The following is a 57,671-nucleotide window of genomic DNA, read 5'->3' as shown; positions in this document are numbered from 1 at the left end:
GCGGTTAATTTGACCGATGGTCTGGATGGCTTGGCAATTATGCCTACGGTACTGGTGGCCATGGGCTTGTCAGTGTTTGCTTATGCCAGCGGTAATACCGTGTTTGCCGAGTATTTACATATTCCGTTTATTGCCGGTACCGGTGAGCTGGCGGTTTTTTGTGCCACCATTGCCGGTGCCGGGCTTGGCTTTTTATGGTTCAACACTTACCCCGCCCAGGTCTTTATGGGCGACGTAGGTGCCTTGGCGTTAGGGGCTGCGTTGGGCGTGGTGGCAGTGATCGTGCGTCAGGAGATCGTGCTGTTTATTATGGGCGGTATTTTTGTCATGGAGACGGTGTCGGTCATTCTTCAGGTGGGATCCTATAAGCTTACCGGGCGGCGCATCTTTCGCATGGCGCCATTGCATCACCACTATGAATTGAAAGGTTGGCCTGAGCCGCGGGTAATCGTGCGTTTTTGGATCATTACCGTGGTGCTGGTGCTGCTCGGCCTCGCAACGCTCAAGGTTCGTTAATGAAAGTTCGTTGATGCAAATGGCCAAAAGTGAATCGACGGGTCGAGAGCATGAGGCGAGAGGAAACCGGTGATGGTTCGAGTTGCTAAAGGATTAACGCTAGTGGTGGGGCTGGGGCTGTCGGGTCGAGCGATATGCCGCCATTTAAGCCGCTTAAAAGTGCCCTACATGGTAGCGGATACACGTGCCGAACCTCCGGGGTTGGATGACTTTAAAGCCGCTCATCCGGGTGTTGAAGTTCACTGTGGCCCGTTAACGTTGCTGGATCTGCGTGATGTTGATGAGGTGGTGGTTAGCCCTGGTCTTGATCCGAGAATGCCGGGCTTGATAGAGCTGGCGGATCAACTAAACCCGCGCACAGGTGAGCCGATGGTGGTGGGCGAGATAGCCCTCTTTGTTCGCGCCGCTAACGCCCCCATCGCCGCTATTACCGGATCCAATGCCAAGTCAACAGTCACTTCGCTGCTGGGAGAAATGGCCGCTGCTGCCGGTGTTAATGCGGCGGTAGGGGGAAATCTTGGTACCCCCGCGCTGGATCTGTTGGCCAGCCATCCCGATGCCGCGCTCTATGTCTTAGAACTTTCAAGCTTTCAGCTTGAAATGACGCCCCACCTGAATGCCAGTTGTGCTGCCTTTCTGAACTTATCCGAAGACCACCTGGATCGCCATGGGGATATGCACGGCTATCGTACCGCCAAACAGCGTATTTTTATTGGTGCCAAGCACGCCGTGGTGAATGCCGATGATCCTAACACGTGGCCTGAATATCCCGTTGACCAAGTGACTTACTTTACGCAAGCAGCCTCAAAGGGGAGCGAGTGGGGGCTGGCGCTTCACCACGAGAAGCTGACGTTAATGCAGGGCTTCACCCCTTGGTTGGCTATTGATGAGTTAAAAATGGCCGGCCAGCACAACTATCTCAATGCTTTGGCGGCACTGGCCATGGGGCAGGTGCTGGGCTTTGCGGCTGAGCCCATGTGCAGCGCGCTGCGGGAATTTAAAGGCTTGGTACACCGCAGCGAAGTGATTGCAGAAATTAACGGCGTCACCTGGGTTAACGACACCAAAGGCACCAATGTTGGGGCCACGCTGGCGGCGATTAACGGCATTGGCGCAACGCTGGAAGGCCGTTTGATTTTACTCGCGGGCGGGATTGGCAAAGGCGCAGATTTTACCCCGTTGGCCAAACCCTTAACAGCCTGCGCGCGTCACGTGCTGTTGTTTGGCAGAGACGCTCCGCTACTGGCCGAGGCGCTGCATGGGCACGTAACGACCCAGCAAGTTGACGATTTAACCCAGGCCATGCAGGCAGCCTTTGAACTCGCCCAGCCGGGTGACTGTGTGCTGCTCTCACCCGCCTGTGCAAGCCTGGATCAATTTGCCAATTACCCAGCGCGCGGCGAGGCGTTTCGTCGCTGGGTGCTGGATAAAGCATCGACTACAGCCGAGGAAGCGCCATGAGTCGAATTCAGCGTCTGCGCACGGTGCTTACCACTCGGGATCTACCCTGCGACGTGTGGCTCATTGTAGCGGCGGCTGCTTTGGCTGGGTTGGGCTGGGTCATGGTCAGCTCGGCGTCGATTGGCTTGCTGGAAGATACCTATCACTACTCACGCCAGCACGGCGTTTTCCTTGTGCTTGCCATCATCGCCTGCGTATTTATGCTCTGTGTGCCGCTTGAAGTGTGGCGACAAAACGCAGCGCTGATTCTGCTCGCCACTATTTTTCTATTGGTTTTGGTGCTGATTGTTGGTCAGGAGATCAATGGTAGTAAGCGCTGGATAGCGTTGCCGGGACCCTTGCCGAGTTTACAGGTCTCTGAATTTGCCAAAGTCGGGCTAATTTTCTATATGGCGGCGTTTATGTCGCGTTTTACCTACGATTTGCGTCGCCGAGCGTTCAGCATGTGGCGCCCTCTGGCCGTGCTGGCCGTACCGGTTGGGCTGCTATTTTTAGCACCTGATTTCGGCGGGATGGTGGTCTTTACCGTCTGTGTGATTGGCATGCTGATGATGTGCGGTGCTTCGCTGGTGCTGCTGGTTGGCAGCGGGCTGCTGCTCGGCTCCGGGGCGGTGGTAATGGTGTTGATAGAACCCTACCGGCTGGCCCGGTGGACCAGTTTTTTAGACCCCTGGGCCGATCAGTTTGCAACCGGCTACCAGTTAACCCAAGCGTTAATCGCCTTCGGACGGGGGCACGTCACCGGTACTGGCTTGGGTAACAGTGTGCAAAAACTGCATTACCTGCCCGAAGCGCATACCGACTTTATCTTTGCCGTAATCGCTGAAGAGTTGGGCATGATCGGCGCGATTATCGTCGTGCTGTTGTTCACGCTGTTTATTGCCCGCGCTATGTGGATAGGGCGCAAAGCTGAACTGGCAGGGCATCTATTTGGCGCTTATGTAAGCTACGGCATCGGCTTTGTCGTAGCCGCCCAGGCGTTTATTAACATGGCGGTAAGTTCCGGGCTGTTGCCGACTAAAGGGCTAACGCTGCCGCTGATGAGCTATGGCGGCTCTAGCCTGCTAGTGACAGGCGTAATGGTTGGGCTACTGCTGCGCACGGATGCTGAAACACGTCATCGCCCCCGACGCGCGTCCACCCCCTATAAATCGCGCCATGAACCGCGTTTATCGTAACGCTATGCCGCTTGGTGCTACCAGGAGTTTGATGTGACGACTAACGTTAGCCGACGAGTACTGATTATGGCGGGGGGCACCGGCGGCCACGTGTTCCCAGCCTTGTCACTCGCCAACGCTTTGCAGGCGCAGCAGGTCGACGTTGAGTGGTTGGGCAGTCCTAGAGGAATTGAAAACCGCCTGGTGCCCGAAGCGGGCATTAAATTACATACCATTGCGGTTAGTGGGCTGCGCGGCAATGGCTTGACGGGCTGGCTAAAAGCACCGCTAAACCTGAGTCGTGCGGTACTGCAGGCGCGTGCGGTTATTCGCGAATTCAAGCCTCATGTGGTGGTCGGCTTGGGTGGCTTTGCCAGTGGTCCTGGCGGGTTAGCCGCTTGGCTGACGCGCGTTCCTTTAGTGATTCATGAGCAGAATGCCGTGGCAGGCCTGACCAATCGCGTGCTGTCACGACTCGCCAAGCGTACCTATGCCGCTTTCCCCGAGGCCTTTGGGGCGCGTGCCGACGTCATTGGCAATCCAGTGCGTGACGATATCGCCGCCTTAGGGAATACCCCAAAAGATGCGGAGAGCCTCTCTGCAAGGCCTCTGCGGTTGCTGGTGGTGGGAGGCTCGCTCGGTGCCGTCGCCCTTAACGAGCGCCTGGCCCCCGCGCTGGCAGCTCTGCCCATTGAGCGTCGCCCCCAGGTGCGCCATCAGGCGGGTAAAAACCGTGAAAAGACCACTGCTGAAAATTATCAGCAGCACGGCGTGAGCGCCGAGGTTAGCCCCTTTATTGACGATATGGCCGCTGCCTATGAGTGGGCCGACTTAGTGGTGTGTCGCTCAGGCGCCTTGACTGTCGCGGAGTTGGCTGCCGCGGCCAAGCCAGCGCTGCTAGTGCCGTTTCCTTTTGCCGTTGATGACCATCAGCGGATCAACGCCCAGGTACTCGTCAAGGCGGGGGCGGCAAAGTGCGTGGTTCAGTCTGAGCTCACCGTTGAGCGGTTAAGTGAATTTTTAAATCAATTGCTCGTCCCAAATACCCTGGCTGCGATGGCGGCGAATGCACGTCAGGCCGCCCATTTAGACGCCACAAAGCGCTTGGCTGAAGGGTGTTTGGCGATGGTGCCGTTAGGAGACTCTGCGTGATCGATTCAGACAAAACCATGACACCCTCACGTTCTGCCGCTGGCCCCGGCATGCGCCGAATTCGGCGACTCCATTTTGTCGGCATTGGTGGCGCAGGGATGTGCGGTATTGCCGAGGTGTTAGCGAATCAAGGTTACACCGTGAGCGGTAGTGATGCGAAAACCTCTTCGGTCGTGGAGCGGCTGCGGCAATGCGGTGTTGGTGTGGCGATCGGGCATGCCGAGGCCAATGTCGAGGGCGCTGATGTGGTGGTGGTGTCGAGCGCCATTGATGAAACCAATCCGGAAATACGCTGGGCCCATGAGCACCGCGTGCCGGTGGTGCGCCGGGCTGAAATGCTCGCTGAACTAATGCGTTTTCGTCACGGTATTGCCGTGGCGGGTACCCATGGTAAAACCACCACGACCAGCTTGACGGCAACATTGCTGGCTGAAGGGGGGCTCGATCCCACCTTTGTGATTGGTGGCAAGCTGACCAGTGCCGGTGCCAATGCCCGCTTAGGTGAGGGCGACTATTTAGTTGCCGAAGCCGATGAGTCCGACGCCTCCTTTTTGCATCTACAGCCGATGGTGTCGGTTGTCACCAATATCGATGCTGACCATATGGCGACCTATGGCGGCGACTTTGAACGGCTCAAAAGTACCTTTATCGAATTCCTACACAACTTGCCGTTTTATGGCTTGGCTGTGCTGTGTATCGATGACCCCCATGTGCGCGTGCTGTGTGAACAGGTGAAGCGGCAGTTCGTGACCTATGGGTTTGATAGCGATGCCGATTACCGGATTGTTGATTTTGCCCAGCGTGGCGGTGAAGTGACGTTCACGGCGCTACGCCCTGGTGGCGCTGCGCAGTTAAATGTCCGTTTGGCTATGCCGGGGCGCCACAATGCTCTAAACGCCATGGCGGCAATTGTGGTAGCCACCGATGCTGGTGTGAGCGATAGCGCTATTTTGAGTGGTTTGGCAGGTTTTGCCGGTGTTGGTCGCCGTTTTCAGGTGCATGGTCATTTCCCTGCACCTCAAGGGGGCGGCGATATCATGCTGGTGGATGACTATGGCCACCATCCTCGTGAAGTTGATATGGTCATTCAGGCGATTCGTGCAGGCTGGCCAGATCGTCGCCTAGTCATGCTTTATCAGCCCCATCGCTATAGCCGTACCCGCGATTTATACGAAGATTTTGTCAGGGTGCTTTCTCAAGTCGATACGCTTGTGCTGCTTGATGTTTACAGTGCCGGTGAAGCGGTTATTCCTGGTGCCGAAGGAAAAACCTTGGCGGGCTCCATTCGTCAGCGTGGTGACGTCGACCCGCTATTTGTCGAGCATAAACACGAACTGCCTGCGCTGTTAACCAACGTATTGCGCCCAGGCGATATTTTAATAACCCAGGGTGCCGGTGATGTGGGTGGGATCTCCCTGCGCCTGGCCCAGGCACAGCTAGCGATGAACGAGGTGGATCTGTGAGTGTTGACGTAGCAACTCCCCAGTCTCTTGAAAAAGTCGTTGTCGTTTACGGTGGCACCTCTGCTGAACGCGAGGTGTCGCTGAAAAGCGGGTCGGCGGTGCTTGCGGCGCTGCAGCGTAAAGGTGTCAACGCCTGCGGCTATGATCCCCGCGACAACGGCCTAGTGGGCTTGGAACGACTGGCTCCTTCGCTTGTCTTTGTGGCTCTGCATGGCCGCGGCGGGGAAGACGGCACCCTACAGGGCGCGCTAGAACTGCTCGACATTCCTTATACCGGCAGCGGGGTGCTTGCTTCGGCCCTGGGGATGGATAAGCAGCGCACCAAGCAGGTATGGAGCGCAGTTGGGCTACCCACTCCGGAAAGTATTATGTTGGAGGCAACGGCGGAGTGGTCCGCCGTGGTCGAGCAACTTGGCTTGCCGTTGATTGTGAAGCCTGTGCATGAGGGGTCGACGCTGGGTATTAGCATTGTAAAAAGCCAGGCAGCGCTTGAAGCGGCTTATCACGAGGCGGCCCAGTTCGACGCCCGCGTGATGGCGGAGCGTTTTGTGGTGGGTGAAGAGTATACCGTTGCGCTGCTAGGTGATCAGGTGCTGCCGGCGATTCGTGTTGAAGTACCGGGTGGTTTCTACGACTACGAGGCCAAATATATCGCTAATACCACCCAGTATCACTTGCCCTGCGGTTTGTCGGCGCAACATGAGGCTGAGCTTGCATTGCTTTGCCAGCAGGCGTTTGCCGCTATCGGTGGAGTCGGCTGGGGCCGGGTTGATGTCATGCGTGATAGTGAAGGGCGTTTTTGGCTGTTGGAAGTCAATACGGTGCCAGGTATGACCGATCATAGTTTGGTACCTCAAGCGGCGGCTCATGCGGGCATTAGCTTTGATGATCTAGTGTTACGAATACTCAATACCGCAGGCGAGCAGTTCACAGCATGAGTAATGACCTGTTTAAAAGCGCCTTTTTAAAAAGTGCCTTATGAAAAAGCGTAACGCTTGGTTGGGAATTCTCCTGCTGGCGCTACTTATGGGAGCTGGCGGGCGGGCGCTTTGGCTGTGGCTGGATCGTCCGATTGAACGTGTGTCTATTCGCGGTGAATGGGAGTACGTCAGCGCTGACTACCTGCGTACTCAGTTGGCGCCCCTGGTGGTTGATGCCACCTGGTTATCAGCTGATTTGGGTGAATTACGCGACCGTGCACTGCAAGTGGGTTGGTTAAACGAAGTGCGCATTTCCCGTGAGTGGCCGAATGCACTGGTGTTTGAGCTGGTTGAACAGCAGCCTGTCGCACGCTGGAATGATGACTTCTTGCTTAACCCTGAAGGTGAGCCTTTCGCTTTTGCGCCATTATCACCACCTGCAGGTTTACCCGATCTCGCTGGCCCTGCTGGAAGCAGTGAAGAAGTGCTGGATTATTACCACCGGTTAAAACTTCACTTTGAACAGTTATCGTTGAATCTTACTCAACTTCGTTTAGAGCCGCGCGGTGCCTGGCGGCTACAATTAAACGATGGCGCTTGGGTGATGTTAGGTCGGCGTCAGCATGAAGTGCGCTTAGCACGATTGTCGGCTTCATGGCAGCGTGAGTTGTCGTCTCTTGGCGATCAGATTCGTTATATTGACCTGCGCTACCCTAACGGTGTTGCTGTTGCTTGGCATGGAGAAAGTGAATTTACGGTGCAAGATGAGTAGCTCTTCTATTACTTGATGCAAATAAGGTGTAAAAGTGAGTGGTTGCCATCGTTGAAAAAGCCAGTAATCGGCTTTAAATTGCTACCCAAGCCTATTATTGTGGATTTGTACTAGTCGTATTGCGACTATTGTTTCTATACTATGGGCCAGAAGCGGATTAAATAGTTTTTAATTTCGACTATTGGTACTTAGCGATTGTCTGAAAAGCAGCACTGATTATTTTGGGTAGCACGCTTTCAATGTTAAGCGTTAGATTAAGCGCCACCCTATTTATATTTATTTTTAACAATGACGCAAGGAGATTTCCCGACTCATGGCAGGCTCACCCAACGCATCCAATATGGTGGTCGGGCTGGACATTGGAACGTCCAAGGTCGTCGCGATAGTCGGTCAACCTACCGACGACGGCGGAATTGAAATTGCAGGTATTGGTTCGCATCCTTCGCGTGGCATGAAGCGTGGCGTAGTGATCAATATTGAATCGACTGTGCAGTCTATCCAGCGCGCCGTTGAAGAAGCGGAATTAATGGCCGGTTGTGATATTCACTCGGTATACGTTGGCGTGGCAGGCAGCCATATCAGTTCAATGAACTCGGATGGCGTTGTCGCTATTAAAGAGCGTGAGGTAACGCCCTCCGATATTGAACGTGTGATTGACTCCGCGCGGGCGCGTGCCATCTCTGAAGGCCAGCGAGTGCTGCATGTGCTGCCCCAAGAGTTCTCGATTGATGCCCAGGGGGGCATTCGTGAACCGCTTGGCATGTCCGGTGTGCGCTTGGAAGCACAGGTGCACTTAGTGACAGCCGCATTAAACGCGGTGCAGAATATTGAGAAGTGTGTGCGCCGTTGCGGTCTTGAAGTTGATGCTATTATCTTAGAGCAGCTCGCCTCTAGTATGGCCGTGCTGACTGAAGATGAGCGTGAACTGGGCGTCTGTATGGTCGACATTGGTGGTGGAACCACCGATATGGCTATTTTCAGCGAAGGCGCCATACGCCATACGGCGGTGATTCCTATCGCCGGGGATCAAGTCACTAACGATATCGCCATGGCGTTGCGAACACCCACGCAGCACGCTGAAGAGATCAAAGTTAAATACGCTTGCGCGCTAACCCATTTAGCCGCCAGCGATGAAATGATTAAAGTACCTAGCGTAGGTGATCGTCCAGCGCGTGATCTATCGCGCCAAGCGCTTGCTGAAGTGGTAGAACCACGCTACGAAGAGCTATTTACGCTAGTGAGAGACGAATTGCGCCGTAGTGGCTATGAAGACATGGTGGCTGCTGGGATAGTGCTTACCGGCGGTACCTCGCGCATGGAAGGGGTTAGCGAATTGGCAGAAGAGATTTTCCATATGCCCGTTCGTATCGCATGTCCGCAGAATGTAAGAGGTTTGGCGGACGTCGTTTGTAATCCCATTTATGCGACGGGCGTTGGTCTGCTGCATTATGCCTTGCAGGAAACGCGTCATGGGCAAGGTCTAAGAAGCCACGGGGGAGTGGTTGCAGCCCATAAGGGCCGTAACGAGCTTGCCCGGCGTGATATCAAGGAAGACCATTCGGCGCTGGCAAGAATTAAAGGCTGGTTCAAAGGAAATTTCTGACAGGGCCGCAAGCGCGGTTCAGGAGACGGGGCTTATGTTCGAATTGGTAGATAACGCACCCTCGAGCAGTGCGGTCATCAAAGTGGTTGGCGTTGGCGGCGGTGGCGGCAATGCTGTTAACCACATGGTCGAAAGCAATATTGAAGGCGTTGAGTTTATCTGCGCCAACACGGACGCCCAGGCGCTGAAACGCTGTGCAGCGAAGACGGTGTTGCAATTGGGTAGCGAAATCACTAAAGGATTAGGCGCAGGTGCCAATCCCGACGTGGGCCGCCAAGCCGCAATGGAAGACCGCGAACGCATTGCGGAATTGCTGGTCGGTGCCGATATGGTCTTCATCACTGCCGGTATGGGCGGTGGTACGGGCACAGGGGGTGCGCCGGTGGTTGCCCAGGTCGCCAAGGAACTGGGGATTCTCACCGTTGCGGTAGTGACGCGCCCCTTCCCCTTTGAAGGGCCAAAGCGTATGCGCGCTGCTGAAGAGGGCATGAAAGAGCTCTCTGAGCATGTGGATTCGCTGATCACTATTCCTAACGAAAAATTGCTTTCTGTGCTGGGCAAGAGTGCCACGCTACTGACGGCCTTTAGTGCGGCGAACGATGTGCTGCTGGGGGCTGTTCAAGGTATCGCAGAACTGATCACTAGCCCGGGCATCATCAACGTCGATTTTGCTGATGTGCGCACCGTTATGTCTGAAATGGGCATGGCGATGATGGGTACCGGTGGTGCCACGGGTGAAAATCGTGCTCGCGAAGCCGCCGAGAAAGCGATCCGCAGCCCGCTGCTGGAAGATATCGACCTTCACGGCGCACGCGGTATCTTGGTCAACATTACTGCAGGCCCCGATTTGTCGATCGGCGAGTTCAACGATGTAGGCGCTACCGTCCAGGAGTTTGCGTCTCCAGATGCCACCATTGTCGTCGGCACCTCCATTGATATGGAAATGTCCGACGAGCTGCGTGTCACTGTTGTTGCCGCCGGCTTGGACGGGCAAAAGCCTAAGGCGGCCGCGCGCGAGCCTGCCCGTCGGTCAGCTGCAGAGTCCTCGGATTACCGCAAGTTGCAACAGCCAACGGTAATGCGTCAGCAGGCAACAGCACGCGCTGAAGCACCCGAAGCGGCCGCAAAACCGCGTCCTGAAAAGCGTCGCGCTTCCGAAGCCGATGACTATCTGGACATCCCCGCGTTTCTACGCCGCCAGGCGGATTGATTCTCGCTATCAGGCTCATTGCAACAGCGAGCGAGCGTTTTATTGGCTAAAACGCTCGTTTGCTGTTAAAGTGAACGCTGTTTGATAACTTTTCCCCTGCGGTTATTACCGTCATTAGAGCTCGGCTACTATCCATGATCAGACAACGCACCCTACAAAACGTCATTCGCGCCACCGGAGTGGGCCTGCATTCTGGCAAAAAAGTCCACTTAGCTCTGCGTCCGGCGCCGGCCAATACTGGGATTGTGTTTGTTAGAACCGATCTGGATCCCGTTGCGCACGTTCCCGCACGGGCAGAATTGGTTGAAGATACCAAGCTATGTACTGCTCTTGTGTTTAACGGGGTCAAGGTAGCTACCGTTGAGCACCTGATGTCGGCCTTTGCTGGGTTGGGTATCGATAACGCCTATGTGGATGTTAGTGAACCTGAAGTGCCTATTATGGACGGCAGTGCGAGTCCATTTGTGTTTTTAATCCAATCAGCGGGAATTTTAGAGCAGGATGCTGCGAAGAAATTCATTCGCATCAAGCACCGTGTAGCGGTGACCGATGGCGATAAAGAAGCGGTGTTCTTACCCCATCAAGGGTTCAAAGTCTCCTTTGCAATCGACTTTGATCATCCTGTTTTTGAGCAGCAGAAACAGACCGCGTTGATCGATTTCTCGACCACGTCCTTCGTTAAAGAAGTTTCCCGTGCACGTACTTTTGGATTTATGCGTGACTTAGAGTTCTTACGCTCTAACAATCTGGCGCTAGGCGGAAGTCTAGACAACGCCATTGTGGTGGATGATTACCGCATCGTTAATGAAGGCGGCCTGCGCTACGAAGATGAGTTTGTTAAGCACAAAGTATTGGATGCTATCGGTGACTTGTACCAGCTGGGTTATAGCCTGATCGGCGAGTTCCGTGGGGTGAAATCTGGCCACGCACTCAATAATCAGCTCTGCCGCGAATTGATGGCGCAGCCCGATGCCTATGAAATTGTCACCTTTGAAGAGGAAAAGGCGGTTGCGCCGATCTCTTATGCCGCACCTGCAATGGCGTGATGTAGCTAGGCTTCGCTTTTTATATTAGCGCTTTTTTACTTTTTGATTCATAAAGCATCGCTTAGGCGGTGCTTTATGCTTTTAAGAGTGTGGCGATAAGGCACTAAGCCTGATGGGAAGAGAAAATGGTGTGAGCGTTACTTGGCTGGCCGAGCATGAGATGCAAGCCGTTCCAAGGCACGTTTTAGCGCTGGATTGGTAGTATCTTCAGCGCACTCGGAAAGGGTTTTGCCCGCGTCGGCCGACAGACTACGCGTGTTACGCTTTGGTGCCACAATAGGGCGTACAGGGCGTACCTTAAAGGTAAAGCCGCTGACTCCTTCAAAGCCAGGCAGTTGATGGAGCAGTTCCAATAAGCGCCGCTGTTCGAAGCGTAACCACGTCAGCCAGCTCGCCTGACCGCTAATCAGGGTTAAACGACCTTCGCTAAAGCCACCCACAAAAATATGTTCGCGCATCTCTTCGGGCAAGTGGGCGCGCAAGTGTCGCTGGGCCTGATCGATGAGACGAGATAGGCGCATTAACTGATTAATATCACCCGACTTGGAGAGCAGACGGGCGATGGGCTGTGCGCGAGAACGCTTAACCTTTATACTCATACGCTTAATTCCTAGGGTGCTGCTGTTTAGGCACCGCTACTAATGACGTCGGCCACCTTCGCCGATGGCTGATTAGTAAACTCTACCACGCTCAGGAGCCGGTCTACAGCATGTCACCTACGCTTGATGTTCAATCAGCTTTGCCGCGGCGCCATCGCCGTTACGGTTTAGCGCGTTGGTGGCTGGCCGGTCTGTTGGTGAGTTGTCTTTTACCCGCCAGTTTAGGCCCTGCAGATGCATTCCGCGGCGGTGAGCGTAGCGTCACGATCTGTTTCTGGGTGCCCGCGATTTTACGCGCCCAGTCCCACTGGGTGGCCAGGCGTCGGCGCGCGCTGCAACGTTTTGCTCAAAGCCCCCAGCGCTTTGCGCCTGTTCGGCGTCTATGTCTTTGGCTAGCCCCGATGGCTATGCTGGTCGCCGCCCGGGATGTCTTGACCCAGCGCGGCCCGCCTTCCCGCTAAGTCTGTCGATAATACATCTACTTTGTGCATGCTCTAGAGATAAACAGCATGCATTGAAAGGGCAATGTCCGCTGGGACGCTCGTGAATACTTGGATATTTCATGCTTAATAATTTATTACGAAAAGTCGTGGGCTCTAAAAACGACCGCGATGTCAAACGCATGCACAAGAAGGTGCCGCAGATTAACGCATTAGAAGCAGAGCTTGAGGCGATTAGCGATGCTGAACTGCAAGGTAAAACCTCCGAGCTGCGCCAGCGCTTAGAAGCCGGTGAGTCGCTTGATTCGCTGTTAGCGCCCGCCTTTGCGATCGTGCGAGAAGCCAGTAAGCGCGTTATGGGCATGCGTCACTTCGATGTGCAGATGGTAGGCGGCATGACCCTGCACCGTGGCCGCATCGCTGAAATGAAAACCGGTGAGGGTAAAACGCTGGTGGCGACGCTGGCGGTGTACCTGAATGCATTGCCGGGTAAAGGGGTGCACGTGGTCACGGTGAACGACTACCTGGCTCGCCGTGATGCTGAGTGGATGCGTCCGCTGTATGAATTTCTGGGCCTTACCATTGGCGTCATTTTCTCCGGCCAGACAGGCGAAGAGAAGCGTCATGCGTACCAGTGCGACATTACCTATGGCACCAACAACGAGTTCGGCTTCGATTATCTACGCGATAACATGGCGTTCTCGTTAGAAGATAAAGTTCAGCGTGGCCTGCACTATGCGATTGTCGATGAGGTTGACTCGATTCTTATCGATGAAGCGCGTACGCCGCTGATTATTTCCGGCGCGGTCGATGAGAATACCGACCTCTATAAAGTCGTTAATCAACTTGCCCAGCAGCTAGAAAAAGGCGAAGAGATTGAAGATGAGGAGGCCACGGTTGTTGGTGACTTCTTGGTCGATGAGAAGCAGAAGCAGGTAGAGTTAACCGAGCAAGGGCATAATAAAGTTGAAGAGCTGATGCGCGCTGAAGGCTTATTGGGCGATGAAGAGTCGCTGTATGCCGCGCAAAACCTTAACTTGCTTCAGCATATGCACTCGGCGCTGCGTGCCCGCCATCTCTATAACCGTGATGTCGACTACATCATCTCTGAAGGCCAGGTGGTGATCGTCGACGAGCACACCGGCCGCTCTATGCCCGGGCGCCGCTGGTCGGAAGGGTTGCACCAAGCCGTCGAGGCCAAAGAGGGCGTCACGGTGCAGCGCGAAAGCCAAACGCTAGCCTCAACGACGTTCCAGAACTACTTCCGTCTGTATGAAAAGCTCGCCGGGATGACCGGTACGGCGGATACTGAAGCCTTTGAGTTTCGGCAAATTTACGGCCTCGACGTGGTGGTGATTCCCACCAATCGGCCACTGGCCCGTAAAGACCTCAACGATCTGGTTTATTTGAGCGCTGAAGAGAAGTACGAAGCGATCATCAAAGATGTCAAAACCGAGACCGAAGCCGGGCGTCCAGTGCTGGTGGGTACGGCTTCTATTGAGACATCCGAGTACCTTGCCAAGTTGATGCGCGAGGCGGGCCTTACGTTCAATGTGCTTAACGCCAAGCAGCACCAGAGTGAAGCGGAGATCATTGCTCAGGCAGGCCGCCCAGGGGCGATTACGATCGCCACCAACATGGCCGGTCGTGGCACCGATATCGTTCTAGGGGGTAACTGGGAGGCCGAAGTCGCCAAGCTGCAAAACCCTAGCCAAGAACAGGTTGAAGCGTTAAAAGTCGAGTGGCAAGCGCGCCATGATGGTGTACTCGCCGCTGGCGGCCTGCATGTGGTGGGCTCTGAACGCCACGAGTCCCGGCGTATCGATAACCAACTGCGTGGCCGTGCCGGACGCCAGGGTGACCCCGGCTCAACGCGCTTCTTCTTGTCGCTTGAAGATAGTCTGATGCGCCTGTTCGGCTCTGACCGCGTCAAACGCTTGATGCAGGCATTGGGGCTTGAGCATGGCGAAGCCATTGAGCATAAGATGGTCTCTAACGCCGTTGAGCGTGCCCAGAAGAAAGTCGAAGGGCGTAACTTCGATATTCGTAAGCAGCTACTTGAGTACGACGACGTTGCCAACGATCAGCGCCGGGTGATCTACGACCAGCGCAATGAGATTCTGGCCGCGGACGATGTGGCTGATGCCGTTATTGGTATCCGCGAAGAGGTGATGGAGACGGCCATCAGCGACTACGTGCCGCCCCAAAGCCTGCCCGAGCAGTGGGATCTGCCCGGCTTGGAAGCGCACTTGAAGACGGAGTTCAACCTTGACGCACCGGTGGTTAAATGGGCCGCCGAAGATGATCGCTTTAGTGAAGAGCAGTTGCGTGAACGGCTGCAGACTATGCACCGCGAGGCCTATGCAGCCAAAATCGAGGCGGCTGGCGAGAAGCTGATTCGTCGCTTTGAGAAGCAGGTCATGCTGCAAGTGCTGGACACGCGTTGGAAAGAACACCTTCAGTCGATGGATCATTTGCGTCGCGGTATCCACCTACGTGGCTATGCTCAGAAAAACCCCAAGCAAGAGTACAAGCGTGAATCCTTTGAACTCTTCCAGCAGCTGTTAGAGCACATTAAAGCCGATGTGACGCGTATTCTGAGCCACGTACAGGTTCGTCAGCCCGAGGAAGTAGACGCCCTTGAGCAACAGCGCCGCGAAGCGCTGGCGCGGGAAACCGCCACGGCGGCAAGCCGTCATGACACCCCGACCCAGGAGCAGCCCGAAACTGAGCAGGAAGCGCCTGGTGTTGATGGTCGCCCTGTGCGTCGCGAAGGCCCGAAAGTGGGCCGCAACGACCCGTGTTTTTGTGGCTCGGGTAAAAAGTACAAGCAGTGCTGTGGAAAACTAAGCTAACGGCGCCCGTTTTGAGACCGTTTTTTGAGACGGTCTGTGAAACGGTCTTTGTCTAAAGGAGAAAATCATGGCGGTTGGAAACACTCCCTTTCCAGAGTTGCCACCCCTAAAAGGGGTGCGCCTGGGGGTTGCAATGGCGGGTATCAAAAAGCCGGATCGTCGTGATGTAGTGGTGATTGAACTGCCCGAGACCGTGACGGTGTCTGGGGTCTTTACCCGTAATGCGTTCTGCGCAGCGCCCGTTTTGGTGGCCAAGCAACACCTTGAGCAGTGCCGGGCAGAACACCGTTCGCCACGCTTTTGGCTGATCAACACTGGCAATGCTAACGCAGGTACGGGTGAAGCAGGTTTGCGGGATGCCAGGGCTAGCTGTGCAGAACTGGCTAAACAAGCCGGTGTGTCGTCGCAGGACGTGCTGCCGTTTTCAACCGGCGTAATTGGCGAGCCGCTGCCGATGGAGCGTCTGCTAGCGGGATTGGCACCGGCGCTTGAAAGCATGGCCAGCGACAGTGTTGCCTGGGAACACGCAGGCCAAGGTATTTTAACCACCGATACTCGTGCCAAAGGCGCCAGTGTCACGGTTGAAATAGGCAATCAGCAGGTAACGATTAACGGCATCACGAAAGGGTCTGGCATGATCAAGCCCAATATGGCGACCATGCTGGGCTTTGTGGTGACCGATGCAACTATCGAAGCACCGCTGCTGGATCGGCTACTGCGTGAAACCGTCGATCGCTCGTTTAACTGCATCACGGTGGATAGCGATACCTCTACCAATGACGCTTGTATGTTGGCAGCGACCGGCACAGGCCCCCGCATTGCCGATGATGAGCAGATTGCCGTTTTCAGCAACGCCTTGCAGCGGGTAATGACCGAGCTGGCGCAGGCGATTATTCGCGACGCCGAGGGCGCAACCAAATTCGTTACCCTTCAGGTCGACGAAGCGAAAAGTCGTCAAGAGGCGCTCGATGTGGCCTTTACTGTTGCGCACTCACCGCTAGTCAAAACAGCGCTTTACGCTTCAGATGCTAATTGGGGACGTATTTTGGCCGCGGTAGGACGAGCGCCTGTAAGCGACTTTGATGTCAACCGTGTGGTGATTGATTTAGGCGATGTACGTCTAGTTGAAAATGGCGGGCGTGCTGCAGGCTATACCGAAGCGGCAGGAAGCGCCGTCATGGCCGAGTCAGAAATTACCATTCGCATTAACTTGGGGCGCGGCGAGGAAAGTGCCACGGTATGGACCTCCGACCTCTCCCATGACTATGTGTCTATTAACGCGGATTACCGCAGCTAATCAGTCTCCCCCTGTGTGGGGCGTTGGTTGGCAGGGGTAGTGGGCACACGCAGCGATATAGCACCGATGCCTTTAGCATTGGTGCACGCAGTGGATAAAGACGTAACGAGTATATGAGTCTATGAGCATAAAGGTAAAACGACGGGTTCACGTCGCGGCGGCAGCGATTATCAGCGCCGATCAACAGCAAGTACTGATCGCTCGTCGGCCATCAAACGTAGATCATGGCGGGCTTTGGGAGTTTCCAGGCGGCAAACTGGCCCCTTATGAAACAGGTCTTGAAGGGTTAAAGCGTGAGCTGCACGAAGAGCTAGGCGTTGAGATTGTTTGTGCCCAGCCGTTGATTCGCGTCCACCATGAGTACCCCGACAAGCATATCTTGCTCGATGTATGGCAAGTGCATGAGTTTGCTGGCGAGCCCTTTGGTCGTGAAGGGCAGGCGGTGCGCTGGGTGCCCATGAGCGAGCTCTCCAACTACCCCTTCCCGGCGGCTAATTTGCCGATTCTGCGAGCGGTAAGGTTGCCTACCGAGTATTTAATTACCGGGGAAGAGTTGGATGAGGCGCGTTTCGATGCGTTTTTGGAACGCGCGCTGCGTGAAGACAAAATTCGCCTGGTACAACTGCGCGCCAAGCAGTTGGATGAAGCGGCTTATCTGGCTCGTGCCCAGCGTGCCTTGAGCCTGTGTCGTAAGCACGGCGCGCGACTGCTGCTCAATGGTGAGCCGACGCTGCTTGATCACATTGACGCCGATGGCATTCATTTGACCAGCGAGCGTTTGATGCAGCTCGAGCGTCGTCCGATTGCCGAAAGCAAGTGGCTGTCCGCATCAACACACAACCAAACCCAGCTTACCCAGGCGGCGGTGTTAGGCTGCGACTTTGTTAGCTTATCGCCGCTGCGCACCACACCGTCACACCCGGAAGTATTCCCGCTCGGCTGGCATGATTTCCAGCAGTTGGTAGAGCGCGCAGGCATGCCGGTATTCGCACTGGGTGGCATGACGCGCTTTGATGCCAATCATGCCCGTGCCGTGGGCGCTCAAGGAATCGCATCGATCCGCGATTTCTGGAAATAACACGCCAAGCCAGAACGCATAAAAAGAGCGTTATATAATGAAAAACGCCTGCCTCGGTATTTAGCCAAGGCAGGCGTTTTTACGTTTTCATCTTTAAGACTAAGGCCAAGCCTACTAGTCGCGGTAGCGGCGAGTCAGATCCCCATAAGCGTCCACACGACGATCGCGCAGATAGGGCCAGATGCGGCGGGTATTTTCACTGCGCGCCATATCCAGCTGAACGACTAACTGTTCAGTCTCTTCCCCCGCATGGGCCAATAGTTCACCTTGTGGTCCGCAGACGAAGCTGCCGCCCCAGAACTGAATGCCGTCTCCCACCCCAGAATGATCCGCCTCAAAGCCAACCCGGTTGGCGACTAGAACCGGCAAGCCGTTGGCGACACCGTGGGCGCGCTGAATCACTGTCCAGGCATCTTTTTGGCGGCTCTTTTCTTCCCCGTCGTCATTGGGATCCCAGCCGATCGCCGTGGGGTAGAGCAGTAAATCGGCACCGGCTAGCGCCATAAGACGGGCGGCTTCGGGGTACCACTGATCCCAGCAGACCAAGACGCCGAGACGGCCCACGGATGTTTCGATCGGAGTAAAGCCTTCTCCGCGGGTGCTGTCATGATCACCCGGCGTGAAGTAAAACTTCTCATAAAACCCGGGATCATCGGGAATGTGCATCTTACGATACTGACCTACCCGGCCCTTGGCGCGGTCATAGACCACCGCAGTATTGTGGTATAGCCCTGGAGCGCGGCGTTCAAATAGCGACCCAACCAGCACAATATTCAACTCTTTAGCGAGCGCCGCCAGGCGCTGGCCGGTAGGGCCATCCAGCGGTTCCGCTAGATCAAACAGGGCAGGGTCTTCAAATTGGCAGAAGTAGTGGGTGGCGTGCAGTTCTTGTAGCAGTACCAACTGCGCGCCTTGTTTAGCGGCGCTACGGATACCTTCTTCGCTTGCTGACAGGCTTTGGGCTTTGTCCGGCCACGCGGGTTGCTGCACAACAGCGACGGTTAGCGTTGTCGACATGGTGACTCCTTTAGCAAATAGCGGTCGTGGCAGGCGTGCCCCGGGCAAGCGTGCCTTGTGGAAGCTGCATGGTTAAACAGTGCAGGCTGCCATGTTGGCGAATAACGCTTACGCACTCAATCGGAATTAGCGTGTGCTCAGGAAAAGCAACCGCTAGCGCGTTCAGTGCAGTGACATCCGCCGGGTCGCCGTAGGTAGGCACCAGTACGGCCTGATTGATGATCAGGAAATTTGCGTAGGTGGCGGGCAGGCGGTGGCCATCTTCCGGGTCAAAGCAGGCTTGGGGCCAGGGCAGTGGAACAAGCCGGTAGGGTTCACCATTGCGTTGCCGGAAAGACTGCAGTTCTTGCTCCATCGTCGCCAAGGCCGCGTAGTGCGGGTCGTGAGGGTCGTCACAACGCACATAGGCGATGGTGGTTGGGTTGCAGAAGCGTGCCAGGGTATCAATATGGCTGTCGGTATCATCGCCCTCTAAATGGCCGTTGGCCAGCCACAGCACACGGTCAACGCCGAAGTCTTCGCCAAGCTGCGCTTCTACCTCTGCTCGGGATAGCGTGGGGTTACGGTTGGGGTTAAGCAGGCATGCTTCGGTGGTGAGCAGGGTGCCTTCGCCGTCAGTTTCTATACCGCCGCCTTCCAGTACCAGATTCCGCGAGGCCACCGGGCAGGCCCAGGCGCCCGCATCGGCAAGCCACTGGGTGAGCAAGTTATCGCGTTCGGCGGGAAATTTTCCACCCCAGCCGGTGAACGTGTAGTCGAGCAAGACACATTGGCCATCTTCATCGACCACGCTGATCGGGCCATGATCCCGCGCCCAGGTATCGTCGGTGGGTGCGACAATAAGCTGCAGGCGTTCAGCGGGCACAGCGTAGGCGTGAAAAGTATCGGCCAGGCGCTGTTTGGTTAGTTCGTCTGGTACGCAAATAAGCACGCGCTGATAGCGTGCGGTGACCATCACGATACGTTCGAGGGTGGCTTCGATGCGCGCAAGCAGAGGCGCCCAATCGCCGTCTGGGCGTGGCCAGGTCAGTTGTATCCCATCTTGGGGATACCATTCGGGTAGCAAACGATACGTCATAAAAGCGCAGCCCACTGTCAGCAGTAAATCGGCGCAATGTAGGGTGTGGCGGGGCAAGTTGCAAGCGTAACGTTTTTATTATGAACGCTCACGGCGAAGGCCGCTCTAATGGCCGTTTGAACATGCAGAGAGACTAAAAAAACCGTACCATGAGCGCTTATTGATAAGGAATGACGCCATGCTTGATCGTTTGCCTTTTCTGGTGGGGCTGCGCTACGTGCGCGCTAAACGCCGGAACCACTTTATTTCGTTTATTTCGCTCACCTCGATGTTGGGGCTAATGCTGGGGGTCGCCGTACTTATTTTGGTGCTGTCGGTGATGAACGGCTTCGACCATGAGCTGCGCACACGTATTTTAGGCATGGTGCCCCACGCTAAAATTGAGTCCCGGGAGGGCATGGTTGAATGGCAGGCTCTGGCTGAAGAGCTTATGCAAAGGGAGCGGGTCATTGGTGCGGCGCCCTACGTTGAGCAACAAGGTATGTTCTCCGTGGGCGGGCGTAATCAGGGAGCCATGGTCAACGGTATCAACCCGGAATGGGAAGACCGAGTGTCGATCATTGGTGAGCATATGCGCCAAGGTGAATTGACCGATCTGGTGCCCGGTGAGTGGCACGTGGTGCTGGGCTCAATGCTGGCACGCAACCTGGGCGTTGGCGTGGGCGATCGAGTAACGCTGCTGGTGCCCGAAGCATCAATCACGCCCGCCGGTGTTTTTCCTCGCTTAAAACGCTTTACCGTTAGCGGTATTTTTAGCGTCGGTGCCGAACTAGACGCTAATTTGGCCTACGCCAATATTGAAGATATGCAGACCCTTGCGCGCCTGGGTGATGCGGTTGGCGGGCTGCGTCTACAGCTGGATGATCTGTTTGCCGCCAGTAGCGAGACCCAAGCGATTCTCAATGAGCTTGGCCCGGAGTATCGGGGCAGCGACTGGACGTTCTCTCAAGGCAATCTTTTCCAGGCGATACAGATGGAAAAGCGCATGATCGCGCTGCTGTTAACCGTGATTATCGCCGTGGCAGCTTTCAACATCGTCTCTACGCTGGTTATGGTGGTGACCGATAAGCGCGCGGATATCGCCATTCTGCGGACGATCGGTGCTAAACCGAGCTCGATTATGGGGATTTTTATTGTTCAGGGCATGGCCATCGGGCTGATTGGTATCGCTGTTGGGGTGGCCGTGGGTGTGCTGCTGGCGCTGACCATTGCGGATCTGATTGGCTGGGTGGAAGGAACGCTGGGGATTCAGTTCCTGGATGCTGGGGTCTATTTCATTAGCGACCTGCCTTCACGCCTGCAGTGGAATGATGTCAGTCGTATCGTATTGGCCGCCTTTGGTCTGACGTTCCTGTCGACACTTTATCCCGCTTGGCGGGCGGCAAAAGTTCAGCCGGCGGATGTGTTGCGCTATGAATAATGGCTTCAGGAATAAGGATGACACGATGTCGATAAATACAGGGCAAGAAGCTGCCGTCATGCTCGATTGCCAGACGCTGACACGAACCTACAGCGAAGGCCCCCAGGATCTGACGGTACTGGATAAGCTCAATTTGCAGGTGCGCGCCGGGGAACGGGTGGCCATCGTCGGCAGCTCGGGGTCAGGTAAGACAACGCTGTTAAACCTGCTGGGCGGTCTTGACCGCCCTAGTGAAGGCAGCGTCGTTATCGCCGGTGAGCCTCTATCAGGGCTGAATGAAGCGGCACTTGGCAGCTTTCGTAACCGCTACATCGGGTTTGTGTATCAATTCCACCATCTATTGGCGGAATTCACTGCACTCGAAAATGCGGCGTTACCGCTGATTATTCGCGGTCAGTCGAAAAAGGCGGCCGAGAAGCGTGCCATGCAGATACTCGAGCGGGTAGGCATGCAGCCGCGGGCGGATCATAAGCCGGGTGAGCTTTCCGGCGGGGAGCGCCAGCGCGTGGCGATTGCCCGTGCGTTGGTCACCGATCCTAGTTTGGTGCTGATGGATGAGCCCACGGGCAATCTGGATCAAACCACGGCGGCGACTATTTTGGCACTAATGGATGAACTGGCCAAAGAGAGCGCCTGTGCATTCGTGATTGTGACCCATGACGTTAGCCTGGCGGCCCATCAAGACCGCGTGCTTAAACTGGATGCGGGTAAGTTGGTCGAGCAGGCGCCGGCGCTTTAACCGTCGGGTTCAATCATTAAACCTTATCGTCAAATTCTGCTTCTATCTGCGCACGCCGCTGCCGACGTATCTGGCGGCGGCGTTTCCAGTTATGGGAGACGTGCCAGCGCCAGATCAAGCGAATGCCAATATTGACCACGATGGCTAATATGACCGCTGTTACCAACGAGCCGACGATCAGTGGCGGCATAATGTCGTGCATCTGTTCGGCGATCCAGTGCGTTGAAATACGCGAAGGGGCCTCCCGCACGGGCGCGCCGAGGATAAAGGTGCCAATCCAGTAGTTGCCGTAAAAAATCAGCGGCATCGTTAATGGATTAGTAATCCATACCAAGCCTACCGAGAGGGCTAAATTGCAGCGTGTTAGGCGCGCGCCTAGCGCGGCAACGACCATCTGAAAGGGGATGGGCAGCATCGCGCAAAACACGCCCACGCTAAACGCATTGGCAACGCTTCGGCGAGTTAGAAGCCACAACCCCGGGTCTGCAATCAGCGGTGCAATAAAGCGTAGCGAGCGCTGTTTCCTGATAGTGTCGGGTTTGGGCATGTAGCGCTGCAGGAATCTGCGCGGCATGGCGGATACTCTTGCCTATCGATGTGGCTCATTATCCATATAGAGCCACTCTTCGGCTATGCTAGGCCATTAATGAACATTCGCTGGAGGGCTCTATGCGGTTAGGTGTTGCCATGCCCGCGGCGCTTGCAGCACTTGCAGGAGGTATTTTTGCCTGGTATTTCCACACCGCAGAGGTGACTCCAAATGCGTTTGGCTGGGTGTTGGTAGCCGCGTTGCTGGTAGTGGGGCGGTGCCCGCGATTTGGTATATGGCTGCTGATCGGCGCCTGGGTCTTCACTGGCGTACAAGAAGAGTGGGGGAGTCGCTTACCGACGGGGCTAAGCGGAGAAGATCTTGCTGTTGAGGCAACCGTGTTGACCGCCCAACCGGTGGGTAATGCCACGCGCCTGCTGTTAAGCGTTGATCAGTGTCAAAGCTCTTCGACTAGCCTGGCACAACGGCCTAGCTGTTCCGCGCTCACCAAGGTGCGCATTACCGCTTATAGCGATGTTCGCTTTAGGCCCGGCGAGCAGTGGCAAATGACGCTTCGTTTGCGTCCCCCAAGTGGCTTTGCCAATCCTGATGCCTTCAATTATGAGCAGTGGCTGTGGCGTGAGGGAATCCACGCCACCGGCTACTTGCGCCAGGAGCCAGCGCCGGTTCGGCTTTCTTCTGCGGGCCCTTCGTTGCGCCAGCTAGCGCTGGATTTTTTAGCCCGTCAGCCGCTCGACGATCGAACCAAACGCTGGCTGGCCGCATTGACGTTAGGCGATAGCGAACAGCTTACCCAAGACGACTGGTCGCTGCTGAATGCCACCGGAACCACGCATCTGGTGGTGATTTCAGGCTTGCATGTCGGGCTGGTGGCCTCATTTGTACTGCTGCTAGCCAAGTCAGTCGCTTGGTTTGCAACGCCCACCAACTGGCGTATGCGCACCTGGCCGTGGTGGTTAGCAGCGCTAGCTTGTGTCAGTTACGCCACCCTTGCCGGGATGGCGCCACCGGCTATGCGGGCGATGGTGATGACATTGATCGGGCTGTGGGTGCTGAGTGGTCGGCATGCGCCGGGGGCTTGGCAGGGCTGGTGGCTGGCTCTCGCGCTGGTACTTATTGTCGATCCGCTAGCGCTATGGCGCCCAGGGATGTGGCTATCGTTTGTGGCAGTGGCGTGGCTGATTATTATTTGGCAGGGGCGGCAGCGTCCTCAAGGGATAAAGGGCTGGTGCTGGGCGCTGGTGAGATCGCAACTGCTGCTAGCCCCGCTAATGGCCGCCGCCGTATTGGTGGCCTTTGGGCGAGTGGCACCCGCTGCCCCATTGATCAATTTAGTCGCCGTACCCTGGGTAAGCTCGGTGATGGTGCCGACCGCACTGCTGGGGTGGCTGCTGTCACCTCTGCCCATGGTGGGAGAGACGGTATGGTGGCTGTTTGAGCAGGCGCTAAGCGTTTTCCACCTGTTGCTGACGCTGGTGGTGCAGCACTGGCCACTATGGGAACCTGATCGGTCGTTAACGTATCCGCTCTCCCTCGCACTGTTGCTACTGTCGTTATGCTGGGGGCTACCTGCCGTGCTGCCAAGCTTACGGCTGGCAGCCTCAGCGCTGATCGTTGCGCTGCCCTGGTGGTCGCTTCCGTCATCGATTCCCCCCAATGCGCTCAGAGTCAGCGTCCATGATGTGGGGCAGGGGCAGTTGATAGAACTGCGCAGCGCGCATTATCGCCTGCTCTACGACACCGGCCCTCGCTTTCGTAGTGGTTTTATGCCTCTGGAGGCGCTTTGGTCACCGGGGCAGTTGTTTGATCAAGTGTTAGTCAGCCACGCTGATAATGACCATGCGGGCGGTATCAGCGCATTGTTAGCCGATCATCGGGTCAAACAGTGGATGGCTCCTGCAGGTGAGGCGCTGCCAATTTCCGGTATTGATTGTCAGCGTGGTCAAACATGGCAGCGTGATGGGGTGAGTTACCGTATTCTCTGGCCGCCCGCGGGTGATAACGATTTATCTGCCAACGATCGCTCCTGCGTACTTGAGGTGAGCGCTGGTGAGCAGAGACTGCTGATTACGGGGGATGTGAGCACTGAGGTAGAGCGTCGCTTTCTGCGAGAGGTGGAGCCGCCTGTTAGTGTATTGGTGGCAGGGCACCATGGCAGCGGCACCAGCTCGGGTATCCAGTTCGTACGTTCCATCGCTCCTGAGCATGTGATATTTAGCGCCGGGCGGAGTAATGCGTTTCAACATCCGGTAGATTCTGTCGTGCGCCGTTTTCGCCAGCAGGGCAGCTGTCTATGGAACACGGCGCATGACGGCGCACTGCGTTTTTGGCTAAAAGCGGCCCAGCCCATCCAGGTTGAAACAACGCGACCATTGCCAGGGCGACGCAACCAGTGTTGAAGCGCGTCGCCATCAGGTAGAATTCTCCGATTGCACACTATGGCCAGGAGCGCGTGTGACTGATTCAGGTTGGGGTATTTATAAGCGGTTGTTGGGCTATGTGAAGCCGCATTGGCGAGCTTTTGCGCTAGCGATAGTGGGCTTTGTGGTTTACGCCGCGTCGAGTACCGCGCTGGCGGAAATGATGAAGCGATTAATTGATGGCATTCAAAACCCAGATGCGGCGTTTCGGTTCTTTCTACCGCTGTTTGTAATTATTATGTTTTCCGCCCGGGGGTTAGGTACTTTTTTAAGCACCTACTTCATGGCCTATGTGGGCCGCTACGTGATTCATACCCTGCGTTGCGACGTGTTTGCCCATCTACTCCATCTGCCGGGCTGGTTTTTTGACCATCACTCCAGCGGTCAACTGGTATCACGGGTGACCTACCACGTTGAGCAAGTCGCGGGGGCGGCCACCAAAGCGGTGACGATTATTCTTCGGGAAGGCCTGTTCGTCGTCGGCTTGGTGCTCTATCTACTCTGGACTAACTGGATGCTAACGCTGCTGTTTTTGGGCGTGACGCCGATCATTGCCGTGGTGGTAAGCTACGTCAGCAAGCGCTTTAGACGCATTTCAAAACGCATTCAGCACTCCATGGGCGATGTCACCCATATTGCCTCGGAAGCGCTGTCGGGCTATCGGGTAGTGCGCACCCACGGCGCAGAGCCGTATGAAAAGCAGCGCTTTGAGCGGGTCAGTGAAGAGAATCGCCGCCAAAGTATGAAAGAAGCCATGACCCGTGCGGTCAGTTCCCCTGTGATTCTGATGTTGGTGGCCATCTCCATGGCGCTACTGGTCTGGCTGGCCATGGCACCCTCGCTGATGGAGAACATGACGCCTGGTGAGTTTGTGGCCTTTATTACCGCGGCTGCCCTGATGATCAAGCCGGTACGTCAACTGACCGAGATTAACGGTGAAATTCAGAAAGGCCTGGCGGCCGCGTCAGAGCTTTTCGGATTGCTGGATATGACCCCTGAAGAGGATAGTGGCAAACATATTGCCAGCCGTTTAAACGGCGATGTCGTGATCGATCATGTTAGCTTCCGCTATGCCGACGACCAGCCCGAAGTCCTGCACGATATTAATCTACGCATAGCACCGGGCGAACTGGTGGCGATAGTCGGGCGTTCGGGGAGCGGCAAGTCCACTCTGGTCAGCTTGCTGCCGCGTTTTTACTGCCCCACTCAAGGCAGTATTACTATCGATGGCATTAATGTTGATGAATACGCGCTTGGCCCACTGCGCCAGCAGATTGCTCTGGTGTCGCAGCAGGTGACGCTATTTAACGCCTCGATTGCCGATAATATTGCTTACGGGGTGGCCAATCCTGATCCCCAGGCTGTTCAGGCTGCGGCTGAAGCCGCCTATGCCCATGAGTTTATCGATAAGCTTCCCAATGGTTATGCCACCACCGTGGGTGAAAATGGCGTGATGCTCTCGGGCGGCCAACGCCAGCGGCTGGCGATTGCCCGGGCGATCTTCAAGGACGCGCCGCTACTGGTGCTGGATGAGGCCACTTCTGCGTTGGATACAGAATCCGAGCGCTATATTCAAAAAGCCCTTGAGCGAGTCTGTGAAGGGCGCACCACGCTGGTCATCGCCCACCGCCTCTCTACCATAGAGCGGGCTGACCGGATTGTGGTGATGGATCAGGGGCGCATTATCGAAGAGGGGTCGCATCAGTCGCTGCTTGATGCCGATGGCGCCTACGCGGCGCTGCATCAACTGCAGTTTCAAGAAGCGCCATGAGGCTATCGATATGAGCCTATCGTTATGAGCTTTGCCAAGAGAACGCTGGCGGAGCGCTGGCTGCAAGGCGCTTACCAGGGCAGCCGCTGGCTATCGCCGTTGAGGCCTTTAGGGGCGCTTTATCAGTGGGCCATGGCGCGGCGGGAGCGGGAATACTCTAGCGGCCAAAAAGCTACTTGGAAGGCGCCGGTGCCGGTTATCGTGGTAGGCAATATCACCTTGGGGGGGACGGGTAAATCGCCGCTGGTGGCGTGGCTAGCTGGCTGGCTGGTGGCCCAAGGCTGGTCGCCAGGTATCGTTAGCCGCGGCTATGGCGGAAATGCGCCCAGTTACCCGCTGCTGGTCACCGCTGACACGAACGTTGTCGAAAGCGGTGATGAGCCGCTGATGCTGGCACAGCAGACGGGACTGCCAGTGGCCGCAGACCCCAATCGCGTGCGCGGTGTTCAGGCACTGATCGAGAAGGGCTGCGATATTATCTTGAGCGACGACGGTTTACAGCACTTGGCACTGGATCGAGATATTGAGTTGGTGGTTGTGGATGGTGACCGTGGATTGGGCAACGGGCGCTGCCTGCCCGCCGGGCCGCTGCGCGAGTCGCCCAGCCGGTTGCAGCGTGTTGACGCGGTGATCATTAACGGCGACTCACAGCCCTCTTTGTCGCTTACTCCGTCTATTATGCAGGCAGCCACTACTATGCAGCTGGCGCCGCTGCGCTGGCGCCGCCTTGATGACGGCGCACGTTTTCCGCTTGCGCCGCTGCCGTTTACGCTGCCGGTGCACGCGGTGGCAGGTATCGGGCATCCCGAGCGCTTTTTTCGTACACTCTCCGCGTTGGGTGTTGAGGGCGAGTGGCACCCGTTGGCCGACCACCAGCACTTTAGTGCGGGCGCGCTAAGCTTTGCAGATACCCGCCCAGTGATTATGACCGCTAAAGACGCCGTTAAGTGTTACGCCCTGGCCCCGCCTAACAGTTGGGTATTAGATGTGGAGGCATCCCTTCCACCCGAATTTGAGCACTGGCTGGCAGCGCGGCTGTCGGCACTTTCCTAAAGGAGATAAGCGCATGGATAAGGAACTGCTGGCAATGCTGGTCTGCCCGTTGTGTAACGGTAAGCTGAAGTATGATCGCGATGCTCAAGAGCTGCGCTGCCACTACGATGGCCTTGCCTATCCGATCAAAGAGGGGATTCCGGTGATGTTGCCGGAAGAGGCTCGCGTGATGGATGCTGATGAAAAGCTGCCTACTTCTCCAGGACGCTCTCCAGGACGTTCCCAAGAGCGTTTAGGAGACGCTTAATGGCTGTCTTTGATGACATGGTTGATTTCAAGGTGCCTGATTTTACCGTCGTCGTACCTGCTCGCTACGGCTCTACCCGGCTGCCCGGCAAGCCACTGCTTGATATTGCCGGGGAACCGATGGTCGCTCACGTATGGCGCCGTGCTTGCCAAAGCCACGCCAGCCGAGTGGTCGTGGCAACAGACGATAGCCGTATTCGTGATGCCATGCTGCCCTACGGCGCCGAAGTGATCATGACCCGCGACGATCACCCCTCGGGCACCGACCGATTAGCCGAGGTGGCTGGTATATTGGCATTGACGGATGATGCGCTGCTGGTGAATGTGCAGGGCGATGAGCCGCTGATTCCTCCCGCGCTGATCGACCAGGTGGCTCTGCGCCTAGCCGACGATCCCGGAGCGTCGATAGCCACGCTGGCGGAGCCTATCAATGACGTGGACACGCTGTTTAATCCCAACGTGGTCAAGGTGGTGCGAACGCTACAAGGCCGCGCGCTGTATTTCTCACGGGCCCCTATCCCCTGGGATCGTGAGCAGTTCAAAGCGCCACCGACCATGCTGGCAACCGATGCCTGGCTGCGCCATATCGGTCTCTATGCGTATCGTGCCGGTTTTCTAGCTGCCTACCGAGACTGGCCAGCCTCAAGCCTCGAACAGCTTGAACAGCTTGAGCAGTTGCGTGCGCTGCAGAATGGTCACGCTATTCAAGTGGCATTGGCCTGCGAAGTAAACCCTGCCGGTGTTGATACGGCCGAGGATCTAGCGCGGATTCGGGCGCTGCTGGCCTAGCGCGGGTTCGGGTGTTGCCGGTTTAGCGCAGGGGCGGGCGCTTGCTTGGGCAGCTCAGTTTTTAAGGAGCTATCGTGAAAGTATTATTTGTATGTTTAGGCAATATTTGCCGTTCACCGACCGCCGAAGGTGTTTTTCGTCGTGCTCTTGAGCGAGCAGGGTTGGCCGATGAGGTCGAGATAGACTCCTGCGGCATCGGCAGTTGGCATGTCGGCAAAGCGCCAGACGCCCGCGCGCAGCAGGCGGCACTACTGCGCGGTATCGATATAAGCGACCTGCATGCCCGCCAGCTAAGCGAACACGATTTTACCCAATTCGACTACGTGCTAGGCATGGATCAGGACAATTTACGCGCCATGCGCGAGCTGAAGCCTGCCAATAGCCAGGCGCATGTTGGGCTGTTTTTAGATTTTGCTGGTACCCCCGGTGCCGAAGTCCCAGACCCCTATTTTGGCGGGGATGAGGGATTTGAGAAGGCTCTGGATATGATTGAAGCTGCATCAGAAGGGCTGATTCGACACCTTAAGCGAGAGCTGTAATGGGGCTAATGGTGTGGCTGCACAGATGAATATTCTCAGCAATGTGGGTTTATCCGCCGCTAATACACTTAGGCTCCCCTGCCAAGCAGAGCGCTTCGCGTCACCAAAGACATTAACAGCACTACGCCAAACGTTAGCCGAGGCACGCCATGAAGGCTGGCCCGTCACGCTGCTCGGTGGCGGCAGCAATGTTCTGCTTCCCGAGGCACTACCAGGTTTGGTGGTGCGGCCTGATTTGCAACAGTACTGGCTTAGTCAGCGTCAAGGGCAGGTGCTTGCCCACGTAGGGGCGGGGGTTAATTGGCATACGCTGGTGATGGCGACTGCTGCACACGGCCTGTGGGGCATTGAAAACCTGGCGCTGATCCCTGGCAGTTGTGGTGCTGCGCCGGTGCAGAACATTGGCGCCTACGGCGTTGAGCTTGCCGACACGCTGCAAGCGGTGCAAGTAATGGAGCTGGCCACCGGGCGGGTGGATTGGCTAAGCGCGCAAGAGTGCGCTTTTGGTTACCGTGAGAGTATTTTTAAAGGCGAGTTGGCGAGTCGCGTGGTGATCACTCAGTTGGTATTGCAATTGTCACGCACACCAGCACCCCGGCTAGGCTATGGCGATCTCGCCGCACGCTTGGCAAGCCCTCCCACACCGCTCGCGGTAGCCGAAGCGGTATGTGATATTCGACGCGAGAAGCTGCCCGACCCACAGGTGCTGGCCAACGCGGGGAGTTTCTTCAAAAATCCGCTGGTAGCTGATGTGATGGTAGCGCAGTTGTTGCAGCAGTATCCTGCTATGCCCCATTTCCCCCAGGAAGGAGGGCAAACAAAGCTGGCGGCGGGGTGGTTAATCGACCAGTGTGGCTTGAAAGGGATGCGTGATGGTGCCTTCGGAGTACACCAGCATCAAGCGCTGGTGCTGGTGCACTTTGGCGGCGGTGATCGTCAGAGGCTAATGAAAACAGCTAGCTATATCGCGGACCAGGTCGAGGCACGCTTTGGGGTGCGTTTAGAGCCCGAGCCGCGGTTAATTAATCCCTGTTAGTTAATCTCTAGGCCCTGCCTCTAAGGTGCACATAACGCAAAAATCCCCGCCGAAGCGGGGATTTTTGTTACTGCAATACGCGCGAACGATCTATTCGGAGCGTGTGTCTTGCTGCGCCTGTTTGCGCTTCTCACGCGGGTCATTGTGGGCCCGTGTGCGACGGCGGCGGGGTTTAGGCGCTTCTTCAGTTACTGCGGCTTCAGCGGGTGCTTCACTGGTGACCGGTTGAGTGGGCTGAGCGTCTGCTTCAGTTGCAGGGGGAGCAGTCACAGGAGTTTCAGTCGCTGCTAGTTCGTCGCTGCTCTTTTCAGAGCTATTTTCAGGACTGTCTTCAGAACTAACTTCAGAACTATTCGGTTCAGCGCTACTTTCTTTAATGCTCCTTTCTTCAGCGACTCGGTCTTCAGAGTTTGTGTCTTTAACACTCTTAGGCTCAACACCTTTTTCTGCGCTGTCTTGCTTTGGCTCGCTGTTGGCAGGCTCTTCAGTTGAAGGGGCTGCGGCGACACTCTCAGAAGCGTTCTCAGAAGTACTCTCAGCAACATCTGGGTTTGCCGCTTCCTGGCGAGTTTGGGTGCTAGCTGGCGCTTCGGGCTGATGCTCGTCGCTGCTTTGATCCGTACCCGCAATATTGAAAGGTGCCGGGGAGGCCGCCTCTTCAATAGTTGCGGCTGGATCAACGGCGTTGGTCGCAGGCGGTTCGACGGCTTCAGGCGTTGCCTGTTCGCTAGCACTGGGCTGCTGACTATCGTCGGTTTTCCCACTTTCAGCTGGCTCTGCGTTCGCCTTGGCTGTTGCTGAGGTCACCTCAGATGGTGCTGACGGCTCTTCGCTGGCTGTAGCCTCCGGTTCGCTTGGCTTGGCAGCGGCCTCATCCTGCTCAACGGTGCTGGCAGTTGACGTTTGCTCCGCCGGTGAAGTCGCTTTAGGCTGGCGGCGCTGGTGCGTCGACTTGCGCGCTTTAGCGTTTTCTGCCACGGGCCGGTCGGCGGTCGTCGCGTCGTCCGCTTGCTCGGCGTTGGATTCAGGCGCATCGGTTGCTGCCGTTGCTGGCTGAGCGGTAACGTCCGAGTCCGATCCTAGTGCAATCGTTGTGTCATTTGTCGCTGCTTTAACCACCTGTGCCTGTTCTTCTGCCGCAGGGTCTTCGGCCGGCTCTGGTGTTACTGCTGACGCTTCATTCTGAGCCTCGGCCTGCAGTTTTAACTGCTCAGCTTCTGCCTGGGGGTTGATCGCCTGGGTGCGCGTGCGGTTACGTGGGTTGTTACGCGTACGCTTCGGCTTGCCGTCATCCTGCTTGGCCTCTAAGTTCTTGGACTCTGGGCTCTTGGCCGTTGCATCGCGCTGGCTGTCGCGGTTTTTGTCACCACCATCACGACGCGACTCTTTCTGCGCTGCACTTTTGCCGCTGGTGCTCTCTTTAGAGCCCTCTTTCGTGGAGCTGTCTTTGCTAGGGCTGTCTTTGGAAGAGCTATCAGCCTGGTTCTCTTTACGAGGCGCTTTGGCTGACTCTTGACCGTTAGCATCGTCCTGCTGGGGGTGGCGACGGCGGTTGCGGGTACGGCTGGGGCCGCTCCGCTTATCGCTATTGTCGTCACTGGCAGGACGCGGTGTGCTGCTGCGCTGCTCGGCTTTTTGTTCAGCTTTTGGCTCAGGGCGGGCGCTATTATCGCTGCGCGACTCGTTACGGCTGGCGTTGTCGCCACGCGACGATTTTTGCCGCGACTCGCTGCTGCGCTGATTGGTTTTGCGCTCGCTTGGCTTGCGCGGAGCCGGTGTTTCAACCTTGGGCTCTGGCGTGGCTTCGGTATTGCTTTCGTCGCTACCGAGCAGTTTGGCGAAGCCGCGGATAAAGCGCCCAATAACGCTGGGTTGCTCGCTGGTCACCGGTGCTGCTTTGGCTGCTGGAGCTGCAGCGGGCGCCTTCTCTTCCGTTTGCAGCGATGCCGGGGCGGGAGCGTTGTGGGTGACACTCTTGACGGCGGCTTCGGCGCGTTGAGCGGGCGGCACGAAGCTGGGTGTCGGCTCTTTGCCTACTTCGGTGTCGGTGGAGAGCTCAAAGCTCGATAGGCTTTGAGTGTCATCCTCGTCCAGGTGGTCATCACGCAGCCGCTGCACGTCGTAGTGGGGCGTATCCATATCAGGATTGGGCAGCAGTACCACGCGAACATTCTGGCGAGACTCAAGATCTGCCAACACGCTGCGTTTTTCATTGAGCAGGTAAGTCGCCACGGGTACCGGTAGAATGGCGCGAATCTGCGCGCTATTCTCTTTCATCGCCTCTTCTTCAATCAGGCGCATGATAGAGAGGGAGAGCGAGCGAACATCGCGAATGGTGCCCTGACCATTACAGCGCGGGCAGACCACGCCACTGGTTTCTCCCAGCGAGGGACGCAGGCGCTGGCGGGACATTTCCATCAGGCCAAAGCGTGAAATACGCCCAATCTGTACCCGTGCGCGATCCAGCTTGAGGGCATCGCGCATGCGGTTTTCAACTTCACGCTGGTTGCGTGCAGGCCCCATGTCGATAAAGTCAATAACCACCAAACCGCCGATATCACGCAGGCGCAGCTGGCGGGCGATTTCATCGGCGGCTTCAGAGTTGGTCTGTAGGGCGGTCTCTTCGATATCGCTGCCGCGGGTGGCGCGTGCGGAGTTGATATCGATGGAGACTAGCGCTTCGGTGTGATCGATCACAATCGAGCCGCCAGAAGGCAGCTTCACTTCGCGCTGATAGGCGGTTTCGATTTGTGATTCGATCTGGAAGCGCGAGAATAGCGGTACTTCGTCTGCGTAGAGCTTGATCTTCTGCTGGTACGAGGGCATTACCTGGCGAATAAAGCTCAGCGCTTCGGCGTGAATCTCGGGGCTGTCGATCAATACTTCGCCGATGTCCTGGCGTAGGTAGTCGCGCATGGCGCGAATGATGACGTTGGATTCACGGTAGATCAGGAACGGGGCAGGGCGCTTGGCAGCTTCAGTGGTGATCGATTCCCACACCTGAACCAAGTAGTCCAAGTCCCACTGGAGCTCTTCCGGATTGCGACCAATGCCTGCAGTGCGCACGATCAGGCCCATTTTATCCGGCACGGTCAACTGACCCATGGCGTCTTTGAGCTGACTGCGCTCGTCGCCTTCGATACGGCGAGAAATGCCACCTGCACGCGGGTTATTGGGCATCAATACCAAAAAGCGACCAGCCAGGCTGACAAAGGTGGTTAGCGCGGCACCTTTATTGCCACGCTCCTCTTTATCGACCTGGACGATGACCTCTTGACCCTCTTTAAGCACTTCTTTAATGCTCGGACGTCCGGAAACGTCTTTGACAAAGTACTCGCGAGAGATCTCCTTGAGGGGCAAAAAGCCGTGACGGTCGGCGCCGTAGTCAACGAAGGCAGCTTCCAGGGAGGGCTCTACGCGGGTGATTTTACCGCGATAGATATTGGCTTTTTTCTGTTCTCTTGCGCCGGATTCGATATCTAAATCGTATAGGCGTTGTCCATCAACTAAAGCGACACGCAGCTCTTCGGGCTGGGTCGCATTGATAAGCATCCGTTTCATAGTGTCTCGCATAGCGTTGCGTGCCGGCGAACTGCCTATTGGGTGACGTAGGCGAATCGCTGGGTGCTGCGTGCTTGTGCTCGGCGCATTGCAATGCTGACGCGTCAAGCCGGGAAGGCATCATCGCCAACCCGGCCGATAGGGCGTTGAGTACGTGGCGGAGGCAGGACGTGTTCCGGTGGCTGTCACGTCCATCCGGCCCTGCTGACACCGCCAACACCTGGCATTCATCGATTCACCAACGCCGGCCACCGGCACAGCGTTGAACTTTTCGCCCGGAGTCAGTCATCGCCTTGTGACGAATAAGGCGGAGCTGCTCAGGACGTGGCGTTGTTTCGTTGCTGCCTGCCGTTGAGGGCAAGGCTTATTTTCCTCTGCCGGCATAAAAAACGGGCGGCAGAGTTACTGCATTTTTAAGATCAGTTTTAATACTGGAAAACGGGCAATGCGTACACTGGTGCCGTTTTTGCGTTCAGGCCTGCGTGTTAGTCGGGCAGGCGCATTAACCAAGCTCAGCGGTGATGCTCTCTGCTAACAAATTTAATCAATTAGCTATCGAGCAGCTAGTCACTAGCGCTAGACAAGACAGCTTTCTGCGCTTAGCTGGTGAACGATTTCGAATATAACAGTAAAGACTACGACCAGCAATTGACGCAATGCCCTTGGGTCTACGCTAGAATGCCGTTTTTAAGCAGGAGTAAGTAGTAATGTCCGAAGGGCGTGAAGTGCAGTGGGTGGATATCGCCCCGGAGCAAGCAGGGCAGCGAATTGATAATTTTCTCATGACGCGGCTTAAAGGGGCGCCTCGCGCGCTTATTTATCGCATCGTACGTAAAGGCGAGGTGCGCGTTAATAAAAAACGCGTGAAGGTGGATTACCGTTTGCAAGCGGGGGATTTAGTACGCGTTCCGCCGCTGCGTTTGGCGCCTCGCGAAGCGGTGAAGGAAGTCAGTGATAATTTGCGCGACCTCCTGGTAGGCAGCGTTATTATGGAAGGCCCCGATTGGATGGTGCTTAATAAACCTTCTGGTTTGGCAGTGCATGGCGGCAGCGGGGTTAAAATTGGTTTAATAGAAGCGCTGCGTCAAGTGCGCGATGATCTGAGCTTTCTGGAACTGGTTCACCGCTTGGATCGCGATACGTCTGGCTGTTTGCTGCTGGCCAAGTCGCGCGATGCGCTGGTGACGCTGAACGAGTCGCTGAAAAAGCACGGTATGGATAAGCGTTATCTGGCCCTGGTCAGTGGGCGCTGGCCAGCGCGGAAAACCTATGAGAGTGCTCGGTTAGACCGCTTTGATGCCGGTAACGGCGAGCGGAGGGTAAGGGTAGATCCCAACGGGAAAGTGTCGCGCACCCATTTTTCGGTGGTTGAAACCTTCGAAAAAGTAACCCTTATAGAGGCTGAGCCGGTCACGGGCCGTACCCACCAGATTCGCGTACATGCCGCCCACGCAGGCCATGCGTTATTAGGTGACGATAAGTATGCTACCCGTGAAAGTGGTCTGCTCACCAAGCAGTTAGGGCTGGGACGTCTGTTCCTTCATGCGCGAGCGCTGACCTTTCCTGAGCCCACTAACGGCCGCCCGGTTACCGTCAAAGCGCCGCTGCCAGAAGCTCTGGAAGAAGCGCTCAAACGCGCCCGTCAATAACTTCTTTTTCACCGCGTTGCCTTTTACAGGGAGCTGCCATGCAGTACGAGCTAATTATATTTGATTGGGACGGCACCTTGATGGACTCAGTGCCGCGGATTGTGTCGTGTATGCAGGCGGCTGCTTTGGAGGCCGAGTGGGGGTCGCTTTCAGCTGCGGAGGTTGAAGATATTATTGGCCTGGGGCTGCCCGAAGCAATTGCCAAGCTCTGCCCAGGTATATTGCCTGCTCAGGCCGAGCGGCTTCGCGAGCGTTACGCGCACCATTTTGTGCAGGCTGATACCACGCCAATGGCGTTTTTTAGCGGTGTCGAAGCGCATATCGCCCGTTTGCGTGGGCATGAGCAACAGCGTTTAGCAGTAGCAACAGGTAAAAGCCGTCGCGGGCTTGACCGTATTTTTACTGAGACCGGCAGCGGCGCGTGGTTTCATGCCAGCCGTACCGCGGATGAAACCCGCTCTAAACCGCACCCGCAGATGCTTTCAGAGTTACTGGCTGAGCTTGCGGTGCCGGTCGAGCGGGCGGTGATGGTCGGCGATACTGAGTATGATATGGAAATGGCTAGGGCGATGGGCATGGATCGGGTGGGGGTAAGCTATGGGGTGCATGCGCCTGAGCGCCTGGCAATGAGCGAACCCAAGTGGATTGCCCATAGCGTAGACGAGCTTTTTGATCGGTTATAAGGACATTTTATGAGTGACGATCCAACCCGCCAAGAGGGTGCACAAGAGGGTCATGATGGCCCGGTTAATAGCGACCAGCCCAACGAGTTCAAGGAAGATCCTTGGACTGAAGGGGCCGAGGTTCCGCCTGGTAAGGGGGCTAAGCAGCCCCCTGGGGCGCCAGGTGATGATGCCGAAACCCTGCGCGAACGCCAGCGATTAGCGCAGCTGGAAATGATGGATCACTGGATAGGCGGCGTCTTGACCGAGCAACGGCGTACCCGCCGCTGGAAGCTGTTTTTCCGGCTGATGTTTCTCGCTGTTGTGCTGGTGGCGCTGTCTGCCGCGCTTTATAGCCTGTTCTGGGATTCGCCGAGTGTCGCAACGCCCGCCCAGCGCCACTTGGGCATTGTTGAGGTTAATGGAGTAATCGCCAGCGATTCGCCAGCCAATGCGGAGCGCATCATCCAAGGGTTAAACCGAGCCTGGGATGCCGAAAGCGCTGCAGCCGTGGTGCTGCACATTAATAGTCCCGGTGGTAGCCCTGTTCAGTCTCAGCGTATCTATGCGGAAATCATGCGCCTGCGCGAGCAGGGTGATAAACCGATTATCGCGGTGATTGAGGATATCGGTGCCAGCGGCGCTTATTACATAGCTGCAGCGGCAGATGAGATTATTGCGTCGCCAGTGAGCTTAGTGGGCTCGATTGGTGTGATTTACGCTGGTTTTGGCTTTGAGGAGGCGATAGAGCGCATTGGCGTGGAGCGCCGCGTGCTTACGGCAGGAGAGAATAAGGCCTTCTTAGATCCATTCCAGCCGCTGGACGATGATGCAGAGACGTTTTGGCAAGGTGTGCTGAGCCAAACCCATCGCCAATTTATCGATGACGTCCGCGCAGGTCGCGGCGAACGGCTCAGTGATAGCTCGGACATTTTCTCAGGCCTGATATGGAGTGGCGAGCAGAGCATCGAGCTAGGGTTGGTCGATCAGTTGGGTAGTCTCGAACAGCTGTCTCGCGATCAAGTAGGTAACATCGACTGGGTGGACTATACGCCGAGTCTTGATCCATTTGAGCGCTTTACTCGGCGTTTTACCGAGGTTGCCGCTGAAGTGCTAGGCATTAAGGCGCCTAACACCCCGCTTCGTTTCTGATCGCCAATTTACGTCCTGGGCCCTAGGGCGCGCCAAGCGGATCCAGGCCCGCTTGGCGCAACATATCGCAGAGCGCGATCAGCGGTAGCCCGATCAGCGCGTTGGGGTCGCGGCCTTCCAGTTTTTCAAACAGCGCAATGCCCAGGCCTTCCATACGAAAGCTGCCCGCGCTATCTAGGGGCTGCTCTTTGGCCACATAGTTTTCGATCTCTTGCGTGCTAAGAGTGCGAAACACGACCTCGAAGGGCTCGACATGGACTTGATGGCGCTGGTGGCGAGTATCCAGTAGCGCTAAACCGGTCAGGAAGGTGACGCGCTGGCCAGAAAAGCGGGCAAGGTTAGCGCAGGCCTTTTCTGTGGTATGTGGTTTGCCAAGAATATCGCCTTCAAATACCGCTACCTGGTCGGAGCCTATAATACAGTGGTGGGGGAAGTGAGCCGACACGGCGTTGGCTTTGCTAAGCGCTAGGCGATGTACCAGTGCGTGTGGTGTTTCGCCATCATGCGGCGTTTCATCAATATCCGGTGAATGGCACCGGTAGGGGAGTTGTAGGCGATCCAGCAGCTCACGCCGCCAGCGTGAGCTTGAGGCAAGCACTAGCTCTGTATTTTCTGTACTTAAGGACTGCGCAGTTGATGACTGAGTGCTTGATGGCTCGGTCATGGCGGGTGAGGTCACAGTATAACTCCTGGCTAATGTGGTTGCGCTAGTGGGACGGCAAAGCAGTAGAGTGTAGCGAAAGCTGCGAATTGTGCCCATGTCGGCTGTTTATTGAGGCCTATGTTGGTTATTTATTGAGGAAGCGATGAAGAAATACACCGACAGCTTTGACACCAGCAGGGGGAGTGCCTATCATTGCGCGCCTATGTTGACCTCACAACTCCCCAGTCGGGTGGAGCCTTATAAGCTCGCAGCCCGCCACGAACGAATCGAAGGCCTGGTAGCGCTGGATAAGCTGCCACGTCTTGCCGAAGAAGCGGGTGACCAAACCGGCGACTGTCATGTCGTGCTTGAGTTTGGTGTCGATGCTCAAGGCCGTCGTGAAATTCGTGGCCACTTGCAAGCGACGTTGGCGCTTGCCTGCCGACGCTGCCTAGTGCCGCTGCCTCAAGAGGTGAGTAGTGACTTTCTGCTTGGAATGGTCACTGATGAAGCCTTGGCGGCCGAGTTGCCTGCTAGTCATGAACCGGTGCTGGTGGAAAAGGAACAGCTGGATCTTCTGACGGTAGTTGAGGATGAATTGATTCTCAGCCTGCCCCAGGTGGTCTATCACGATGAAGCCGAATGTCATGTCTCGGCGGAGCAGCTGGTCAGCAAAACAGAAGGCGCGGCGTCAGATACAGCGCCAGCGACGAACCCTTTCGCGGTGCTGAATGTCTTGAAAGGCAAAAAATAAGCACCCTTTACCTTAAATACCTTGGAGTAAACCCCCATGGCAGTTCAACAGAACCGTAAAACTCGTTCCAAGCGCGGCATGCGTCGCAGCCACGATGCGCTGACCGCTCCGACGCTGTCTCAGGACAAAGAAACCGGTACGACTCACCTGCGTCACCACGTTTCTCCAGACGGTTTCTACCGTGGTCGTAAAGTGGTTGAGGTATAAGCCTCAATTGCATTACTAAGCGGCTAAACGGACTCAGTGCGGTATGCGCTTAGCGATTGATGTGATGGGGGGTGACCAAGGCCCTCATGCGATTATCGCAGGCTCCGCAAGGGCGGTGTTGGAACACCCCGGTCTTGAGCTGGTTCTGTTTGGCCCGCGTCAGCAGATTATTGCTGAGCTTTCGCGCTTGCCGCAGCCTCTGGCTGCGGCAACGTCACGTTTGGTGGCGCGTGATTCGCCCGATAGCGTAATGCCGGGGTCAACAGCGGCCTGGGCGTTGCGCAGAGGTGAGGCAACGAGCATGGCGCACATGCTGCAGTGCGTCGCCCAGGGTGAAGCTGTGGCTGGTGTAAGCGCAGGCAATACGGCAGCGCTTGTTGCCTTGGCAAGGCGCGAACTGGGGATGGTCGAGGGGATTTCTCGTCCGGCAATCAGTACCGCGATCCCAGCCTGCCAAGGGCGCCGCTGCTATTTGCTGGACTTAGGCGCCAACGTGGATTCCCCTGCCCATCGACTGGTCGATTTTGCACTGATGGGGGCGGCGATGGCGCAGTGTATCGATGGCACTGCGGTGCCGCGCGTGGCGCTACTCAACGTTGGCGCTGAAGCCACCAAGGGGAGTGTGAGCGTACGTGAGGCTGATCGTCTGCTGCGCGAGTATGCCAGTGGTAGTGCTTTCGACTATCAAGGCTATGCTGAGGGTGGCGACCTGTTTAAAGGCCAGCTTGATGTGGTGGTGTGTGATGGCTTTGTGGGCAACGCTGTCCTCAAGGCGAGCGAAGGTTTGACGAGTATGTTGGTTGAACGCGTGCAGATGGCGTTTGAGTCGCGCCTAAGTGGTCGTTTGGCAAGCCTACTGGCCAAGCCTGTGTTAAAGCGCTTAAAGCAAGAGCTTGATCCCGTGCGCTACAACGGGGCCAGTTTATTGGGGTTGCGCGGTATCGTAGTGAAAAGTCACGGCAGTACTCATGCCGATGGGTTTTACTACGCTATTCATCGCGCCCTGCAGGAAGTAGAACATAACTTACCTGCGCGGATCGCAGGCCGCTGGCAAGCGCCATCAAGTGAAAACGATGGCACAGGCCAGCCATGATCAGATAATAACGATTTAACTTTTTTGCGGGTTTATAGGTGGCATCAGGATGTGCCAATAACCTCGCCTATCGCTCATATGAGCAAATGCCTACAAGAGCAAAGGTGAACGACATGTCTCAACCCCTTGCCCTCATTTTTCCCGGGCAAGGCTCTCAGCAGCTTGGAATGCTGCGAGAGCTTGCCGAGCGCTATAGTGTGGTGGGAACGACATTTGAGGAAGCGTCGGATGCTTTGGGCTACGATTTGTGGAAAGTCGTCCAAGAAGGTCCCGAAGAGTCGCTTAATGCAACCGCTTGCACCCAGCCTGCGCTGCTTTCTGCCAGCGTCGCCATTTGGCGTGTGTGGCAAGAGCTGGAAGGGCCGCGGCCGACAGTGATGGCGGGCCATAGCCTAGGCGAATACAGCGCTATGGTGTGCGCAGGCGTCATGAGCTTTGCCGAAGGCGTCAACTTGGTACGTCTGCGCGGAGAAGCCATGCAGGCGGCAGTGCCTGCTGGCGAAGGCGGCATGGCGGCGATCCTGGGCTTGGCAGACGATGCGGTTGAAGCCGCCTGTGAAAAGGCTGCCCAGGGCGACGTTGTTTCAGCGGTCAACTACAATTCCCCAGGGCAAGTGGTGATAGCGGGCTCTAAAGTAGCCGTTGAGCGAGCTATTGTTGCTTGCCAGGAGGCCGGTGCCAGGCGTGCCATGGCATTGCCGGTTTCCGTGCCTTCGCACTGTGCATTGATGCGCCCTGCGGCCGAGCGCCTGGCAGAGGCGATACAAACTATCGAGCTGCGGGCGCCGCGCTACAGTGTCATCCAAAACGTCGATGCCCAGGCCCATGCCGATACCGCGACATTGAGCACGCGGCTAGTCGAGCAGCTCTATCAGCCGGTGCGTTGGAGCGCCTGTGTTGAAGCCATGGCGGATCAAGGCGTGGAGGTGTTCATTGAGTGCGGGCCAGGAAAGGTGTTGACTGGCCTCAATAAGCGTATCGTGAAGGGTAGCAAGGGATTGGCGGTGAATGATCCTGACAGTCTGGAAGCCGCGCTTGAGCTGGCGCGTGAAACCTTGGCTGATAAGGCGTGACCAAGAGAGATTGCAATCCACTATCCTTGCTTGATTACACGGTTAGAGGCAGAACGTTATGACACAAGAGAGTAGAGTTGCCCTGGTAACAGGGGCGAGTCGTGGTATTGGTCAGGCCATTGCTCGCGAGCTAGGTCGCCAGGGCCGTATCGTCATTGGCACCGCGACCAGTGAGTCTGGCGCTGAAAAAATTGATGCCGATTTGAAAGAGCACGGCATTGAAGGGGCAGGTCTATGTCTTAACGTGACCGACCAGACCAGTATCGATAGCGTATTGAAAACGATTACTGAGCGCTTTGGTGCGCCGACTATTTTGATCAACAACGCGGGTATCACGCGTGATAATCTGCTGATGCGCATGAAAGAAGATGAGTGGGATTCCGTCATGGATACCAATCTGAAATCTGTCTATCGTGTTAGCAAGGCGTGTTTACGGGGTATGACCAAGGCGCGGTTTGGGCGTATTGTGTCGATTAGTTCTGTAGTGGCAACCATGGGCAACCTGGGCCAAACTAACTATGCTGCAGCTAAGGCCGGTATGGAAGGTTTTAGCCGCGCGCTAGCGCGTGAGGTCTCCTCTCGTGCGATTACGGTTAACGCAGTGGCGCCGGGCTTTATTGCGACTGATATGACCGAAGCGCTACCTGAAGCACAGCACGAAATGCTGCTTAAGCAAATTCCGCTGGCCCGTTTAGGGGCGCCGGAAGAGATCGCCGCAGCAGTGGGTTTTTTGACCAGTGATGCAGCCGGTTATATCACTGGCGAGACGCTTCACGTGAATGGCGGCATGAATATGCGTTGATGGCCTTGGGCTTGGCGGTTGCGTCTACCCAAGGGCGTCTATAAACTACCCCGCAGCTTTTGGCTTGCGGTTTCCAAATAGCTGGTTATCAAAAACGGCTAATGTGAACGACTGGAGTACGTTAATGAGTACTATTGAAGAGCGCGTTAAGAAAGTTGTAGCAGAGCGCCTGAACGTTAAAGAAGAAGACATCCAAAACAGCTCTTCTTTTACAGAAGACTTGGGTGCTGATTCGCTCGACACCGTTGAGCTGGTCATGGCTTTGGAAGAGGAATTCGATACTGAAATTCCCGATGAAGAAGCTGAGAAGATCACCACGGTTCAAGAAGCCATCGATTACGTGAACGCCCACCAGTAAGGGCTGCGTCGATGCATCGAACCAGGGTGGGGTGCTAGCCACCCGCCTTAAAAGCCGTCCTTTTCCAGGACGGCTTTTTTGCTTTGCTGCCACAATGCTTATAACGTTCAATCTCCGTTATACTGTTGACCAAATTTAAGCAGCAAATGACCCAAGTGGGTCGCGTCACCATGGATGCCTGGAGGAAAGCTGATGGCACGGAAAAGGGTAGTGGTAACTGGGTTAGGCCTGGTGACCCCAGTGGGTAATAGCGTTGATGAGTCGTGGGCCAACATTGTGGCCGGTAAAAGCGGTATTACGCCTATTGAGCATTTCGACACCAGCGGTTTTAACACTCGTTTTGGTGGGTCGATCAAAAACTTTGATATTAGCCCGTATCTGAATCCTAAAGATGCCCGCAAGATGGATCTGTTTATTCAGTACGGAATGGCGGCGGGCGCCCAAGCGGTAGAAGATTCGGGGATTGAGTGCACCGAAGCGAATGCCGATCGCATCGGTGTGGCTATCGGCTCAGGCATTGGTGGCCTACCCATGATTGAGCATAACCACAACGCACTCAACAAAGGTGGCGCTCGCAAGATATCGCCATTCTTCGTGCCGGGCTCTATCATCAATATGATTTCGGGCAATATGGCGATTCAGCACGGCTTCAGAGGCCCGAACATTGCCATTACGACTGCCTGCACCACCGGTACTCATAATATTGGTTATAGCGCACGCACCATCGCCTATGGCGATGCGGACGTGATGATCTGTGGTGGGGCTGAAATGGCCACCACGCCGCTGGGCCTGGGTGGTTTTTCTGCGGCTCGCGCGCTCTCTACGCGTAATGACGATCCACAAGCGGCAAGCCGCCCTTGGGATACCGACCGTGATGGTTTCGTGTTATCCGATGGTGCCGGTGTGCTGGTGCTTGAGGAGTATGAGCACGCCAAGGCGCGGGGTGCCAATATCTACGCCGAGCTGGTGGGCTTTGGTATGAGCGATGATGCTTATCACATGACTTCACCGCCGGAAGATGGACGTGGCGCAGCGCTCTCCATGCGCAATGCGATTAAAGATGCCCAGGTTGACGTTTCTTCGGTTCACTACATCAACGCCCATGGTACCTCCACTGCGGCAGGCGATCTGGCCGAAAGTCGTGCCATTGAGAACGTCTTGGGTGGCGCTGCAAGCAGCGTGGCAGTGAGCTCCACCAAATCGATGATTGGCCACCTGTTGGGCGCCGCCGGTGCGGTAGAGGCGGTGTTTAGTATTCTGGCTATTCGTGATCAGGTCGCGCCGCCCACGATTAATCTGGATAACCCGCAGGAAGGCTGCAATCTGGACTATGTGCCGCATACTGCGAGGGATATGCGCATTGATATGGCGCTTTCAAATTCCTTCGGTTTTGGTGGTACCAACGGCTCGCTGCTATTTAAGAAGGTGTAGTTAGCGATGCTGACGCCTACGTTATGTGATGATCAATCTGTGCCGTTTGATGATCGTGGGCTGGCGTATGGTGATGGTCTGTTTGAAACGGTGCTATTACGTACGGGAAAGCCGGTGCTATGGCGCTATCACAGGGAGCGTCTGGCACAAGGTTGTCATCGCCTGGGGCTACCGTTACCTTGCCAGGAGGCCCTTGACGCCACTTGGCAAGGCGATCCCACTGCTGAGTTCGAAGTGCTTAAGCTGATACTGACCCGAGGCAGCGGCGGGCGTGGCTATGCCCAGCCCGATCAGATCACGCCGCGGCTGCTCAGTCGTCGAACGCCGTTTCAACCGTCGGTTAAGCGCTGGCAGGAAGGCGTGACAGTGCGGCTTTGCGATTTGCGGCTGGCCCGTCAGTCTCGGTTGGCAGGTATCAAGCACCTAAATCGACTGGAAAACGTACTGGCCCGCCAAGAGTGGGGCGATGCCACTATTGCCGAAGGATTGCTCGCCGACAGTGAAGGCCTTGTGATAGAAGCCACCAGCATGAATGTTTTTTGGCAGCAGGCGGGAAAAGTGTTAACGCCTCTGCTTGACCAGTGCGGTGTGGCTGGCACGTTGCGTGCTGCATTGCTTGAACACGGTGCCGTCGCTCAGGCGTCGCTGACGCTTCATCAACTTGCTGATGTCGAGCGGCTATGGGTGGCCAACTCTGTTCAGGGTGTATGGCCTGTTACCACCTTGCTTGCCGCGGATGGTTCACTGCTGCAGCGCTGGCCTCTGAGCCAGCCTGACCCGTTCCAGCGTTTGGCACATCAGCTATTGGGCGTTGTTTAAACGCCAGTGTTTAGATATCGCTCTGCAATTTTTTAGAGGTGTCATGGTGAAACGGTTATTAACCGCTTTATTGGTGTTAGTAGTGGTTGGGGCTGCAAGTGCAGCAGGCGGTTATTTCTATTGGCAGAGCCGATTAGAGGCACCGCTAGCGCTCGATGAGCCAATGCTTTACCAAGTGCCCTCTGGTGCGGGCTTTAATCAGGTCGTGGCGCAATTGGAAGAGCAGGGCGTGCTGGAGGATGCTTGGGCGTTTCGCTTGCTAGCGCGGGTCGAGCCGGAACGCGTGCCGCAACTGCGTACCGGCGAGTATCAGCTATTGCCGAATATGAGCGGTCTGGAAATGATGGCACTGCTGGGTAGCAATAAGGTGGTTACCTACTCGCTGACCATTCCTGAGGGGTGGTCTTTTCGGCAGATGCGCGAATTACTCAATGCGGCGCCGAAACTCGACCACCGCACGGCGGAGTTGAGCGATGCAGAGGTGATGACGTTACTCGATCGAGAAGGCACCTTTCCCGAGGGCTGGTTCTTTCCCGATACCTATCGATATCATCTGGGTATGAGCGATGTCGATATCCTGCGCCAGTCATTGGAGCGGATGGAGCGCATTTTGGAAGAGGTGTGGGAGGAGCGCGCGGACGACCTAACCATTGACTCCCCCTACGAAGCGCTGATTATGGCCTCCTTGATCGAGCGGGAAACCGGTGCGCCCGAGGAGCGGCGCGAAATTGCCGGTGTGTTCAAGCGCCGCATGGAGCAGGGCATGCGCCTGCAAACCGACCCGACGATTATTTACGGTATGGGGGAGCGTTATGAAGGGCGAATTACCCGCGCCGATATTCGCGAGGCCACGCCCTATAACACTTACGTCATTGACGGCATACCGCCCACGCCGATTGCCATGCCTGGGCGTGCCTCCTTGGAGGCAGCGGTGAATCCACTGCCTGGCGAAACGCTCTATTTCGTTTCCCGTGGCGATGGCACGCACCATTTCTCGCGTACGCTGCGGGAGCATAACAATGCCGTTAATCGCTATATCCGCAATCGCTAAACGCCATGACACATCACCCATGATTGATGACCACTGTAAGGGAGCATGATGAGTAAGCGTGGACGCTTCATTACGCTGGAAGGCGGCGAAGGTGTGGGTAAATCCACCAATGTGGGCTTTGTGGCCGAGTGTTTGGAGGCCCAGGGGTTGGAAGTGGTGCGTACCCGCGAGCCGGGCGGCACCGTTCGTGGTGAAGCTATTCGCGCACTGTTACTGGATCCTGTCCCCCAAGAGCCGCTACATGTCGACGCTGAGCTGCTGCTAATGTTCGCCGCGCGAGCGCAGCACTTGGCGGAAAAAATACTCCCCGCCTTGGCAAGAGGGGCGTGGGTAGTGTGTGATCGCTTTACCGATGCCACCTTTGCCTATCAGGGCGGGGGGCGGGGCATTCCCAAGGAGCGTATCGCCGTGCTGGAGAATTTTGTTCAGCAGGGGCTCTCTCCCGATTTAACCCTACTGCTCGATATGCCCAAAGAGGCTGCAAGACAACGCTTAGAGTCGCGCCTGCGTGATCGCCATGAGCAGCTTGATCGTTTTGAACAGGAGCAGGCTGACTTTTTCCAGGCTGTGCGGGATGGCTATTTGGCACGAGCGGAAGAAGCGCCCGAGCGCTTTGCGGTGATCGATGCACAATACACACTGGATAAGGTACAAAGCCAAATCCGACAAGTCCTATTAACAAAGGTCGCGGCATGGCGTTAACCGGCGTAATGCCGTGGCACCAAGCCACCTGGCAGCATTTGACCCGCTTGGCTGATGGTGGACGGATGCCCCACGCGTTGTTAATTCACGGCGCCCACGGCGTGGGTAAGCAGCAGTTAGCGGAGGCGTTAATTGCCCGAACGCTATGCGCCTCGCCCGCTGATCAAGCCTGTGGCCATTGCCATAGCTGCTCGATGCTGGAATCGGGCTATCACCCGGATCTGCTGCGGGTTTCACCAGAAGAGGGAAAGCGCCAAATCCGCATTGACCCTATCCGCGAGGTTAATCGCTTTGTGTCGCAAACGGCTCAGCAGGGCGGTTATCGAGTGATTGTGGTTTCCCCCGCCGAGGCAATGAACGTTGCCGCCGCCAATGCGCTGCTCAAAAGCCTTGAAGAGCCCGGTGACAAAACCCTGTTTATTCTGCTTTCCGACGTGCCGTCGCGGATGCTGGCGACGATCCGTTCGCGCTGTCAGCAGTGGTCACTACCCAGCGTTGCCTTTGAGGCGTGTCGTGGTTGGTTGATTGAGCAATTGGGCAGCACTGACGAAGCCTACTTCTGGTGGCAGGTAGCGGGTGGGCTACCACTGCTCGCCGTGGAGCTGGCAGCGCCCGAAGAGCGCGCTTTACGCCATCAAATTCACGACAGTTTCGAACAGCTGGTGCGCGGGGCCGAGCCCGTTTCAGAGGCGGCCCGTCTGGATCGCCAGGCGATTGATGCCATCTTGTGGTACGGTATCGCCTGGCTGGAAGACCTGATTCGTCTAGGTTTGTCTGGGGAGGCGGCGGTGTTGCATAACCCTGATTTAGAACCGCTCTACCGCCAGGCGGTGAAAAATGGTCGTGTTCAGGATTGGTTTCGCCTGCTCGATTATGCCCGCGAGCAGCGACGGTTGTTGGCGGTGGGGGCAAACCCCAATCCTCAGCTAGTGCTTGAAGCATGGCTGGTGCGCTGGGCGGCGCTGCTGCGTTCATAGTGGTGTTTATTCAATCCCCCACGGCTGTTCAAAACAGTGCAGCGAGGTCGTCATGGCAGCTCAGAAAGCGCTCTCTCTTACCGTTCCGGATGTTCCGACACTGCTTTCCGCGTATATGCCTTTTCTGGATCGCGGGGGGATTTTTGTACCTACTCAAACCCCTTACGCACTTGGCCAGCAAGTGTTTTTGCTGCTTACGCTGCCGGGTGAAAGCGAGCGCCTTTCAATTACCGGCCAGGTGGTGTGGGTATCTCCAGAGGGGGTGAGTGGCCGCCGTATGCCAGGCATTGGCCTTCACTTCAGCCAGCAGGACTATCCCGTGCGTGACCGCATTGAGGCGCTGCTTGCCGGTCAATTAGATAAAGCAGCTCCATCGTTCACGCTCTGAATGCCATTTTTCTGATCCAGTCGTTATGGCCTATCTGTTTTGACCTATTTGTTGAGAACCGTATGTTTGTTGATTCACACTGTCACTTAGATCGTTTATCCGACCAGACCCATGGGGGCGATATTGCCGCCACTTTGGCCGCCGCCCGCGCTGCCCATGTCAGCCAATTTCTTGCTGTAGCGGTTACCCTAGAAGACATGCCGCAGCTTGCGGCCATTTCACGCGAACATCACGATGTGGCGATTTCCGCTGGTTTGCACCCCCTGCACCACAGTGAGAATGAACCCAGCGTTGCCGATATAAAAGACACCGCTGAGCAGTATGGTGCGGTGGCAATCGGCGAAACTGGCCTGGATTACCACTATCGCGACAGCGTACCTATCGAGATTCAGCACGAGCGCTTCAAGCGTCACTTAATCGCCGCGCGTGAGTTAGAACTGCCGGTGATTATTCATACCCGCGAAGCCAAAGAGGAAACCTTGGCCTTGCTACGTGAATATAGCGACCCGCGAGTGGGCGGTGTATTACACTGTTTTACTGAAGACTTGGCGATGGCCCGTGAAGCGGTGCGGCTGGGTTTTTATATCTCGCTGTCTGGCATTATTACTTTTCGAAACGCCGCTCCGCTGCGTGAACTTGCCCGTCAACTGCCGCTGGATCGCCTGCTGATTGAGACCGATAGCCCTTATCTAGCACCCGTTCCTCATCGCGGCAAGCCCAATGAGCCCGCGTGGGTGGTGCAAGTAGCTGAGTGCATCGCCAAGGAGCGAGGTATCAGTGTCGATGAAGTGGCCATGCAGACGACCGCTAACTTTTATCAGCTTTTTCGTGCCGCCGCTCCCGATGCCCCGGAACACGTTAAAGAGGCGTTGGCCCACTCAGGGCTTCTATAGCCTGAAGTGCCTTGAATACGCTCAAGCGAGGTGGGTGAGATGAATATTGATCGATTGCTGCAGCAAGGTAATGGAGATGAAGGGCGCACTGGCGCTATTCCTCCACTCGATGAGTGGCAGCCTGCGCTCTCTGGCGATATGAACATCATCATTCACGCCGATGGTCGCTGGTCGCACGAAGGTCAGCCGTTTGCCCGACCCAAGGTGGCACGCCTATTGGCAACGCTGCTGCGCCTGGATGACGAGGGTTACTGCCTGGTTACGCCGGTAGAGCGCTGGCGAATAAAGGTCGAAGACCTGCCATTGGTGGCGGTAGAGGCTGACTTCCGTGACGGTGCCTGGTGGTTTACCACCCAGTTTGACGACGTTGTTCGCTTAGATGCCGAGCATCCGCTCACCGTCACCTCAACCCCCCAAGGTGAGGCGGTGCCACAGCTGCCAGTGCGTTTTGGGCTAGCTGCCCGCTTGCACCGCAATGTCTATTACCAGTTGGTTGAGGCGGCTGAAAGCCGTGATGTGGCCGGTGGCAAGAGTGAACTGGGGCTAACGAGTGCCGGTCAGTGGTTTGCGCTGGGTCAGGTGGATGATGAATTACTTGGCGAGGCGCCGTGAAGTTAACTGCTGAACAGCAAGCTGTTGTTAATCATCAGGCCGGGCATGCGCGCGTGGCAGCGGTGGCCGGGGCAGGCAAAACCACCACCATGGCCGCTCGGGTGCTGCATCTATTGGCCAGCGGTGTACCGCCAAAACGTATTTTAGTGCTGATGTTTAACCGCTCAGCAAAGGATGATTTTCAGCGTCGTTTAGCCGCAATGGCACCTGCCGGGCAGGCATTGCCCGATGTCCGCACCTTCCACTCCCTGGGGCACCGCTTGACTCAAAGCTTATGCCGCTGGGGGGCGCTAGCGCCGCGCAAGCTATTATCCGCCGATTGGCAATTAGAGAGGCTGCTTCGTCAGGCAAGTATTAATGTACTGCGTGATGCCGTTGAGCGCCGAGATGCTGCTCTGGAAGGGGATCGGCTAGAAACCTTAGCCCACTTTTGCGGCTTGGTTAAAGCAGAAATGATCACCCCAGAGGCGCTCTATGAGCGGCTGAATTTTGATCCAGACACCGACTATTTCCCAGCGGCGTTTGCCGAAGCAGAGAGGCTATTGGAAGCGGAAGGCGTGATGACTTATGCCGATCTGCTTTATCGTCCGCTGTTGGCGCTAGAAGCAGATAGTGCTTTACGTGGTCGCGTCGAAGGGTTCCTCGACCATGTCATTATTGATGAGTATCAGGATATTAACGCCGCACAGCAGCGACTTTTATCTGTGTTGGTGGGCACTCGTGCCGAGGTAATGGCAGTTGGCGATGCCAACCAGTGTATTTACGAGTGGCGCGGTGCCAAGCCCGACACCATGCTGGAAAATTTCGCCGCCACCTTTGGCGAAGCGACCGATTACCCACTATCAACCACCTTCCGGCACGGTCATGCGTTGGCGCTGGCTGCTAACCATGCCATTGCCGCTAACCAGCGGCGTCCTAATCAGCTATGCCTTGCAGCGGCTAATAACCCGGAGACCCGCGTCTCAGTCGGGCAGGGGAGCCGTTTGCTACTTGATGCGTTGATGGACTGGCAGGCCCAGGGACGAGCGTTTAACGAAGCTAGTTTGCTGGTACGCAGTTGGGCGCTTTCGGTGCCGTTTCAACTGGCGCTGCTACAAGCAGGGATTCCATTTCGGCTTCAGCGCGAGGATCGTTTTGTGTTTCGTCTGCCGCTGGTGCAGGCCTTGGCGGGCTATTTAAAGCTGTCGCGTCGTCCAGATCTTCTTCGCGACCCGCAGCAACTGTTACTGCTGCTTTCACAGCCGACCCCCTTCGTTGCCCGTGAGCGGCTTCAGCGCTTGGCGCACCAACTGGCGACTACTCAGCAGTGGCCCGAGCGGCATGACGCCATGTTAACGGCGTTAAAGCCGATCCAGAGGCGCACGCTGAAAAAGCGCTGGCTGCTGCTTTGTGAGTTGCCACAGCTGAGTGCATGGCCACCCGCGAAGTTGCTACGCCATGTGGTGGAAAGCATTGATGCTGAAAAAACGCTTAAGCGTGCGGCAGCGCGGCGGGATAAAGGCGAAGAGGATGTGCGCTTACTTGACGTGCTGATCGAACAAGCGCAAAGCGTGCAAGACCCGGATGCCTTTATCGAACTTCTTGAGCGCCCGGTAGAAAATCAGGCGGGTGGTGTGCTGATTAGCACTGTGCACGGGGCCAAAGGGCTGGAGTGGCCACTGGTAGCGGTAGCCGGTGTTAACGAAGAAGACTTTCCTCACTATAGCCGCGATAACCCGCTCAGCGATGAGCGGCTTGAGGAGGAGCGGCGGCTCTTCTACGTGGCAATTACCCGCGCCCAGGAGCAGCTATTAGTGCTTCATGATGGGGGCGTGCACCGGCCGAGTCGCTTTATTGCCGAAAGCGCCTGGCAGGATAGCATGCGGGTTGCCTCCTGCTTGGCCAGTACCAGTGCGCCCGCGGCGACCCTGCAAGTGACATCGGTGGGCCTGGTTGAACGCTATCTGATGCGGCTGGGGCGAGACGATATTGCGCTTGCGCCGGCACAGGTTGATGAGGTCAAAGCAGGTTATTCAGCAGAGGCGAATTTCTACCCTGGTCAACGGCTTCATCACGCGGTATTTGGCGTAGGCGAAGTGGCGGCGGTGGAGGGAAGCGCCAGCGACCCGGTCATTGATGTGCGTTTTGATCAGGCAGGGCGAAGGCGACTCATTGCCCGCCGCGCACCCATTGAGCTACTCGAAAATGGCTCAACGCTTGCTGGGTAAGTCATTGATTTTCTAATAGTACACACTCTTTCACATTTGAACTCAAATTAAGCTTTAGAGCTGTTTGACTTAGCATCGCCCTGCCGATTTAATACCCACACTTCTACCGAGTTAATACTCAGCAGCTCATAGTATATAACTAATGAAATAGGGAACGAGCATGGTAAGGCAAGTCACTTGGCTTTGCGCCATTTTGATCGTTACCCAAAGCGGCGCCTTGCTTGCTGATAACTCCCTACCTAATCTTGAATTCAATGGTTTTGGCACGCTGGGGGTCGTTCACTCTGACGAGCAAAATGCTGACTTCATTAATGACCCTTTTGCTTCACAAGGTGCTGGATACAGCCATGATTGGAGCGCAGAAGTTGATAGCCGCTTAGGGCTTCAAGCTACGCTGCATCTCACGCCTAAACTGTCCTCGGTTGTTCAAGTAGTCAGCGAGAAGCGGTATGACGGCTCTTACGCACCTGAGATTGAATGGGCGAATGTTCAATACGACATTACCCCTAATCTTAGTTTCCGCGTTGGGCGTATGGTGCAGAGCTCATTCATGGCTTCTGAACATCGTAAAGTTAATTACGCCACTCCATGGGTGCGGCCTCCGCAAGAAGTTTATCGTCTAATGCCGGTGGCTAATTTTGACGGTGTTGATATGCGCTATCGATACCCAGTAGGGGAGACTACCAATGAATTGCAGTTGAATTTTGGTGGTGGCAGCGTTGATTACTCAACGGGTAGTATCGACGCCAGCGATTCCTGGGGCGTTTCTCACCGTACTCATTGGGGGGATGCCACCCTGTTCGCCAGCTACGGCGAACTGAAAGTAAGCGCAGATGAACTCTCACAATTTTTCGATGTTTACCGCCTCTTTGGTCTACCCGGTGAACAGCTTGCTAGCCGCTACGAAGTTGATGGTAAGCGTACGAGCCTGCTGAGTTTAGGGTTAGGTTATGACCCTGGGTCATGGTTTGTTATGGGCGAGTGGGCACGCTCTTCGTCGCCTTCTCTGTTAGGGGAGAGCGAAGGAGCCTACATGACGTTAGGTTACCGTGTCGCCGAGTGGACACCGTATGTAGGTGTGGCGCGAGCAAAAGTCACCAGCAATACGTCAGAGCCTGGGCTAAATGCTGCCCTGTATCCATCGCCCTTTGCAGAAGGTGCCCAGCTCCTTAACGGGATGTTGAATGAGCTACTATCCAGCGGAATACAGCAAGAAAGCATAACGGTTGGCGCACGCTGGGATTTCAGACCGGGTATGGCTCTTACGGCCCAATATGATCACATCGATATGCGCTCAGGGACATCAGGGGGGCTGATTAATCAACAGCCCGAGTTTACCCCAGGTGGACGTATTAACCTGTTCAGCCTTTCGCTCGACTTTGTGTTTTAAGGAGAGTGGCCATGCTTAAACGTCTAACTGGATCCGGAATCAGCCTCTTATTGGGGGCGATGTTGAGCATGACTTATCATCCTGCTTCAGCCGAAGTATTGGTGGTGGTATCAGCCGAGGCGCCTTTTACTCGCCTTACCAGCAGCGATTTAAGGGATGTTTATTTAGGGCGCCGCACGCTAATAGTTAACGGAGCACAGGTGGTGCCCTTGGATCTGACTGAAGGTACGGCAGCGAGAAGTGAGTTCTACACCCGCTACACGGGGCAAACCCCTGCGCAGATCAAGGCACACTGGGCCAGGCAGATATTTACCGGGCGAGGGCAGCCGCCCCAAGCGCTGGCTAATAGTCGCGCAGTGGTAGAGCGATTAGTCAGTGATGCAAAAGCACTGGGCTATATAGACCCTTCCTTTCTTGATGAGCGTTTGAGAGTGGTGACAATTGAGTAGTCTCAATGATCCAAGAGGCCCGAGCCGGGTCAGCTCATCCAGAGCCTTTATTCATCGATGGTCACATCATCTTGTAGAGCCACTGGTACTCTTTAGCATCGTGGCTTTTATGATGTTACTAGTTATATGGGGAAGTACTTATTTTTTAGTCAATAAAGAGCGTATGTCCATTGAGCGCCAGGCAGAGCTGTCCGTAGGTGAAATCACCGACACCTACGAAGCAAGGGTTGTAAGGGCCCTCAGGGAAATTGACACGACACTGAAGTTAGTACGTTTTACCGCCAATAGCAGCAATCACTCGAGCGTGCTCAGTGTGTTAAATGAGCAGCGGCTGCTGCCTCCCGCACTGCTTTTTACCATCAGTATTGTTGATTCGCAGGGTATGGTTGTTGAGACCACTGATCCTGGGCTGCTTGGGCAGCGCCTAACGCCTCCTGCGCAAGCAATGCTGGACGATGATTACTTAGCCGTGGGAGAAAAGGATGCTAACCAGATTACCTTTACTCGGCCATTAAGGCCTGAGCAAGAATCTGCGCAAGGGGGAGGCTCAGGCTGGGTCATCATCGCTATTGATGCCAATTACTTTGTGAGCAGTTATGAAGTTCGGTCTTTGGGCCAGCAGGGCATGCTGGCACTCGTCGGTGCGGATGGCATCGTACGGGTCAGGCGTTCTGGAGATGTGATCCATTCAGGCGAGTTAATGGATATAGGAGCCTGGAAAAGTAGCACACTGGATGCTGTTAGTGCGCCCTTTATGACCCACTGGCAAGGGGTTGAGCGTTACACACTGGTGCGCGAGCTGTATGATTTTCCACTCTCGATCGTGGTAGGGCTCTCTGCCCAGGAGCAGTTGGCCGCAGCTCACCAGCTTGCGCGAAACTATTGGCAGCGGGCCGGTTGGACTAGCGGCCTGCTACTCATCATTCTGGCTATACTCGGTCGTTTGAGCTGGCAACTTCAGTGGGCGCGGCGGCGGGTAATGGAAGAGCGTGTATCACATGCTCAGCAGGTCGAACACTTAGCTTTCCATGACACGCTAACCGATTTGCCTAATCGAGCCTTTTTGAGCCACTTGATTACTCAGGCCGTGAAGCTTGGCGGTCGCCATAGTGAATCCTTCGCGCTGCTTTTCTTGGATCTTGACCGCTTTAAGTTAATCAATGACACCTTGGGTCACGATGCCGGAGACCATCTCCTGCAAGAAGCAGCAAGTCGACTGACCACTTCGGTGCGTGAAAGTGATGTCGTCGCTCGGTTAGGGGGCGATGAATTTGTCATCCTTTTGAGTAAGGTTAGTCGACGAGACCAGATTGAGCCCATCGCCCAAAAAATTCTTTCAGCCATCAGAGAGCCCTTTATGCTAGCGGGCCAGGAGTGCCATGTCTCGGTAAGTATTGGTGTCTCGCTGTATCCGTTTGACGGGCTTGACGAGCAAACATTAATGAAAAGCGCTGATATGGCGATGTATCAGGCGAAGCTGCTGGGCAAAAACACTGTCCAGTTCTATACCGATGAATTAAGTGCGGAGATGGATGTGCGTTTAACCTTGGAGTCTGGCCTGCATCGTGCGCTTGTGAGTCATGAGTTTAGGTTGTTCTTCCAGTCAAAGCATGACGTCGAAGTAGGTAGCACGCTTGGCATGGAGGCATTGCTTCGTTGGCAGCATCCAACGCTTGGATTGCTGGAACCCGCCCAATTCATGCCCCTGGCTGAAGAGAGCGGTTTGGCCATGCCTATCGCTCAATGGGTGCTCGAAAATGCCTGTAGGCAAAACATGCTGTGGCAACAAGAAAGGTTTCCCGCATTAACGATGGCGGTCAGGATTTCTGCACGCCAATTTTACGACAACAGCTTTGTGGAGAGTATCAAGGAGGCATTAGCCACTACTGGAATGGATCCCTGGCTACTTGAGTTGGAAATGACAGAGAGCATGCTGCTGCAGGATGTTCAGCGTACGGCGAGTCTCTTTGCCGAGATTAAAAAACTCGGGGTTAAGATAGTCATTGACGATTTTGGTACAGGGTATTCTTCTTTATCTGACTTAAACGCTTTGCCTGTCGATACGTTAAAAGTAAGTTCTTCTTTGGTTAAGCGCTTATCAGGCACTCGTCGCGACCAGCAGTTATCGTCATCGGTCATTGAGTTGGGTAAACGTCTAGGGATGCAGGTGTTCGCGAAAGGGGTCGCTTCTCATGAGCAGTCCCATTTCATAGGCAGCCACTCCAGTCTCCCTTTTCACGGCTTTTATAGTAATAGACCGTTATCAGCAGAGGAGAGCTGTCAAAGGGAGAAATAGCCCAGACAGACACCGCTTACCCTTTTACAGCCAATGTAGGGCAAGCAGTGCACAGGTTTTAGCCGACTACTTTACATATTAGGGTAGTTGGGTCCGCCACCGCCTTCTGGTGCTACCCAGGTAATATTTTGCGCTGGGTCTTTGATGTCGCAAGTTTTGCAGTGCACGCAGTTTTGGAAATTGATCTGAAAGCGTGGCTGGCCCGCGCTATCCTCTACCACTTCGTAAACACCGGCCGGGCAGTAGCGCTGCGCCGGTTCTGCGTATTTGGGCAGGTTTTCGCGGATCGGTAGCTCAGGATCGTCCAGGCGCAAATGACACGGCTGATCCTCTTCATGGTTGGTGTTCGACAGAAACACAGAGGTAGGCTTGTCGAAGGAGAGCTTGCCGTCCGGTTTGGGATAGTTAATCTTTTCAAACTCGGCTGCAGGCTTGAGGGCGCCATAGTCTGTGGTGGTGTCGTGGACGTTAGGCAGCTTGTTGCCCAGCAACTGGTGAGCAAAATTATATGCTCCACCGCCCACAGTGCCATATTTATGGATCGCGGGGCCGAAGCTGGCGCTCTCTTTAAGCTCTTGGTAGGCCCAGCTGGCTTCCCATTTCTGGATAAAGCTCGTTAGCTCCTGGGCGCCTTCATCACCACCTTTGATCGCCTCAAATACGCTCTCCGCGGCAACCAAACCAGACTTCATGGCGGTGTGCAGGCCTTTGATCTTGGAAAAGTTGAGAGTGCCCGCATCGCAGCCAATCAATAGCCCGCCGGGGAAGGTCATTTTGGGTAGGCTGTTAAAGCCCCCCTTGGTAATCGCCCGGGCGCCATAAGCCACGCGCTTGCCCCCCTCCAGATACTGACTAAGTACCGGATGATGCTTCATACGCTGAAATTCGTCGAAGGGCGAGAGCCACGGGTTCTGGTAGCCCAGATCCATAATCAAACCCACCACCACCTGCTGGTTTTCCGCATGGTAAAGAAACCAGCCGCCGTGAGCGTTTTTATCTAATGGCCAGCCAGAACCATGCAACACAAGCCCAGGCTCATGTTTGTCGGCAGGCACATCCCACAGCTCTTTAAGGCCGATACCGTAGTGTTGCGGGTCGCGACCTGCATCCAGTGAGAAGTCTTTGATTAAGCGCTTGCCCAAATGCCCCCGCGAGCCTTCGGCAAACAGCGTGTATTTGGCGCGTAGTTCCATGCCCGGCATATGGCCATCTTTAGGGGTGCCATCTGCGGCAACACCCATGTCGCCAATCAGAATACCGCGCACGGCGCCTTCTTCAATAATGACCTCTTGGGCGGCAAAGCCTGGGAAGATTTCTACGCCGAGGCCCTCTGCCTGTTCCGCCAGCCAGCGGCACAGATTGCCTGCACTGATTACATAGCGGGTAAGCTCGCCGCCGGTGTTATGCATGCTTTTAGGTACCAAGGCGTTGGGCACTTTCTGCGCTTTTTCGGCGTCTTTGAGCAAGAAAACGTCATCGCGAATCGCCGGGGTATTGAGCGGTGCGCCGCGCTCTTCCCAATCTGGAAACAGTTCCGCCAGTGCGCGAGGTTCAAAGACCGCGCCCGATAAAATATGTGCACCAACTTCTGAGCCTTTCTCAACGACGCAAACCGTGAGCTCTTGCTCAGCCTCGTTGGCTTGCTGCATTAGTCGGCATGCGGCGGAAAGCCCGGATGGGCCCGCACCGACAATGACGACATCAAAGTCCATTACATCGCGTTCTACAGTTTCCACCCGGTTTCTCCTTATTCTCTTTAAGTGCCAGCGTTTACAAAGCTAATCTAAGGTTAACTCCAGGGAACTAGCTTATAAAAAGTCGGCCTTAATTTAAAACGGTCGTTTGCTTCTGGTTATGCCCCATGATAGGCATAATACCTGTGTCAGGTCACGCCTACGATGGTGAAAGGAGCATTTATTGACGGTATGCTTTGTTAACCCTCGTTCAGTGCTACGACTAAGGCCGTAGTGGATGATTAAGCATTAGGTATTGTCGCTTTGTGGCAGGCTATGGCAAATTGGGAGGGTTTTTCAATTGCGCACCTATCAAACGCTCGATTGAATTTTATGCATTGAATTTAAAAGCGCCGCCATTTTTTGTTGGCAGCGCCTGTATTGGGGCAGGCGAATCGCTGTTGAGCGATTGCCGGTAAGTCTTCAATACACCACACATCTTAAAAAGGGGTATCCGCTGGGCGGGTGCCGTCTCAGGGTAACGGCTTTACGACAAGCCAAGCGAGGAACCTATGAAAGTACTCGTCGCGGTGAAACGCGTC

Annotated in this window: 51 protein-coding genes (1 of these 51 running past the window's edge); 44 read left to right on the top strand and 7 right to left on the bottom strand. The window is 55.8% G+C overall.

Features of this window, described 5'->3' with window-relative positions:
- The 10 genes from mraY to lpxC all read left to right on the top strand — a co-directional run.
- On the top strand, positions 1-516 hold the end of the coding sequence (gene mraY, locus K7H09_RS04785; protein ID WP_022523905.1) for a phospho-N-acetylmuramoyl-pentapeptide-transferase. The gene continues 567 nt to the left of window position 1, outside the view; 516 of the gene's 1,083 nt are visible here — the last part of the coding sequence; its start codon lies beyond the left edge, outside the window; the stop codon is at positions 514-516.
- Between the two features lie 72 nt (positions 517-588).
- The gene (gene murD / locus K7H09_RS04780; protein ID WP_041158056.1) at positions 589-1,977 is read left to right on the top strand and encodes a UDP-N-acetylmuramoyl-L-alanine--D-glutamate ligase; all 1,389 of its coding nucleotides are present in this window, start codon (positions 589-591) and stop codon (positions 1,975-1,977) included.
- Entirely contained in the window at positions 1,974-3,155 is a 1,182-nt protein-coding gene (gene ftsW, locus K7H09_RS04775; RefSeq protein WP_041158057.1) for a putative lipid II flippase FtsW, read from the top strand. Before murD ends, ftsW begins: the two co-directional genes overlap by 4 nt.
- A 33-nt stretch (positions 3,156-3,188) precedes the next feature.
- Positions 3,189-4,286 (top strand): undecaprenyldiphospho-muramoylpentapeptide beta-N-acetylglucosaminyltransferase, encoded by a 1,098-nt coding sequence (gene murG, locus K7H09_RS04770; RefSeq protein WP_330165614.1) that lies wholly within the window; start codon positions 3,189-3,191, stop codon positions 4,284-4,286.
- Positions 4,287-4,303: 17 nt separating this feature from the next.
- Positions 4,304-5,749 carry a UDP-N-acetylmuramate--L-alanine ligase gene (gene murC / locus K7H09_RS04765; RefSeq protein WP_041158156.1) on the top strand — a complete coding sequence of 482 codons (1,446 nt, stop codon included), beginning with the start codon at positions 4,304-4,306 and terminating at the stop codon, positions 5,747-5,749.
- Positions 5,746-6,687, top strand: coding sequence for a D-alanine--D-alanine ligase (locus tag K7H09_RS04760; protein ID WP_009286394.1), 942 nt, complete (start codon positions 5,746-5,748; stop codon positions 6,685-6,687). The genes murC and K7H09_RS04760 overlap by 4 nt, the downstream gene beginning before the upstream one ends.
- A gap of 40 nt (positions 6,688-6,727) precedes the next feature.
- Entirely contained in the window at positions 6,728-7,441 is a 714-nt protein-coding gene (locus K7H09_RS04755; RefSeq protein ID WP_009286395.1) for a cell division protein FtsQ/DivIB, read from the top strand.
- 313 nt (positions 7,442-7,754) lie between these two features.
- Positions 7,755-9,044, top strand: a complete 1,290-nt coding sequence (ftsA, locus tag K7H09_RS04750; RefSeq protein WP_022523899.1) for a cell division protein FtsA — start codon at positions 7,755-7,757, stop codon at positions 9,042-9,044.
- Positions 9,045-9,078: 34 nt separating this feature from the next.
- Positions 9,079-10,254 (top strand): cell division protein FtsZ, encoded by a 1,176-nt coding sequence (gene ftsZ / locus K7H09_RS04745; protein ID WP_022523898.1) that lies wholly within the window; start codon positions 9,079-9,081, stop codon positions 10,252-10,254.
- Positions 10,255-10,388: 134 nt separating this feature from the next.
- The gene (gene lpxC / locus K7H09_RS04740) at positions 10,389-11,300 is read left to right on the top strand and encodes a UDP-3-O-acyl-N-acetylglucosamine deacetylase (RefSeq protein ID WP_009286396.1); all 912 of its coding nucleotides are present in this window, start codon (positions 10,389-10,391) and stop codon (positions 11,298-11,300) included.
- A gap of 137 nt (positions 11,301-11,437) precedes the next feature.
- Here lpxC and K7H09_RS04735 read toward each other — a convergent pair whose 3' ends face one another.
- On the bottom strand, positions 11,438-11,899 hold the full coding sequence (locus tag K7H09_RS04735) for a DUF721 domain-containing protein (protein WP_009286397.1): 462 nt from the start codon (positions 11,897-11,899) through the stop codon (positions 11,438-11,440).
- Between the two features lie 110 nt (positions 11,900-12,009).
- Here K7H09_RS04735 and K7H09_RS04730 point away from each other — a divergent pair, with 110 nt between their 5' ends.
- From K7H09_RS04730 to K7H09_RS04715, 4 genes are all read left to right on the top strand, one after another.
- Complete coding sequence (locus K7H09_RS04730; RefSeq protein ID WP_022523897.1) at positions 12,010-12,360, top strand: hypothetical protein; 351 nt, start codon at positions 12,010-12,012, stop codon at positions 12,358-12,360.
- Between the two features lie 101 nt (positions 12,361-12,461).
- A complete protein-coding gene (gene secA, locus K7H09_RS04725) occupies positions 12,462-15,194 on the top strand; it encodes a preprotein translocase subunit SecA (protein ID WP_230803820.1) in 2,733 nt (910 codons plus the stop codon).
- Positions 15,195-15,261: 67 nt separating this feature from the next.
- Positions 15,262-16,491 (top strand): bifunctional glutamate N-acetyltransferase/amino-acid acetyltransferase ArgJ, encoded by a 1,230-nt coding sequence (argJ, locus tag K7H09_RS04720; protein ID WP_027959100.1) that lies wholly within the window; start codon positions 15,262-15,264, stop codon positions 16,489-16,491.
- A 121-nt stretch (positions 16,492-16,612) separates the two neighbouring features.
- Entirely contained in the window at positions 16,613-17,569 is a 957-nt protein-coding gene (locus tag K7H09_RS04715) for a Nudix family hydrolase (RefSeq protein ID WP_009286398.1), read from the top strand.
- Between the two features lie 114 nt (positions 17,570-17,683).
- On the opposite strand, the gene K7H09_RS04710 is transcribed toward K7H09_RS04715, so the two are convergent.
- Positions 17,684-18,586, bottom strand: coding sequence for a carbon-nitrogen hydrolase (locus K7H09_RS04710; protein WP_022523893.1), 903 nt, complete (start codon positions 18,584-18,586; stop codon positions 17,684-17,686).
- Between the two features lie 10 nt (positions 18,587-18,596).
- A complete protein-coding gene (locus K7H09_RS04705; RefSeq protein ID WP_230803817.1) occupies positions 18,597-19,664 on the bottom strand; it encodes an agmatine deiminase family protein in 1,068 nt (355 codons plus the stop codon).
- 178 nt (positions 19,665-19,842) lie between these two features.
- Here K7H09_RS04705 and K7H09_RS04700 point away from each other — a divergent pair, with 178 nt between their 5' ends.
- On the top strand, positions 19,843-21,084 hold the full coding sequence (locus K7H09_RS04700; RefSeq protein WP_022523891.1) for a lipoprotein-releasing ABC transporter permease subunit: 1,242 nt from the start codon (positions 19,843-19,845) through the stop codon (positions 21,082-21,084).
- A gap of 25 nt (positions 21,085-21,109) precedes the next feature.
- On the top strand, positions 21,110-21,823 hold the full coding sequence (locus tag K7H09_RS04695; protein ID WP_022523890.1) for an ABC transporter ATP-binding protein: 714 nt from the start codon (positions 21,110-21,112) through the stop codon (positions 21,821-21,823).
- A 16-nt stretch (positions 21,824-21,839) separates the two neighbouring features.
- Here K7H09_RS04695 and K7H09_RS04690 read toward each other — a convergent pair whose 3' ends face one another.
- On the bottom strand, positions 21,840-22,397 hold the full coding sequence (locus K7H09_RS04690) for a DUF2062 domain-containing protein (protein WP_161463443.1): 558 nt from the start codon (positions 22,395-22,397) through the stop codon (positions 21,840-21,842).
- A gap of 95 nt (positions 22,398-22,492) precedes the next feature.
- Between K7H09_RS04690 and K7H09_RS04685 the strand changes: the two genes are divergently transcribed.
- The 7 genes from K7H09_RS04685 (at position 22,493) to murB (ending at position 30,227) form a co-directional block, all read left to right on the top strand.
- Entirely contained in the window at positions 22,493-24,772 is a 2,280-nt protein-coding gene (locus tag K7H09_RS04685; RefSeq protein ID WP_230803814.1) for a DNA internalization-related competence protein ComEC/Rec2, read from the top strand.
- A 55-nt stretch (positions 24,773-24,827) separates the two neighbouring features.
- Positions 24,828-26,564: a lipid A export permease/ATP-binding protein MsbA gene (msbA, locus tag K7H09_RS04680; RefSeq protein WP_041158063.1), complete on the top strand. Its 1,737-nt coding sequence runs from the start codon at positions 24,828-24,830 to the stop codon at positions 26,562-26,564.
- A gap of 24 nt (positions 26,565-26,588) precedes the next feature.
- Complete coding sequence (gene lpxK, locus K7H09_RS04675; protein ID WP_009286404.1) at positions 26,589-27,617, top strand: tetraacyldisaccharide 4'-kinase; 1,029 nt, start codon at positions 26,589-26,591, stop codon at positions 27,615-27,617.
- Positions 27,618-27,630: 13 nt separating this feature from the next.
- On the top strand, positions 27,631-27,864 hold the full coding sequence (locus K7H09_RS04670) for a Trm112 family protein (RefSeq protein WP_022523886.1): 234 nt from the start codon (positions 27,631-27,633) through the stop codon (positions 27,862-27,864).
- The gene (gene kdsB / locus K7H09_RS04665; protein WP_009286405.1) at positions 27,864-28,652 is read left to right on the top strand and encodes a 3-deoxy-manno-octulosonate cytidylyltransferase; all 789 of its coding nucleotides are present in this window, start codon (positions 27,864-27,866) and stop codon (positions 28,650-28,652) included. The genes K7H09_RS04670 and kdsB overlap by 1 nt, the downstream gene beginning before the upstream one ends.
- 74 nt (positions 28,653-28,726) lie before the next feature.
- Complete coding sequence (locus tag K7H09_RS04660; RefSeq protein WP_041158064.1) at positions 28,727-29,191, top strand: low molecular weight protein-tyrosine-phosphatase; 465 nt, start codon at positions 28,727-28,729, stop codon at positions 29,189-29,191.
- Between the two features lie 25 nt (positions 29,192-29,216).
- The gene (gene murB / locus K7H09_RS04655) at positions 29,217-30,227 is read left to right on the top strand and encodes a UDP-N-acetylmuramate dehydrogenase (RefSeq protein ID WP_230804055.1); all 1,011 of its coding nucleotides are present in this window, start codon (positions 29,217-29,219) and stop codon (positions 30,225-30,227) included.
- 90 nt (positions 30,228-30,317) lie between these two features.
- Here murB and rne read toward each other — a convergent pair whose 3' ends face one another.
- A complete protein-coding gene (rne, locus tag K7H09_RS04650; protein ID WP_230803788.1) occupies positions 30,318-33,788 on the bottom strand; it encodes a ribonuclease E in 3,471 nt (1,156 codons plus the stop codon).
- Positions 33,789-34,495: 707 nt separating this feature from the next.
- Here rne and K7H09_RS04645 point away from each other — a divergent pair.
- From K7H09_RS04645 to sppA, 3 genes are read left to right on the top strand one after another with little or no spacing between them, the layout of a single operon-like run.
- A complete protein-coding gene (locus tag K7H09_RS04645) occupies positions 34,496-35,437 on the top strand; it encodes an RluA family pseudouridine synthase (RefSeq protein ID WP_009286408.1) in 942 nt (313 codons plus the stop codon).
- Positions 35,438-35,475: 38 nt separating this feature from the next.
- Positions 35,476-36,120: an HAD family hydrolase gene (locus K7H09_RS04640; protein WP_230803785.1), complete on the top strand. Its 645-nt coding sequence runs from the start codon at positions 35,476-35,478 to the stop codon at positions 36,118-36,120.
- Between the two features lie 9 nt (positions 36,121-36,129).
- Positions 36,130-37,251, top strand: a complete 1,122-nt coding sequence (gene sppA / locus K7H09_RS04635) for a signal peptide peptidase SppA (protein ID WP_230803781.1) — start codon at positions 36,130-36,132, stop codon at positions 37,249-37,251.
- Positions 37,252-37,273: 22 nt separating this feature from the next.
- Here the strand turns inward: sppA and K7H09_RS04630 are convergent, their stop codons facing one another.
- Positions 37,274-37,915, bottom strand: coding sequence for a Maf family protein (locus tag K7H09_RS04630; protein WP_230804053.1), 642 nt, complete (start codon positions 37,913-37,915; stop codon positions 37,274-37,276).
- A gap of 202 nt (positions 37,916-38,117) precedes the next feature.
- Between K7H09_RS04630 and K7H09_RS04625 the strand changes: the two genes are divergently transcribed.
- The 18 genes from K7H09_RS04625 to K7H09_RS04540 all read left to right on the top strand — a co-directional run bounded on the left by K7H09_RS04625 (position 38,118) and on the right by K7H09_RS04540 (position 55,396).
- Positions 38,118-38,648, top strand: a complete 531-nt coding sequence (locus K7H09_RS04625) for a YceD family protein (RefSeq protein WP_041158158.1) — start codon at positions 38,118-38,120, stop codon at positions 38,646-38,648.
- Between the two features lie 36 nt (positions 38,649-38,684).
- Positions 38,685-38,855, top strand: a complete 171-nt coding sequence (rpmF, locus tag K7H09_RS04620; RefSeq protein WP_007114757.1) for a 50S ribosomal protein L32 — start codon at positions 38,685-38,687, stop codon at positions 38,853-38,855.
- A 43-nt stretch (positions 38,856-38,898) separates the two neighbouring features.
- On the top strand, positions 38,899-39,948 hold the full coding sequence (plsX, locus tag K7H09_RS04615) for a phosphate acyltransferase PlsX (RefSeq protein ID WP_230803779.1): 1,050 nt from the start codon (positions 38,899-38,901) through the stop codon (positions 39,946-39,948).
- Between the two features lie 113 nt (positions 39,949-40,061).
- Positions 40,062-41,021 carry an ACP S-malonyltransferase gene (gene fabD, locus K7H09_RS04610; protein WP_022523876.1) on the top strand — a complete coding sequence of 320 codons (960 nt, stop codon included), beginning with the start codon at positions 40,062-40,064 and terminating at the stop codon, positions 41,019-41,021.
- A 58-nt stretch (positions 41,022-41,079) separates the two neighbouring features.
- Positions 41,080-41,823 carry a 3-oxoacyl-ACP reductase FabG gene (gene fabG, locus K7H09_RS04605; RefSeq protein ID WP_230803761.1) on the top strand — a complete coding sequence of 248 codons (744 nt, stop codon included), beginning with the start codon at positions 41,080-41,082 and terminating at the stop codon, positions 41,821-41,823.
- A gap of 124 nt (positions 41,824-41,947) precedes the next feature.
- Positions 41,948-42,181 (top strand): acyl carrier protein, encoded by a 234-nt coding sequence (gene acpP, locus K7H09_RS04600; RefSeq protein WP_008956801.1) that lies wholly within the window; start codon positions 41,948-41,950, stop codon positions 42,179-42,181.
- A 192-nt stretch (positions 42,182-42,373) separates the two neighbouring features.
- On the top strand, positions 42,374-43,612 hold the full coding sequence (gene fabF / locus K7H09_RS04595; RefSeq protein ID WP_230803759.1) for a beta-ketoacyl-ACP synthase II: 1,239 nt from the start codon (positions 42,374-42,376) through the stop codon (positions 43,610-43,612).
- Between the two features lie 6 nt (positions 43,613-43,618).
- Positions 43,619-44,431, top strand: a complete 813-nt coding sequence (gene pabC, locus K7H09_RS04590; RefSeq protein WP_230803757.1) for an aminodeoxychorismate lyase — start codon at positions 43,619-43,621, stop codon at positions 44,429-44,431.
- A 43-nt stretch (positions 44,432-44,474) separates the two neighbouring features.
- Entirely contained in the window at positions 44,475-45,482 is a 1,008-nt protein-coding gene (gene mltG / locus K7H09_RS04585) for an endolytic transglycosylase MltG (protein WP_022523872.1), read from the top strand.
- Positions 45,483-45,530: 48 nt separating this feature from the next.
- Entirely contained in the window at positions 45,531-46,184 is a 654-nt protein-coding gene (gene tmk / locus K7H09_RS04580; protein ID WP_022523871.1) for a dTMP kinase, read from the top strand.
- Positions 46,175-47,161, top strand: coding sequence for a DNA polymerase III subunit delta' (locus tag K7H09_RS04575; RefSeq protein WP_022523870.1), 987 nt, complete (start codon positions 46,175-46,177; stop codon positions 47,159-47,161). Before tmk ends, K7H09_RS04575 begins: the two co-directional genes overlap by 10 nt.
- A gap of 52 nt (positions 47,162-47,213) precedes the next feature.
- A complete protein-coding gene (locus K7H09_RS04570) occupies positions 47,214-47,549 on the top strand; it encodes a PilZ domain-containing protein (protein WP_022523869.1) in 336 nt (111 codons plus the stop codon).
- Positions 47,550-47,611: 62 nt separating this feature from the next.
- Positions 47,612-48,442 (top strand): TatD family hydrolase, encoded by an 831-nt coding sequence (locus K7H09_RS04565; protein ID WP_009286419.1) that lies wholly within the window; start codon positions 47,612-47,614, stop codon positions 48,440-48,442.
- Between the two features lie 39 nt (positions 48,443-48,481).
- Positions 48,482-49,054, top strand: coding sequence for a DUF1285 domain-containing protein (locus tag K7H09_RS04560; protein WP_027959114.1), 573 nt, complete (start codon positions 48,482-48,484; stop codon positions 49,052-49,054).
- Positions 49,051-51,261: an ATP-dependent helicase gene (locus tag K7H09_RS04555; protein WP_230803755.1), complete on the top strand. Its 2,211-nt coding sequence runs from the start codon at positions 49,051-49,053 to the stop codon at positions 51,259-51,261. The genes K7H09_RS04560 and K7H09_RS04555 overlap by 4 nt, the downstream gene beginning before the upstream one ends.
- A gap of 160 nt (positions 51,262-51,421) precedes the next feature.
- Complete coding sequence (locus K7H09_RS04550; RefSeq protein WP_009286422.1) at positions 51,422-52,651, top strand: hypothetical protein; 1,230 nt, start codon at positions 51,422-51,424, stop codon at positions 52,649-52,651.
- A gap of 11 nt (positions 52,652-52,662) precedes the next feature.
- A complete protein-coding gene (locus K7H09_RS04545) occupies positions 52,663-53,100 on the top strand; it encodes a hypothetical protein (protein ID WP_022523865.1) in 438 nt (145 codons plus the stop codon).
- Positions 53,101-53,209: 109 nt separating this feature from the next.
- Positions 53,210-55,396: a putative bifunctional diguanylate cyclase/phosphodiesterase gene (locus tag K7H09_RS04540; protein ID WP_230803753.1), complete on the top strand. Its 2,187-nt coding sequence runs from the start codon at positions 53,210-53,212 to the stop codon at positions 55,394-55,396.
- Between the two features lie 71 nt (positions 55,397-55,467).
- On the opposite strand, the gene K7H09_RS04535 is transcribed toward K7H09_RS04540, so the two are convergent.
- Positions 55,468-57,132 (bottom strand): electron transfer flavoprotein-ubiquinone oxidoreductase, encoded by a 1,665-nt coding sequence (locus K7H09_RS04535; RefSeq protein ID WP_174788136.1) that lies wholly within the window; start codon positions 57,130-57,132, stop codon positions 55,468-55,470.
- Positions 57,133-57,671: the final 539 nt, after the last annotated feature.

The organism is Halomonas sp. IOP_14 (assembly GCF_021021315.1).
GTDB classification, from domain to species: Bacteria; Pseudomonadota; Gammaproteobacteria; order Pseudomonadales; family Halomonadaceae; genus Vreelandella; species Vreelandella titanicae.
This window is presented reverse-complemented; position numbering and strand designations above follow the sequence as displayed.

Bases quoted from the DNA above. Each gene is read 5' to 3' on its own strand.
- K7H09_RS04695 (WP_022523890.1), top strand. From the start codon at position 21,110: ATGTCGATAAATACAGGGCAAGAAGCTGCCGTCATGCTCGATTGCCAG.
- murB (WP_230804055.1), top strand. From the start codon at position 29,217: ATGAATATTCTCAGCAATGTGGGTTTATCCGCCGCTAATACACTTAGG.
- argJ (WP_027959100.1), top strand. From the start codon at position 15,262: ATGGCGGTTGGAAACACTCCCTTTCCAGAGTTGCCACCCCTAAAAGGG.
- tmk (WP_022523871.1), top strand. From the start codon at position 45,531: ATGAGTAAGCGTGGACGCTTCATTACGCTGGAAGGCGGCGAAGGTGTG.
- K7H09_RS04540 (WP_230803753.1), top strand. From the start codon at position 53,210: ATGATGTTACTAGTTATATGGGGAAGTACTTATTTTTTAGTCAATAAA.
- K7H09_RS04700 (WP_022523891.1), top strand. From the start codon at position 19,843: ATGCTTGATCGTTTGCCTTTTCTGGTGGGGCTGCGCTACGTGCGCGCT.
- K7H09_RS04735 (WP_009286397.1), bottom strand. From the start codon at position 11,899: ATGAGTATAAAGGTTAAGCGTTCTCGCGCACAGCCCATCGCCCGTCTG.
- fabF (WP_230803759.1), top strand. From the start codon at position 42,374: ATGGCACGGAAAAGGGTAGTGGTAACTGGGTTAGGCCTGGTGACCCCA.
- K7H09_RS04710 (WP_022523893.1), bottom strand. From the start codon at position 18,586: ATGTCGACAACGCTAACCGTCGCTGTTGTGCAGCAACCCGCGTGGCCG.
- acpP (WP_008956801.1), top strand. From the start codon at position 41,948: ATGAGTACTATTGAAGAGCGCGTTAAGAAAGTTGTAGCAGAGCGCCTG.
- murD (WP_041158056.1), top strand. From the start codon at position 589: ATGGTTCGAGTTGCTAAAGGATTAACGCTAGTGGTGGGGCTGGGGCTG.
- murC (WP_041158156.1), top strand. From the start codon at position 4,304: ATGACACCCTCACGTTCTGCCGCTGGCCCCGGCATGCGCCGAATTCGG.
- K7H09_RS04640 (WP_230803785.1), top strand. From the start codon at position 35,476: ATGCAGTACGAGCTAATTATATTTGATTGGGACGGCACCTTGATGGAC.
- K7H09_RS04570 (WP_022523869.1), top strand. From the start codon at position 47,214: ATGGCAGCTCAGAAAGCGCTCTCTCTTACCGTTCCGGATGTTCCGACA.
- fabD (WP_022523876.1), top strand. From the start codon at position 40,062: ATGTCTCAACCCCTTGCCCTCATTTTTCCCGGGCAAGGCTCTCAGCAG.
- K7H09_RS04545 (WP_022523865.1), top strand. From the start codon at position 52,663: ATGCTTAAACGTCTAACTGGATCCGGAATCAGCCTCTTATTGGGGGCG.
- K7H09_RS04630 (WP_230804053.1), bottom strand. From the start codon at position 37,915: ATGACCGAGCCATCAAGCACTCAGTCATCAACTGCGCAGTCCTTAAGT.
- K7H09_RS04715 (WP_009286398.1), top strand. From the start codon at position 16,613: ATGAGCATAAAGGTAAAACGACGGGTTCACGTCGCGGCGGCAGCGATT.
- secA (WP_230803820.1), top strand. From the start codon at position 12,462: ATGCTTAATAATTTATTACGAAAAGTCGTGGGCTCTAAAAACGACCGC.
- K7H09_RS04575 (WP_022523870.1), top strand. From the start codon at position 46,175: ATGGCGTTAACCGGCGTAATGCCGTGGCACCAAGCCACCTGGCAGCAT.
- lpxC (WP_009286396.1), top strand. From the start codon at position 10,389: ATGATCAGACAACGCACCCTACAAAACGTCATTCGCGCCACCGGAGTG.
- lpxK (WP_009286404.1), top strand. From the start codon at position 26,589: ATGAGCTTTGCCAAGAGAACGCTGGCGGAGCGCTGGCTGCAAGGCGCT.
- K7H09_RS04755 (WP_009286395.1), top strand. From the start codon at position 6,728: ATGAAAAAGCGTAACGCTTGGTTGGGAATTCTCCTGCTGGCGCTACTT.
- K7H09_RS04560 (WP_027959114.1), top strand. From the start codon at position 48,482: ATGAATATTGATCGATTGCTGCAGCAAGGTAATGGAGATGAAGGGCGC.
- ftsA (WP_022523899.1), top strand. From the start codon at position 7,755: ATGGCAGGCTCACCCAACGCATCCAATATGGTGGTCGGGCTGGACATT.
- K7H09_RS04550 (WP_009286422.1), top strand. From the start codon at position 51,422: ATGGTAAGGCAAGTCACTTGGCTTTGCGCCATTTTGATCGTTACCCAA.
- plsX (WP_230803779.1), top strand. From the start codon at position 38,899: ATGCGCTTAGCGATTGATGTGATGGGGGGTGACCAAGGCCCTCATGCG.
- K7H09_RS04685 (WP_230803814.1), top strand. From the start codon at position 22,493: ATGCGGTTAGGTGTTGCCATGCCCGCGGCGCTTGCAGCACTTGCAGGA.
- rpmF (WP_007114757.1), top strand. From the start codon at position 38,685: ATGGCAGTTCAACAGAACCGTAAAACTCGTTCCAAGCGCGGCATGCGT.
- kdsB (WP_009286405.1), top strand. From the start codon at position 27,864: ATGGCTGTCTTTGATGACATGGTTGATTTCAAGGTGCCTGATTTTACC.
- K7H09_RS04565 (WP_009286419.1), top strand. From the start codon at position 47,612: ATGTTTGTTGATTCACACTGTCACTTAGATCGTTTATCCGACCAGACC.
- fabG (WP_230803761.1), top strand. From the start codon at position 41,080: ATGACACAAGAGAGTAGAGTTGCCCTGGTAACAGGGGCGAGTCGTGGT.
- rne (WP_230803788.1), bottom strand. From the start codon at position 33,788: ATGAAACGGATGCTTATCAATGCGACCCAGCCCGAAGAGCTGCGTGTC.
- K7H09_RS04645 (WP_009286408.1), top strand. From the start codon at position 34,496: ATGTCCGAAGGGCGTGAAGTGCAGTGGGTGGATATCGCCCCGGAGCAA.
- K7H09_RS04670 (WP_022523886.1), top strand. From the start codon at position 27,631: ATGGATAAGGAACTGCTGGCAATGCTGGTCTGCCCGTTGTGTAACGGT.
- ftsW (WP_041158057.1), top strand. From the start codon at position 1,974: ATGAGTCGAATTCAGCGTCTGCGCACGGTGCTTACCACTCGGGATCTA.
- mltG (WP_022523872.1), top strand. From the start codon at position 44,475: ATGGTGAAACGGTTATTAACCGCTTTATTGGTGTTAGTAGTGGTTGGG.
- ftsZ (WP_022523898.1), top strand. From the start codon at position 9,079: ATGTTCGAATTGGTAGATAACGCACCCTCGAGCAGTGCGGTCATCAAA.
- K7H09_RS04625 (WP_041158158.1), top strand. From the start codon at position 38,118: ATGTTGACCTCACAACTCCCCAGTCGGGTGGAGCCTTATAAGCTCGCA.
- sppA (WP_230803781.1), top strand. From the start codon at position 36,130: ATGAGTGACGATCCAACCCGCCAAGAGGGTGCACAAGAGGGTCATGAT.
- pabC (WP_230803757.1), top strand. From the start codon at position 43,619: ATGCTGACGCCTACGTTATGTGATGATCAATCTGTGCCGTTTGATGAT.
- K7H09_RS04730 (WP_022523897.1), top strand. From the start codon at position 12,010: ATGTCACCTACGCTTGATGTTCAATCAGCTTTGCCGCGGCGCCATCGC.
- K7H09_RS04705 (WP_230803817.1), bottom strand. From the start codon at position 19,664: ATGACGTATCGTTTGCTACCCGAATGGTATCCCCAAGATGGGATACAA.
- K7H09_RS04690 (WP_161463443.1), bottom strand. From the start codon at position 22,397: ATGCCGCGCAGATTCCTGCAGCGCTACATGCCCAAACCCGACACTATC.